General features: G+C 69.6%; 52 protein-coding genes and 3 tRNA genes (2 of these 55 cut by a window edge). 36 read left to right on the top strand and 19 right to left on the bottom strand.

Going from position 1 to position 55,964, the window contains the following annotated elements:
* Positions 1 to 573: the 5' portion of a GntR family transcriptional regulator gene (locus F1C12_RS11250; protein WP_185275104.1), read on the bottom strand. 123 nt of this gene lie to the left of the window's left edge; the window shows 573 of its 696 coding nt (coding positions 1-573); its start codon is at positions 571 to 573; its stop codon lies off the left edge, out of view.
* Between the two features lie 130 nt (positions 574 to 703).
* Positions 704 to 1,090, bottom strand: coding sequence for an SHOCT domain-containing protein (locus F1C12_RS11245; RefSeq protein ID WP_374939528.1), 387 nt, complete (start codon positions 1,088 to 1,090; stop codon positions 704 to 706).
* A 106-nt stretch (positions 1,091 to 1,196) separates the two neighbouring features.
* Here F1C12_RS11245 and F1C12_RS11240 point away from each other — a divergent pair, with 106 nt between their 5' ends.
* Together F1C12_RS11240 and F1C12_RS11235 are read left to right on the top strand one after the other, a co-directional pair.
* A complete protein-coding gene (locus tag F1C12_RS11240; protein WP_185275103.1) occupies positions 1,197 to 3,119 on the top strand; it encodes a hypothetical protein in 1,923 nt (640 codons plus the stop codon).
* Positions 3,120 to 3,183: 64 nt separating this feature from the next.
* Positions 3,184 to 4,038: a PPK2 family polyphosphate kinase gene (locus F1C12_RS11235; RefSeq protein WP_185275102.1), complete on the top strand. Its 855-nt coding sequence runs from the start codon at positions 3,184 to 3,186 to the stop codon at positions 4,036 to 4,038.
* A 7-nt stretch (positions 4,039 to 4,045) separates the two neighbouring features.
* On the opposite strand, the gene F1C12_RS11230 is transcribed toward F1C12_RS11235, so the two are convergent.
* The gene (locus tag F1C12_RS11230) at positions 4,046 to 5,329 is read right to left on the bottom strand and encodes an isochorismate synthase (protein ID WP_258045850.1); all 1,284 of its coding nucleotides are present in this window, start codon (positions 5,327 to 5,329) and stop codon (positions 4,046 to 4,048) included.
* A gap of 124 nt (positions 5,330 to 5,453) precedes the next feature.
* Here F1C12_RS11230 and F1C12_RS11225 point away from each other — a divergent pair, with 124 nt between their 5' ends.
* From F1C12_RS11225 to F1C12_RS11210, 4 genes are all read left to right on the top strand, one after another.
* Positions 5,454 to 6,653, top strand: coding sequence for a demethylmenaquinone methyltransferase (locus F1C12_RS11225; RefSeq protein WP_258045849.1), 1,200 nt, complete (start codon positions 5,454 to 5,456; stop codon positions 6,651 to 6,653).
* A gap of 21 nt (positions 6,654 to 6,674) precedes the next feature.
* The gene (locus tag F1C12_RS11220) at positions 6,675 to 7,733 is read left to right on the top strand and encodes a polyprenyl synthetase family protein (protein ID WP_185278913.1); all 1,059 of its coding nucleotides are present in this window, start codon (positions 6,675 to 6,677) and stop codon (positions 7,731 to 7,733) included.
* 18 nt (positions 7,734 to 7,751) lie between these two features.
* Complete coding sequence (locus tag F1C12_RS11215) at positions 7,752 to 9,134, top strand: FAD-dependent oxidoreductase (RefSeq protein ID WP_185275101.1); 1,383 nt, start codon at positions 7,752 to 7,754, stop codon at positions 9,132 to 9,134.
* 73 nt (positions 9,135 to 9,207) lie between these two features.
* Positions 9,208 to 10,290, top strand: coding sequence for an alpha/beta hydrolase (locus tag F1C12_RS11210; protein ID WP_185275100.1), 1,083 nt, complete (start codon positions 9,208 to 9,210; stop codon positions 10,288 to 10,290).
* On the opposite strand, the gene F1C12_RS11205 is transcribed toward F1C12_RS11210, so the two are convergent.
* Positions 10,196 to 10,684, bottom strand: a complete 489-nt coding sequence (locus F1C12_RS11205; RefSeq protein WP_185275099.1) for a YajQ family cyclic di-GMP-binding protein — start codon at positions 10,682 to 10,684, stop codon at positions 10,196 to 10,198. The genes F1C12_RS11210 and F1C12_RS11205 overlap by 95 nt on opposite strands.
* A 104-nt stretch (positions 10,685 to 10,788) precedes the next feature.
* Positions 10,789 to 10,932, bottom strand: coding sequence for a hypothetical protein (locus F1C12_RS11200; RefSeq protein WP_185279113.1), 144 nt, complete (start codon positions 10,930 to 10,932; stop codon positions 10,789 to 10,791).
* A 146-nt stretch (positions 10,933 to 11,078) separates the two neighbouring features.
* Here F1C12_RS11200 and F1C12_RS11195 point away from each other — a divergent pair, with 146 nt between their 5' ends.
* The 4 genes from F1C12_RS11195 to F1C12_RS11180 all read left to right on the top strand — a co-directional run bounded on the left by F1C12_RS11195 (position 11,079) and on the right by F1C12_RS11180 (position 13,317).
* Positions 11,079 to 11,381: a helix-turn-helix domain-containing protein gene (locus F1C12_RS11195; protein ID WP_185275098.1), complete on the top strand. Its 303-nt coding sequence runs from the start codon at positions 11,079 to 11,081 to the stop codon at positions 11,379 to 11,381.
* 63 nt (positions 11,382 to 11,444) lie between these two features.
* Positions 11,445 to 11,526, top strand: a tRNA-Tyr gene (locus tag F1C12_RS11190).
* Positions 11,527 to 11,611: 85 nt separating this feature from the next.
* Entirely contained in the window at positions 11,612 to 12,424 is an 813-nt protein-coding gene (locus F1C12_RS11185) for an inositol monophosphatase family protein (RefSeq protein ID WP_185275097.1), read from the top strand.
* 119 nt (positions 12,425 to 12,543) lie between these two features.
* Positions 12,544 to 13,317 carry a M23 family metallopeptidase gene (locus F1C12_RS11180; protein ID WP_185275096.1) on the top strand — a complete coding sequence of 258 codons (774 nt, stop codon included), beginning with the start codon at positions 12,544 to 12,546 and terminating at the stop codon, positions 13,315 to 13,317.
* 110 nt (positions 13,318 to 13,427) lie between these two features.
* On the opposite strand, the gene F1C12_RS11175 is transcribed toward F1C12_RS11180, so the two are convergent.
* Together F1C12_RS11175 and F1C12_RS11170 are read right to left on the bottom strand one after the other, a co-directional pair.
* Positions 13,428 to 15,164 (bottom strand): glycoside hydrolase family 13 protein, encoded by a 1,737-nt coding sequence (locus tag F1C12_RS11175; protein ID WP_185278912.1) that lies wholly within the window; start codon positions 15,162 to 15,164, stop codon positions 13,428 to 13,430.
* 204 nt (positions 15,165 to 15,368) lie between these two features.
* Complete coding sequence (locus tag F1C12_RS11170) at positions 15,369 to 16,238, bottom strand: pentapeptide repeat-containing protein (protein WP_185275095.1); 870 nt, start codon at positions 16,236 to 16,238, stop codon at positions 15,369 to 15,371.
* A gap of 109 nt (positions 16,239 to 16,347) precedes the next feature.
* Here F1C12_RS11170 and F1C12_RS11165 point away from each other — a divergent pair, with 109 nt between their 5' ends.
* From F1C12_RS11165 to F1C12_RS11135, 7 genes are all read left to right on the top strand, one after another.
* Positions 16,348 to 17,304, top strand: coding sequence for an aldo/keto reductase (locus F1C12_RS11165; RefSeq protein ID WP_185275094.1), 957 nt, complete (start codon positions 16,348 to 16,350; stop codon positions 17,302 to 17,304).
* A gap of 150 nt (positions 17,305 to 17,454) precedes the next feature.
* A tRNA-Thr gene (locus F1C12_RS11160) sits at positions 17,455 to 17,526 on the top strand.
* Between the two features lie 31 nt (positions 17,527 to 17,557).
* Positions 17,558 to 17,631: transfer RNA gene (locus F1C12_RS11155), tRNA-Met, on the top strand.
* Between the two features lie 95 nt (positions 17,632 to 17,726).
* Positions 17,727 to 18,164 carry a MarR family winged helix-turn-helix transcriptional regulator gene (locus F1C12_RS11150; protein WP_185275093.1) on the top strand — a complete coding sequence of 146 codons (438 nt, stop codon included), beginning with the start codon at positions 17,727 to 17,729 and terminating at the stop codon, positions 18,162 to 18,164.
* Positions 18,161 to 19,450, top strand: coding sequence for an MFS transporter (locus tag F1C12_RS11145; RefSeq protein WP_185275092.1), 1,290 nt, complete (start codon positions 18,161 to 18,163; stop codon positions 19,448 to 19,450). The genes F1C12_RS11150 and F1C12_RS11145 overlap by 4 nt, the downstream gene beginning before the upstream one ends.
* Positions 19,451 to 19,494: 44 nt before the next feature.
* Positions 19,495 to 20,109, top strand: a complete 615-nt coding sequence (locus F1C12_RS11140) for an NADPH-dependent F420 reductase (protein ID WP_185275091.1) — start codon at positions 19,495 to 19,497, stop codon at positions 20,107 to 20,109.
* Between the two features lie 27 nt (positions 20,110 to 20,136).
* Positions 20,137 to 21,426, top strand: a complete 1,290-nt coding sequence (locus F1C12_RS11135) for a hypothetical protein (RefSeq protein ID WP_185275090.1) — start codon at positions 20,137 to 20,139, stop codon at positions 21,424 to 21,426.
* A 46-nt stretch (positions 21,427 to 21,472) separates the two neighbouring features.
* On the opposite strand, the gene F1C12_RS11130 is transcribed toward F1C12_RS11135, so the two are convergent.
* Positions 21,473 to 22,477: a PstS family phosphate ABC transporter substrate-binding protein gene (locus F1C12_RS11130; RefSeq protein WP_185275089.1), complete on the bottom strand. Its 1,005-nt coding sequence runs from the start codon at positions 22,475 to 22,477 to the stop codon at positions 21,473 to 21,475.
* A 126-nt stretch (positions 22,478 to 22,603) separates the two neighbouring features.
* On the opposite strand from F1C12_RS11130, the gene F1C12_RS11125 reads away from it, so the two are divergent.
* From F1C12_RS11125 to F1C12_RS11070, 12 genes are all read left to right on the top strand, one after another.
* A complete protein-coding gene (locus F1C12_RS11125) occupies positions 22,604 to 24,439 on the top strand; it encodes an ABC transporter substrate-binding protein (RefSeq protein ID WP_219732605.1) in 1,836 nt (611 codons plus the stop codon).
* 189 nt (positions 24,440 to 24,628) lie between these two features.
* On the top strand, positions 24,629 to 26,299 hold the full coding sequence (locus F1C12_RS11120; protein ID WP_185275088.1) for an ABC transporter substrate-binding protein: 1,671 nt from the start codon (positions 24,629 to 24,631) through the stop codon (positions 26,297 to 26,299).
* A gap of 200 nt (positions 26,300 to 26,499) precedes the next feature.
* Positions 26,500 to 27,360, top strand: a complete 861-nt coding sequence (locus tag F1C12_RS11115; RefSeq protein WP_374939578.1) for an HpcH/HpaI aldolase/citrate lyase family protein — start codon at positions 26,500 to 26,502, stop codon at positions 27,358 to 27,360.
* A gap of 127 nt (positions 27,361 to 27,487) precedes the next feature.
* Positions 27,488 to 28,291, top strand: a complete 804-nt coding sequence (locus tag F1C12_RS11110; RefSeq protein ID WP_185275086.1) for a COG4280 domain-containing protein — start codon at positions 27,488 to 27,490, stop codon at positions 28,289 to 28,291.
* Between the two features lie 3 nt (positions 28,292 to 28,294).
* Positions 28,295 to 28,513, top strand: a complete 219-nt coding sequence (locus F1C12_RS11105) for a hypothetical protein (protein ID WP_185275085.1) — start codon at positions 28,295 to 28,297, stop codon at positions 28,511 to 28,513.
* A gap of 88 nt (positions 28,514 to 28,601) precedes the next feature.
* A complete protein-coding gene (locus F1C12_RS11100; protein ID WP_185275084.1) occupies positions 28,602 to 29,459 on the top strand; it encodes an isocitrate lyase/phosphoenolpyruvate mutase family protein in 858 nt (285 codons plus the stop codon).
* On the top strand, positions 29,456 to 30,571 hold the full coding sequence (locus F1C12_RS11095; protein ID WP_185275083.1) for a thiamine pyrophosphate-dependent enzyme: 1,116 nt from the start codon (positions 29,456 to 29,458) through the stop codon (positions 30,569 to 30,571). The genes F1C12_RS11100 and F1C12_RS11095 overlap by 4 nt, the downstream gene beginning before the upstream one ends.
* Complete coding sequence (locus tag F1C12_RS11090) at positions 30,558 to 31,733, top strand: iron-containing alcohol dehydrogenase (RefSeq protein ID WP_185275082.1); 1,176 nt, start codon at positions 30,558 to 30,560, stop codon at positions 31,731 to 31,733. The genes F1C12_RS11095 and F1C12_RS11090 overlap by 14 nt, the downstream gene beginning before the upstream one ends.
* A gap of 125 nt (positions 31,734 to 31,858) precedes the next feature.
* Positions 31,859 to 32,836 carry an ABC transporter permease gene (locus F1C12_RS11085; RefSeq protein WP_185275081.1) on the top strand — a complete coding sequence of 326 codons (978 nt, stop codon included), beginning with the start codon at positions 31,859 to 31,861 and terminating at the stop codon, positions 32,834 to 32,836.
* 8 nt (positions 32,837 to 32,844) lie between these two features.
* A complete protein-coding gene (locus F1C12_RS22705) occupies positions 32,845 to 34,923 on the top strand; it encodes a dipeptide/oligopeptide/nickel ABC transporter permease/ATP-binding protein (RefSeq protein ID WP_258045847.1) in 2,079 nt (692 codons plus the stop codon).
* Positions 34,920 to 35,942: an ABC transporter ATP-binding protein gene (locus F1C12_RS11075; RefSeq protein ID WP_185275080.1), complete on the top strand. Its 1,023-nt coding sequence runs from the start codon at positions 34,920 to 34,922 to the stop codon at positions 35,940 to 35,942. The genes F1C12_RS22705 and F1C12_RS11075 overlap by 4 nt, the downstream gene beginning before the upstream one ends.
* Positions 35,943 to 35,952: 10 nt before the next feature.
* A complete protein-coding gene (locus F1C12_RS11070) occupies positions 35,953 to 37,080 on the top strand; it encodes a glycerate kinase (protein WP_185275079.1) in 1,128 nt (375 codons plus the stop codon).
* Positions 37,081 to 37,151: 71 nt separating this feature from the next.
* Here the strand turns inward: F1C12_RS11070 and F1C12_RS11065 are convergent, their stop codons facing one another.
* From F1C12_RS11065 to F1C12_RS11045, 5 genes are all read right to left on the bottom strand, one after another.
* Positions 37,152 to 37,991 carry a TauD/TfdA family dioxygenase gene (locus F1C12_RS11065; RefSeq protein WP_185275078.1) on the bottom strand — a complete coding sequence of 280 codons (840 nt, stop codon included), beginning with the start codon at positions 37,989 to 37,991 and terminating at the stop codon, positions 37,152 to 37,154.
* 19 nt (positions 37,992 to 38,010) lie between these two features.
* Positions 38,011 to 39,003 (bottom strand): ABC transporter substrate-binding protein, encoded by a 993-nt coding sequence (locus F1C12_RS11060; protein ID WP_185275077.1) that lies wholly within the window; start codon positions 39,001 to 39,003, stop codon positions 38,011 to 38,013.
* A 143-nt stretch (positions 39,004 to 39,146) separates the two neighbouring features.
* The gene (locus F1C12_RS11055; protein WP_185275076.1) at positions 39,147 to 39,755 is read right to left on the bottom strand and encodes a Chromate resistance protein ChrB; all 609 of its coding nucleotides are present in this window, start codon (positions 39,753 to 39,755) and stop codon (positions 39,147 to 39,149) included.
* 132 nt (positions 39,756 to 39,887) lie between these two features.
* The gene (locus F1C12_RS11050; RefSeq protein WP_185275075.1) at positions 39,888 to 40,460 is read right to left on the bottom strand and encodes an NUDIX hydrolase; all 573 of its coding nucleotides are present in this window, start codon (positions 40,458 to 40,460) and stop codon (positions 39,888 to 39,890) included.
* Positions 40,457 to 41,284 carry an inositol monophosphatase family protein gene (locus F1C12_RS11045; protein ID WP_185275074.1) on the bottom strand — a complete coding sequence of 276 codons (828 nt, stop codon included), beginning with the start codon at positions 41,282 to 41,284 and terminating at the stop codon, positions 40,457 to 40,459. Before F1C12_RS11045 ends, F1C12_RS11050 begins: the two co-directional genes overlap by 4 nt.
* Before the next feature lie 167 nt (positions 41,285 to 41,451).
* On the opposite strand from F1C12_RS11045, the gene F1C12_RS11040 reads away from it, so the two are divergent.
* The 3 genes from F1C12_RS11040 (at position 41,452) to F1C12_RS11030 (ending at position 44,846) form a co-directional block, all read left to right on the top strand.
* A complete protein-coding gene (locus tag F1C12_RS11040) occupies positions 41,452 to 42,564 on the top strand; it encodes a hypothetical protein (RefSeq protein ID WP_185275073.1) in 1,113 nt (370 codons plus the stop codon).
* A 7-nt stretch (positions 42,565 to 42,571) separates the two neighbouring features.
* Positions 42,572 to 43,597: a PstS family phosphate ABC transporter substrate-binding protein gene (locus F1C12_RS11035; RefSeq protein ID WP_185275072.1), complete on the top strand. Its 1,026-nt coding sequence runs from the start codon at positions 42,572 to 42,574 to the stop codon at positions 43,595 to 43,597.
* A gap of 238 nt (positions 43,598 to 43,835) precedes the next feature.
* Complete coding sequence (locus F1C12_RS11030; protein ID WP_258045846.1) at positions 43,836 to 44,846, top strand: acyl-CoA thioesterase; 1,011 nt, start codon at positions 43,836 to 43,838, stop codon at positions 44,844 to 44,846.
* Here the strand turns inward: F1C12_RS11030 and F1C12_RS11025 are convergent.
* A complete protein-coding gene (locus tag F1C12_RS11025) occupies positions 44,843 to 45,757 on the bottom strand; it encodes a LysR family transcriptional regulator (protein WP_185275071.1) in 915 nt (304 codons plus the stop codon). The genes F1C12_RS11030 and F1C12_RS11025 overlap by 4 nt on opposite strands.
* 103 nt (positions 45,758 to 45,860) lie before the next feature.
* Between F1C12_RS11025 and F1C12_RS11020 the strand changes: the two genes are divergently transcribed.
* From F1C12_RS11020 to F1C12_RS11010, 3 genes are read left to right on the top strand one after another with little or no spacing between them, the layout of a single operon-like run.
* Positions 45,861 to 46,847: an ABC transporter substrate-binding protein gene (locus F1C12_RS11020; protein WP_185275070.1), complete on the top strand. Its 987-nt coding sequence runs from the start codon at positions 45,861 to 45,863 to the stop codon at positions 46,845 to 46,847.
* Positions 46,848 to 46,896: 49 nt separating this feature from the next.
* Positions 46,897 to 47,967 (top strand): PstS family phosphate ABC transporter substrate-binding protein, encoded by a 1,071-nt coding sequence (locus tag F1C12_RS11015; protein WP_185275069.1) that lies wholly within the window; start codon positions 46,897 to 46,899, stop codon positions 47,965 to 47,967.
* A 30-nt stretch (positions 47,968 to 47,997) separates the two neighbouring features.
* Positions 47,998 to 48,993 carry a PstS family phosphate ABC transporter substrate-binding protein gene (locus tag F1C12_RS11010; protein ID WP_185275068.1) on the top strand — a complete coding sequence of 332 codons (996 nt, stop codon included), beginning with the start codon at positions 47,998 to 48,000 and terminating at the stop codon, positions 48,991 to 48,993.
* Positions 48,994 to 49,036: 43 nt separating this feature from the next.
* On the opposite strand, the gene F1C12_RS11005 is transcribed toward F1C12_RS11010, so the two are convergent.
* Positions 49,037 to 50,125, bottom strand: coding sequence for an LLM class flavin-dependent oxidoreductase (locus F1C12_RS11005; protein WP_185278908.1), 1,089 nt, complete (start codon positions 50,123 to 50,125; stop codon positions 49,037 to 49,039).
* Between the two features lie 240 nt (positions 50,126 to 50,365).
* Between F1C12_RS11005 and F1C12_RS11000 the strand changes: the two genes are divergently transcribed.
* Positions 50,366 to 52,042, top strand: coding sequence for an ABC transporter substrate-binding protein (locus F1C12_RS11000; RefSeq protein ID WP_185275067.1), 1,677 nt, complete (start codon positions 50,366 to 50,368; stop codon positions 52,040 to 52,042).
* Positions 52,043 to 52,156: 114 nt separating this feature from the next.
* Here the strand turns inward: F1C12_RS11000 and F1C12_RS10995 are convergent, their stop codons facing one another.
* The 4 genes in view from F1C12_RS10995 to F1C12_RS10980 are tightly spaced (at most 22 nt apart) and all read right to left on the bottom strand, a layout consistent with a single transcriptional unit that may run on beyond the window.
* On the bottom strand, positions 52,157 to 53,593 hold the full coding sequence (locus F1C12_RS10995; RefSeq protein WP_185275066.1) for an aldehyde dehydrogenase family protein: 1,437 nt from the start codon (positions 53,591 to 53,593) through the stop codon (positions 52,157 to 52,159).
* 22 nt (positions 53,594 to 53,615) lie between these two features.
* Complete coding sequence (locus F1C12_RS10990; protein WP_185275065.1) at positions 53,616 to 54,389, bottom strand: SDR family oxidoreductase; 774 nt, start codon at positions 54,387 to 54,389, stop codon at positions 53,616 to 53,618.
* Positions 54,389 to 55,297 (bottom strand): dihydrodipicolinate synthase family protein, encoded by a 909-nt coding sequence (locus F1C12_RS10985; protein WP_219732604.1) that lies wholly within the window; start codon positions 55,295 to 55,297, stop codon positions 54,389 to 54,391. Before F1C12_RS10985 ends, F1C12_RS10990 begins: the two co-directional genes overlap by 1 nt.
* Positions 55,294 to 55,964 carry the 3' portion of an enoyl-CoA hydratase-related protein gene (locus F1C12_RS10980; protein WP_185275063.1) on the bottom strand. 118 nt of this gene lie beyond the right edge of the window, so the window shows 671 of its 789 coding nt (coding positions 119-789); its start codon lies off the right edge, out of view; the stop codon is at positions 55,294 to 55,296. Before F1C12_RS10980 ends, F1C12_RS10985 begins: the two co-directional genes overlap by 4 nt.

Below are 55,964 nucleotides of genomic sequence, written 5' to 3'. Positions count from 1 at the left end.
CGCGGCGACGGCGGACGCGAGGTGCGGCGCGCCCTTCGTGAACGCCTTCGAGGACGGCGCAGCGATCAGCGCCCGGCGCACCTCGGGGAGGTGGCGCGTGAACAGCTTCGCGAGCGTGCGATTGTCGAGGCGGCGCAGGAAGACGTTGACGAAGCCGTCGGTGAGCACGCGCTCCTTGACGAGCTCTGCCATCCCGTCGCCGTCCCCGAACCGCTCCGTGAAGGCGCGGAGGGCGTCCTTGTCGTCCTCGGTGAGGAGCGGCGTCGCGTCGCGCACGATTCCGGTGAGGAGGCTGCCGACGGTGTCGATGAGCGCGCGGAGGCGTTCGGGGTCGATCGGAGTGACGCGGGTGCGCTTCTGCGGCATGATCTCCACGAGCCCCATGGCCGCGAGCTGGTTCAGGGCTTCGCGGACGGGCGTGCGGGAGACTCCGACCCACTTCTCGATCTCAGCGTCGTAGAGCTGCTCTCCGGGAGTGAGGTCCCCGTCGACGATGGCGTCGAGGAGACGAACGAAGACTTCGTCTCTGATGAGCCGTCGGGGACTGACGGCCTCTGCGATGGGTACAGGCATACATGAATATTACATCCACCTGAGTCGAATGCAAGGCCATCGCGTGATGAAGTTAGGCGTGTCGTATCGCAGGATAGCCTGAGTCGCCCTCAAAAGCGCCTGAGTCGTGGCCGAAGACCTCCGGTCGCCGTCAGAAACGGTTGCCGAGCGCCTTCGCCTTCAGCGCGTCGAACTCGTTCTGGCTGATCACGCCCTTGTCCAGGAGTGCCTTCGCCTGCTCGATGTCGGCGGCCGGCGTGGCGGACGGTGTGGGATGCGTGTAGTAGTCCGTGTCCTCCGGGACGGTGCGCCGGTCCCGCGCGTTGCGCTCGGCCATGCCGCGTCCGCGCGCGATCAGGTAGACCAGCGCGGTGAGGAAGGGCACGAAGATCAGGAAGATCACCCACACGGCCTTCCACCAGCCGTTGAGCTTGTCGTCGCGGAAGAGGTCGACCAGGATCGTGAACAGCACCATCAGGTAGGCGACGAAGGCGAACGCCCAGAAGATCAGCCAGATGAAGTTCCAGAAGCCGTTCACGATGTGCTCCTCTCGATCGGTGTGCACAACGTAGCGGTGCCGCGGCGCACCTGGCTAGACGGCAGTGCGCGGACGCCGTGGCAGGGGTCGCGGTTAGGCTGACCGCATGCTCAGCCAGCTGCCCCCTCGTGTATGGCGGGGGAGGACCCCCGGCGGCTGGGCGGGGCTCGTGGCCGGTCTGATCGTGGGCGTGCCGGTCGCGCTCGCGGCCGGGCTGGCGCTCCTCGCGCTCGGGATCGTCGCGGTCGTCGTCGCTGCGGTGGCCGGCCTCCTGGCGCTCGCAGCCGAATGGGTCTGGTACGCCGTCCAGAGCGGGACGCGCGAACGCTACCCGTTCCGGGTGCCCGCGCCGCGGCGCCGCCGAGCCAGACGGACGGTGCTCAGCAGCCTCTACCTCACGGCCGCGCCCCGGCTCACCGGCGGCCTCGCACGCGCCGCCGGCTGGGTGCTCGCGCCGCTCGCCCTCCTGATCGGGCTGGTGGGGATCGTGCTCCCGCGCTGGCGTGCCCGGCCCTACCTGGCGGTCTTCACCCTCCCGGCGCTGCTCCGCAAGACGGTCGGACTCGGGCGTAGGCGCGGGCTGCTGCGCGACGGGCACGACGCCGTGCTGCTCGGCTACGACGACCTCCTGGAGCGGCGGTTCCCGCTCCTGCACGACTTCCTCACTTGGTGGAGTGACCAGAGCGCCGGCGACGTCTACACGCCGACGCCCGGCCTCCCCGACGTGCCGGCCGGGCTGCTCGGCCTGGAGCTCGGGCCGTCCCCCGACCCGCTCGGGACGCCCGGGCTCGCCGCCGGCGCGATGCGCCGCCGGTCGGTGCACACGCTCCGCGACCTGCTGCTGAGCCAGCGCGAGATCGACGACCTCTGCGACCCGGACCTGGACGAGCGCATCGACACCGCGGTCATCCGGCTGGTGGAGCGCGAGCACGAGGGCGTGCGGCACTGGATCGTGCAGTTCCCGAGCACCAAGTCCTGGCATCCGCGGCCGGGGATCGCGCCCAACGACCTGACCGCCGACCTCGTGATCGGCGCCGAGCGCGAGGCGACCATCACCCGGGCCGCACTGGAGACGATGCGGGAAGCCGGCATCCGGCCCGACGAGCCCGTCGTGCTCTCCGGGTTCAGCCTCGGCGGCATGGTCGCGGCGCAGATCGCGGTGCGCGCGCACGCCGCGGGCTTCGCCGTGACGCACCTGGTCGTCGCCGGCACCCCGCTCGGGCGCCTGCCGATCCCGCCCGGCATCCGCACGCTGGCGATCGAGCACGTGCTCGACCTCGTCCCGCGCATCGACGGCCGCGAGAATCCGGTGCGGCTGGACCTCGACGGCTCGCGCGTGCTCGTGACCGTCAAGGCCGGACCGGCTCTCGCCCCCGGCTTCCGGCTCGGCGCACTGCACCAGGCCATCGCGTACGCCGACACCGCGGGCGCCATCGAGACCGACCCGCCGGACGCCGCCGTGGCCGCACTGCTGGGCGAGCTCCGGCCGTTCTTCGGCGACGGCCAGCGCGTCCACGACCGCGCAGCGCTCCGGGCCGGGAGCCTGACCGCGCAGGCCGCCGTCCCGCTGTACCTGCACTCCACCGTGGAGGAGGGCATCACGCGCGGCGCCCTGCGCCAGTCGCTGCGCAGGCTCCCCGGCGTCTACGCGGTCGACGTGTACCAGTCCCGCGGCGGCCTCGCGACGACCATCCTGTGGAGCGCGGACGTGCTGGTGCGTGCGCTCGAACCGTGGCTGGCGCCCACCCGGCGCACGGCGATCTACCGCGGCCTGCTCTCGCTGCTCGGCCGCCGCCGCGCGGTCGGCATCCACCTGCGGCTGCAGGCGCGCGAGACGCCGGGCCTCACCTGGGAGGCGACGCTTCAGCGGATGCCCGACGGGCGCTGGCGCGAGACGATCGACGTGATCGTGGACGACCGGGCACGGCCGGCGGATGTGGCCCGGCTGTTCCCGGAGGGAGTGAGGACGCGGGTGCTTCTGCACCGGCCGGACGCGTTCGAGCCGGTGCTCGACGCGGCAGGAGTGTGATCGCGCCGTACGATCGGCGGTACGGTCCACCGACGGACGGTGCGACCCGGGCGAGGAGGCGACGATGGGACGCGAGACGTTTTGGGCTGAGGACCCCGACCCGCTGCTGCGCGTCGGCGGAGGTTTCGCGCTCGCCGCCGCCGACACCCGCGGGACGCCGGGATACGACGGCAGCAAGAAGGACGGCGTGACGGCACTCGCCGAGGGCGCCGCGATCCTCGCCGACCTGCAGGAGCGCCTGTTCGCGGCCGGGACGCTCGGCGACAAGCGCAGTGTGCTGCTCGTGCTGCAGGCGATGGACACCGCGGGCAAGGGCGGCATCGTGACCCACGTCGTCGGGCAGATGAACCTGGGCGGCGTGCGCTACGCGGGCTTCAAGAAGCCGACGCAGGTGGAGCTCTCACACGACTTCCTCTGGCGGATCTGGAACCACGTGCCCGCAGCGGGGGAGGTCGGCGTCTTCGACCGCTCGCACTACGAGGACGTCCTGATCGGCCGGGTCCGCAGCCTCGCGCCGGAGGAGGAGATCGACCGCCGCTACGACGCGATCAATGAGTTCGAGCTGGAGCTGGCGGAGTCGGGGACGACGATCGTCAAGGTGATGCTGCACCTGAGCAAGAGCGAGCAGAAGAAGCGCCTGGCCGACCGGCTGGAGCGCGTGGACAAGCAGTGGAAGTACACGACGGGGGACGTGGACGAGCGGCTGCTCTGGGACAGCTACCAGGACGCCTACCAGGTCGTGTTCGACCGCACCTCGACGGCGTATGCGCCCTGGTACGTCGTCCCGGCCGACCGCAAGTGGTACGCCAGGCTCGCGGTGCAGCACCTCCTCATCCACGCCCTGGAGGACCTGGAGCTGGAGTGGCCGGCGCCGGACTACGACCTGGAGGTCGAGCGGGCGCGGCTGGCGGCGAGCTAGCGCGCGCTCAGCCGAAGGCTTCGACGATCGGGCGGAACTTCATGGTCGTCTCCGCGTACTCCCTCGCCGGGTCGGAGTCCGCCACGATGCCTGCGCCCGCGTAGGCCGTCAGGTCGCCGGTCTCCTCCAGCTGCGCGCAGCGCAGGGCGATCGCCCACTCGCCGTCGCCGTCGCCGCCGACCCAGCCCACCGGGCCGGCATACCGCCCGCGGTCGAACGGCTCCAGCTCGCGGATGAGCGCGAGCGCCTCCGGCGTCGGCGTCCCGGCCACGGCCGCGGTCGGATGGAGGGCGTCCGCGAGATCGAGCGAGCTCGACCCGTCGCTGAGCGTGCCGGCGATGTCGGTCGCGAGGTGCCAGAGGTTCGGCAGCTTGAGGGTGAACGGCTCGTCGCTCGCGGCGAGGTCCGCGCTGTGCGGGCGGAGCGCGTCGAGCACGCTGGACACGGCGAAGCGGTGCTCGCCCTGATCCTTCGCCGAGCCCGCGAGGGCCAGCGCCGAGGCGCGGTCGCTGTCGGCGTCGCGGCCGCGCGACATCGTCCCGGCGAGCACCCGGGCCGTCACCGTGCTGTGGTGCACGCGCACGAGCGTCTCGGGGGAGGATCCCACCAGACCGTCGACGGCGAACGTCCAGCAGTCCGGGTAGCCGAGGGCCAGCTCGACCAGCGCCCGGCGGACGTCGGACTCGAGCGGCAGGTGCGCGGCCAGCTCCCGCGCCAGGACCACCTTGGAGAGGTCGTGCTCGCGGATCCGTTCCACCGCGGTCGCGACGGCCGACTCGTAGCCGCCCTCGTCCAGCCCGGCCGGGAGGAGGCTGAGCCGGTACTCGTCGCCGAACGCGATCGGCCGCGGCAGCTCGTTCCGCTCCGCGGCGCCGCTGCGCGCCCTGGGGTCGTCCAGCGGCGTGATCCGGGTGATCCAGCTCCGCCCGCCACGGCGCCCGAGGACGATCTCCGGCACGATCAGGACACTCGTGGCCGAGCTCTCGTCGTCGAACGCGAAGGTCCCGAACGCGACCAGGCCGGTGCCCGGCGTCCGCACGGAGTCCGTGATCGTCGCGGCCTGGACGGTCGCCCGCCAGGCAGCCGACGCCTGCCGGATGCGCTCCGGCCCGCGGAACTCGAGGCGCAGCGCCTCGCCGATGCCGGCGATCCCTTCGCCTTTGCGGATCCACACCAGGGGGCGGCGGGAGTCGAGGAACGGAACGAGATGCCGGACGTCGTCGAGGGGGGTGGTCTCGACCGACAGGGCGGTCACGCCCGTAGCCCGGCGGGTGGTCGAGGGTGCTGTCACCGGACCAGCCTACGCCCGGGCCGCTGGGGGCCGGATGCGCGGCGGCTGGGCGTTGGCCCGGTGCGGCATGGGCCGGCGAGGCCCCCGAAATGCACGGCATGTCGGCGCAGCCTAAGCTGGGGGGGTGAGTAAGGCCGACCTCCGCAAGCAGCCCTCCCAGGTCGCCGCCATGTTCGATGAGGTGTCGACCCACTACGACCGGACCAACACGGTCCTCTCGATGGGGAACGCGACGCTGTGGCGGCTGGCGACGACCCGAGCCGTCGGGCCGCGCGCCGGGGAGACGATCCTGGACGTCGCGGCCGGGACCGGCACGTCCAGCGCCTCGCTGGCACGTAACGGGGCCAGCGTGGTCGCCGCCGACTTCTCCGAGGGCATGATCGAGGTCGGCAGGCGCAGACAGGCCGGCAACCCGTTCATCACGTTCGTGCAGGCGGACGCCACGGCGCTGCCGTTCGAGGACGACACGTTCGACGCGGTCACGATCTCGTTCGGCCTGCGCAACATCGTGGACCCGCGGGCGGCGCTCGCCGAGTTCTACCGGGTGACCAAGCCGGGCGGCCGGGTCGTTGTGTGCGAGTTCTCCCAGCCTCCGGTCGCCGCGATCCGCGCGGGCTACGGCGCGTACCTCCGCTACGGGATGCCGGTGCTGGCCCGGGTGGCGAGCTCCAACCCCGCGGCGTACGAGTACCTGATGGAGTCCATCGAGGCGTGGCCGAACCAGCCCGCGCTGGCATCGTGGATGCGCGAGGCCGGCTTCGAGCGCGTGGCCTGGCGCAACCTGACCGCGGGGATCGTGGCGCTCCACCGCGGGTGGAAGCCGGTGGAGGCGGAGGAGCCCGCCGAAGCCCAGAAGCCGGCGGCCGAGAAGGCGACCGGTGAGAAGCCCGCTCCGAAGAAGCCGGCCGCGAAGTCTGCGACCACCACGGCGAAGGAGCCCGCGGAGGCGAAGCCCGAGACGTCCGCCGCCGCGAAGGCACCTGCGGCGAAGTCCACCACCAAGCCCGCTGCGCCCAAGCCCCCCGCCGCGAAACCCGCGGCAAAGCCTGCTGCGGCCAAGTCCACCGCGGCCAAGCCCGCTGCCGCCAAGCCCGCCGCGATTAAGCCCGCTGCGACTAAGCCCGCTGCGGCCAAGCCCGCGGCCGCCAAGCCCGCTGCTGCCAAGCCCGCCGCGACCAAGCCCGCGCCAGCGAAGTCCGCGACGCCGGCCACCCGCAAGCCCACCTCCGGGTCCGCCACCTCCGGGTCCGCCGCGAAGTCGCGATCCGGCCGCCCCGTCGGCTCCGAAGACTCGACGTCCGCCGTCCCATCCGAGGGGGAGTAAGTGCCACGTAGCGTTCCGGCCGTGCGGCGACCCGCGTCGCTCAGCAGCCAGCTCGGCCTGACCGAGCGGATCTTCATCCGCGGCGAGGACCGTCAGGTCGCCAACGCCGTCGACGACGGCCTCGCGCAGGTCGAGGAGGCGCTGCACCGCGAGATGCGGTTCGCCGACAATCTCGCCGACGTCACCACCCGCTACCTCCTGGAGGCCGGCGGCAAGCGCGTGCGTCCGATGCTCACGCTCCTCACGGCGCAGCTCGGAGACGGCAACACCCCGCGTGTCCTGCAGGCCGCCCAGGCCGTCGAGATCACCCACCTCGCCTCGCTCTACCACGACGACGTCATGGACGACTCGCAGATGCGCCGCGGTGTGCCCACGGCCCAGTTCGTGTGGGGCAACTCCGTCGCGGTGCTCACCGGCGACCTGCTGTTCGCCCGGGCCAGCAAGCTCGTCTCCGCACTGGGCGAGCGCGCCATCCAGCTGCAGGCCGACACGTTCGAGCGCCTGTGCCTCGGCCAGCTCCACGAGACCATCGGGCCGCAGGACGGCGAGGACCCGATCGCCCATTACATCCGCGTGCTGGAGGACAAGACCGGCTCCCTCATCGCCGTGGCCGCCCAGATGGGCGTCGCGTTCTCGAACGCCGACACCGCCTACGAGCAGCCCGTCGTGACCTTCGGTGAGAAGATCGGCGTCGCGTTCCAGCTGATCGACGACGTCATCGACCTGTCGTCCGTCGGCGTGGCCGAGACCGGCAAGACCCCGGGCAACGACCTCCGCGCGGGCGTCGCCACCCTCCCCGTGCTGAAGCTGCGGCAGCGCGCCGACGCCGACCCGGAGGCGCGCGCCCTGCTGGAGCGTCTCGAGCGCGACGTCATGGGGACGGCCGAGGAGGGCGAGATCACGCCGGAGGCCACCGCGGCGATCGCCGCGCTCCGGGAGCACGCGGTCACGGCGGAGACCCTCGAGGAGGCGCACCGCTGGGCTCGGGAGGCCGTGGAGGCGCTCGAGCCGCTGCCCGACGGCCCCGTGAAGAAGGCGCTCGTGCGGTTCGCCGACACGATCGTCGAACGTTCGAGCTGAGCACGAAGGAATCAACGCATGACCAAACTGCGACTGGCGATCGTCGGCGCCGGCCCGGCCGGGATCTACGCCGCTGACATCCTGCTCAAGGCGGAGCGCGGCTTCGACGTCTCGATCGACCTCTTCGAGGCCCTTCCCGCGCCCTACGGGCTGGTGCGCTACGGCGTCGCCCCCGACCACCCGCGCATCAAGGGCATCATCACCGCGCTGCGCGAGGTGCTCGACCGCGGTGACATCCGGATCTTCGGCAACGTCACCTACGGCGTCGACATCACCCTCGACGACCTCAAGAACCACTACAACGCCGTGATCTTCGCGACCGGCGCCGTCCACGACTCCGCCCTCGACATCCCGGGCATCGACCTCGGCGGCTCCTACGGCGCGGCCGACTTCGTGAGCTGGTTCGACGGCCATCCCGACGTGCCGCGCACCTGGCCGCTGGAGGCCGAGTCCGTCGCGGTGATCGGCAACGGCAACGTGGCGCTCGACGTCTCGCGCATCCTGGCCAAGCACGCCGAGGACCTGCTGCCGACGGAGATCCCCGACAACGTCTACGAGATCCTGAAGAACTCGCCGGTGACCGACGTCCACGTGTTCGGGCGGCGCGGCCCGGCGCAGGTGAAGTTCACGCCGCTGGAGCTGCGCGAGCTCGGCGAGCTGCGCGACGTCGACATGATCGTCTACGACGAGGACTTCGAGTACGACGAGCACTCCAAGGACGCCATCGCCAGCAACAAGCAGGTCATGGTCATCGACCGCGTGCTGCAGCAATGGCGGCAGCGCGAGGTCGGCGCGGCCTCCCGTCGCCTGCACCTGCACTTCTACGCGAAGCCGCTGGAAGTGCTCGGCGACGAGGACGGCAACGTCCGCGCCATCCGCTACGAGCGCACGGAGTCCGACGGCGCGGGCGGCGTGCGCGGCACCGGCGAGATCCGGGAGCTCGAGATCCAGGCGCTCTACCGCGCGGTCGGCTACTTCGGGTCGCCGCTGCCCGGGATCCCGTTCGACAAGAAGCACGGCGTGATCCCGAACCACGAGGGCCAGGTGCTGCGCAACCGCGACAACGAGCGCATGTACGGCGTGTATGCGACGGGGTGGATCAAGCGGGGCCCGGTGGGCCTCATCGGTCACACGAAGTCGGATGCGATGGAGACGATCAAGCATGTGATCAACGATCAAGGCAACTGGTGGTCTCCCGCCGACCCCTCCGAGGAATCTGTGGAGAACCTGCTTCGCGAGCGGGGTGTGGAGTACACGAACCTGGACGGCTGGCACAACCTCGACGCGCACGAGCAGGCGCTCGGCGCCGAGCGCGGACGCGCCCGCATCAAGGTCGTGCCGCGCGACGAGATGCTCCGCGCGTCGAACGGCGCCGCCGTGGAGGCCACCGCGGCGGAGTAGGTCCGTCCGGCGGACGCCTCTCGCGACCGACACCCTCTCGCATCCGGCCCCTCCGGTCTGGCACGCTGGAGTCATGGTGGGCCCAGCGGAGTGGCGCCCCGACGTCCTCGGCGCCGGGTTCCAGCAGGCGACGCTCCCGCTCGGCCACGACGCGGAGGGGGAGGTCGTCGCGACGCTCGTGCGCTACGAGCCGTGGCCGCACCTCGCCGACCTCCGGCCCGGCCGCCCCGCCGAGGACACCGATGTCCTGTACGTGCACGGCTGGTCGGACTACTTCTTCCAGACCGGCCTCGCGCGGTTCTGGCACGACCAGGGCGCGCGCTTCTTCGCGCTGGACCTGCGCAAGTACGGCCGCAGCCTCCGGCCCGGCCAGACCCCCGGGTTCGTCGACTCGCTGGACACGTACGACGCCGACATCGAGGCGGCTTTGAGCGCAATGGGCCACGCGGAGGGCGAGCGCGCGCACCGCCGGCTGATCCTGCTCGGCCACTCGACCGGCGGCCTGACGCTGAGTCTCTGGGCGGATCGGCATCCTGGCCGGGCGTCGGCGCTCATCCTCAACAGCCCGTGGCTGGAGTTCCAGGCGCACTCGGCGGGCCGGGCGATGCTCGCGCCGCTGGTCGACCTCCAGTCCCGGATCGAGCCGAAGGCCGCGATGCCGAACGTCGACCTCGGCTTCTACACCCGCTCGGTGTCGCGGACGCTGGACGGCGAGTGGGACTACGACCTCACCTGGCGGCCGGTGCGCGGGTTCACGGTGTATCCGGCCTGGCTCACCGCGGTCCTCGCCGGGCACACCCGCGTCGCGGCGGGGCTGTCGATCGACGTTCCGGTGCTCACGCTGCTGTCGGCGCGCTCGACGCTGCTGCCGTACTGGACGCCGGACATGTTGAGCTCGGACGTCGTCCTGCTCGTGCAGGACATCGCCGTGCGTGCGCTGCGGCTCGCACCGACCGTCACGGTCGCGCGTATCGACGGCGCCCTCCACGACGTGTTCCTGTCGCGCGAGCAGGCGCGCGTCGAGGCCTACGGGCAGGTCGCGCGGTGGCTGCGCGGGGCGCTCAGCGGAAGTTCACGAACTGCAGGGCCACGTCCAGGTCGGCGCCCTTCAAGAGGGCCATTGTCGCTTGGAGGTCGTCCCGGCTCTTCGAGCTGACGCGCAGCTCGTCGCCCTGGATCTGCGACTTGACGCTCTTGGGCGCCTCGTCGCGGATCAGCTTGTTGATCTTCTTGGCGGCGTCCTGCTCGATGCCGTTCTTCAGCCCGACCTCGATGCGGAACTCCTTGCCCGACGGGAACGGCTTGCCGGTGTCGAGCGATTTGAGGGTGATGCCGCGCTTGATGAATTTGGACTCGAGGACCTCGAGCACGGCCTTCACCCGCTCCTCGGTGTTGGCCTTGAGGAGCACGGACTCGCCGCTCCACTCGACCGAGGCGCCGACGTTCTTGAAGTCGTAGCGCTGCTCGACCTCCTTGCGGGCCTGGTTGACGGCGTTGTCCGCCTCCATCTTGTCGACCTTGCTGACGACGTCGAACGAGGAGTCTGCCATGGTGCTGTCCCTTCCCGCGCACGGGTCCGGCGAGCGGGAGCCGGCCGGACACCCTCCAGTCTACGGGCGGGTCGGTCTATGGGCGGGGCGCGGTCGCTCGCCCGTCAGGCCGTCTGCTGGAGCTCGGCGTAGTAGGTGACGTGGCAGCCGTCGCCGCTGCACTCGACGCAGAGGGCGATCTCCTCGGTGTGCTGCTGCGGGTCGGCGCCCGTTCCGTCGCACCGTTCGCAAATCTCCAACGTTCTCATGCCCACGATTGTGCGCGCGGCCACCGACATCGGCGGCAGGCGTCGGGGAGTGTCGCGAAGTCGTGGGCGGCTGGACGGATTCTGCTGTGGGCGGAATCCGAAAATCGGATCGGCGCGGACCCCGGGCGTCGGCTTAGGCTTCAGGCATGTTGATGCGGCACGCGATCGGCTCCGTGCTCCGCCGGTTGCGGACGGAGCGGGGCGCGACGTTGCGCGAGCTCTCGGAGACCTCGCGCATCAGCATCCCGTACCTGTCGGAGATCGAACGCGGCCGCAAGGAGGCGTCGTCCGAGATCCTCGCGGCCCTCTGCCGGGTGCTCGACGTGACCGAGCGGGAACTGCTGACGCAGGTGGTCTCGGAGTTCGCCGAGGCGGAGGTCCTCACGCTCGTGCGCGAGGGCGCCGAGCCGCGTTCGGCCGACGCGCCGACGGTGCTCCTCGCGGCCTGACCTCCCCGATTTCGTTCGGCGGCGCGCGCCGAGTATCCTTACATGGCGCCTTCGGGCGCGAATGGCGAGTTACCCAAGCGGCCAAAGGGATCTGACTGTAAATCAGCCGGCGTAGCCTTCGGGGGTTCGAATCCCTCACTCGCCACCCGTATAAGAAAAGGGATCCGGTTCGTCCGGATCCCTTTTCGCAGCTGTAGGGCGGTTCCGCCTGCTGTGCCAGGCTTGACCACATGCCCATCCCCACCGAGCTGCTCGAGATCGCCACCACCGTCGCCCGTCGTGCGGCCGCCCTCGCGCTGCAGCGGAGGCGGGACGGCGTGGAGATCGCGGCCTCCAAGTCGACCATCACGGACATCGTCACGCGGGCCGACCGGGAGGCCGAGGACCTGATCCGGGGGGCGCTGGAAGCCTCGCGTCCGCTCGACGGGTTCCTCGGCGAGGAGTCCGGCGGGGAGCGGGGGAGCAGCGGGCTCACCTGGGTCGTCGACCCCATCGACGGGACGGTCAACTACTTCTACGACATCCCCGCCTGGGCCGTCAGCGTCGCCGTCGTGGAGGGCGACCCCGACCCGGCGACCTGGCGGACGCTGGCGGGGGCGGTCGTGAACCCGTCCACCGGGGAGGTGTTCACGGCGGCTCTGGGAGGCGGGGCGCGGCTGAACGGCGAGCCCATCCGGGTGAACAGCGGGGTGGAGCTGCCGCTCGCGCTGGTCGGGACCGGGTTCGGGTACGACCCGGAGATCCGGCGCAAGCAGGCGGCGTTCGTGAACGAGCTGATCCCGCAGGTGCGCGACATCCGGCGGATCGGGGCGGCCTCCCTCGACCTCTGCTCGGTCGCCTGCGGGCGGCTGGACGCGTACTACGAACGCGGGCTGAACCCGTGGGATCACGCGGCCGGCGCGCTCATCGCGCAGGAGGCGGGGGCGACCCTGGGCGGCCTCGACGGGGCTCCGGCGGGCAAACGGCTGCTGCTCGCGGCGGCGCCCGACCTGTATGCGCAGCTCGACCCGCTGGTGCAGGGGTATTACCGGCACTGGGAGTGAGCGGGCGGCCTGCCGAGTGGTGAGGCAGTTACCGTTTCGTTATATTGGGTCGGGTGCGCCACGGAACCAGACCTCGGACGGGTATCGGCGCACCGTCGACCTCGAGCGCGACCCGGGGCGTGACCCGGCGCGAACTGCGGCAGCGTGAGGCAGCGGCCCAGCGGTCGCGCGAGCCACGCTTCCGCCGCGGGGTGGTCGCCGTGGCGATGCTCTCGGTCCTCGGGATCGCGGTCGCGACCACCGTCCCGGCGATGGCCCTCCTGACGGAGGACCAGGTCCGCGCGCGCACGGCAACTGGGCACTTCTCCAGCGCTCCGGCGTCGGAGGGGGAGGTCCAGGCGCTCGACACCATCACGCCCGCCGAGCGCGAGGCGATCATCCGGGACGGCAGCGCCGCGACCTCCGGCGAGCAGCTCGCCGCGCTGCGCTCGATGCGGATCGCGGACACGTTCCGCAACAACCCGGCAGGCGCCGTCCAGTGGCCCTTCCCGATCGGCGTGCCCATCACCTCCGGCTTCGGACCGCGCACCGCGCCGACCGAGGGCGCCTCCACGAACCACCTCGGCGTCGACTTCGCCCCGGGCGCGGGCGTGCCCATCCAGATCATCGCCGACGGCGTGGTCCGGGAGGTCGTGACGAGCGACCGCGGCGGCTGCGGCGTGAACGTCACGATCGACCACACGATCGACGGACGGCCGGTCAGCAGCATGTACTGCCACATGCAGACCGGGTCGGTGCGGGTCGCCGAGGGTCAGCAGGTGAGCGTCGCGGACATCGTGGGAAAGGTCGGCAACACCGGCATCTCGACGGGGCCGCACCTCCACTTCGAGATCCGGCTGAACGGGACAGAGGCGGTCGATCCGGTTGCCTGGTTGAAGGCGAACGCGAGCTAGGCAACGGAGGACATCCGGGGCGACGCGCCGGCTCAGAACAGCGAACGGAGGAGATCCGGCCCGATCGGGGCCGGGTCTCCTCCGTTCGTGTACGTGGGGGAGCGCGCGGCTCAGATCACCCAGGCGGTCGTGTCGCGCGGCAGCATGCCGCCCTCGAGCGGGCCGCTCGCCAGGATGACCGTGCCTTCGGGCAGGGGTAGCGGCGCCTTGCCGAAGTTCACCGCGACCGTGACCTTCCCGGTGCGGAACAGCAGCGCGTCCTCGCCGGCGTTCGACCACTGCAGCTGGCCGAACGCGAGGTCGTGCTCGCGTCGCGCGGCCAGCGCCTCCTGGTACATCGTCAGCGTGGAGCCGGGCACGCCCTCCTGCGACGAACGGGTGTACTCCGCCCAGGTCGCGGGCTGCGGCAGCCAGCTCTTCGGGCCGGGGCCGAAACCGTACGACGGGTCGGCGCCCTCCCACGGGATCGGCACGCGGCAGCCGTCGCGGCCGTAGCGCTCGCCGTTCGTGCGGAACCAGGTCGGGTCCTGGCGGGCGTCGTCGGGGAGGTCGATGGCCTCCGGGAGGCCGAGCTCCTCACCCTGGTAGAGGTACGCCGATCCGGGCAGCGCGAGCATGAGCGCGGTCGCGGCGCGTGCGCGGCGGAGGGCGAACGCCGGGTCCGGGAGGCCGGTCGACTTCGGTCCGATGCCGTGGCCCTGCGGGTTGTCGCCGGTGAGTGCGAGCCGGGTGGCGTGGCGGACGACGTCGTGGTTGGAGAGCACCCAGGTGCTCGGGGCGCCGACGCTGCCGAACACGGCGATCGAGCGGTCGATCACCGAGCGGAGCGCGACCGCGTCCCACGGGGTCTCCAGGTAGCCGAAGTTGAAGGTCTGCTGCATCTCGTCGGCGCGGACCCAGTTCGCCAGCTTCTCCATCGGCTCCACCCAGGCCTCGCCGCAGAGCACGCGGTCGCCCTCGTACTCGTCGAGGACCGTGTGCCAGTCGCGGTAGATGTCGTGGACGCCGTCCTGACCGAAGTAGGGAGGCGTGACGGGCTCGCCCTCGGCGTGCGCGCTGATCTCCGGCTCCAGCACGATGCCGCCGGTGGTGGTCGCGATCGCGCCGCCGCCCATGCTGCCGGCGTTCGCGGGCGGGGTGTAGTCGGGGAGGCCGGCCTCCTTGATCATGCCGTGGGCGACATCCACGCGGAAGCCGTCGACGCCGCGGTCCAGCCAGAAGCGCAGGACGCCGCGGAACTGCTCCCACACCCACGGGTTCTCCCAGTCGAAGTCGGGCTGCGACTTGTCGAACAGGTGCAGGTACCACTGGCCGGGGGTGCCGTCGGGCTCGGTGACGCGGGTCCAGGCCGGGCCGCCGAAGATGGACTCCCAGTTGTTCGGGGCCTCGTCGCCGTTCGCGCCCTTGCCGTCGCGGAACAGGTAACGCGCGCGCTCGGGGCTGCCCGGCGCGGCGGCCAGGGCCTCCTGGAACCAGACGTGGTCGCTGGAGGAGTGGTTCGGGACGATGTCGATGATGACGCGCAGCCCGAGGCCGTGCGCGGTCTCCAGCATGGTGTCGAAGTCGGCGAGCGTGCCGAAGCTCGGGTCGACGTCGCGGTAGTCGGCGACGTCGTAGCCCGCGTCGTTCTGCGGGGAGGTGAAGAACGGCGACAGCCAGACAGCGTCGACGCCCAGGTCGCGGAGCGCCGGGAGGCGGCGCGTGATGCCGGGGAGGTCGCCCATCCCGTCGCCGTCGGCGTCCGCGAACGAGCGCGGGTACACCTGGTAGATGACGGCGGAGCGCCACCACTCGCGGCCGGGAGTGCTGGGCGAGAGCGTGCGGGAGGATTCGGAAGTAATGGGGATCACCTGTCTTGGCGGAGGACGGGATGTCGCTTCGGCACGCGCGCGGGTGAACGATCGGTGGGGCGCCGTCGTTCCTCGCACGCCGCCGCTCGCGGCACCGGGATCGGCGCGCCGTCGTCGGCGCTGGCTGCAATGCTAGCCCTGTCTGCTGGGTGGACGCTTTCGTGTCGGGATTCTGCAGCGGTGCACGGGCGGGGCACGAGGTCAGCGGGACGGGTGATGCCAGTGGGACGGGCGCATGAGTGCGGCGGGCAAGCGCGTGGTCTCGTCGCCTCGTGCCGCATCGACCTGGGGCTGGGTGAGGTAGATGGCGCGGTGGAGGTCGGCCCCGTCGAGCCGGGCGTCGCGGAGGTCGGCGCCGATGAGCTCTGCGGCGGTCAGGTCGGCGCTGCGGAGATCCGCGCCGATCAGGAGGGCGCCACGCAACTCGGCCCCGCGGAGGTCGGCGCCGCGCAGGTCCGCGCCGAGGAGGTCGGCGCCCGGGGCGAGGCGGGAGCGCTTGATCCGGAGCGGGGTGTGGGTGCCGCCGGTCGGCTCGGCTGTCGCCGCCTCGCGGGTCAGCCGGGCGGCCTCCCGGAGCAGGGCGGCCGCAGGGGCGCGCAACTCGTCGACGTCGAGCGCGAGGATGAGCGCGGGTTCGGCGTCGGCGGCTGACGTGACCGCGTCCCAGGAGGCGCGCAGTGTGGCGCGGATGGACGCCGCGGCGGGCATCGCGATGGCCTCGCGGAGGTACCAGAGCAGTTCGTGGAGCTGGCGGACGATGGGGAAGACGGCGAACATCTCCGTGCGCACGCCCGCGTTGTCGCGCCACGACCTCCCGTCGAACGTGTGCCGGGTGACGAGCTGGCCCGCGCCGAAGCAGTCGAACACGGTGCAGCCCTTGAAGCCGCGCTCGCGCAGCTGCGGGTGGATGCGGCAGCCGAAGCCGTCGTCGAGGTTGACACACTCCTCGCCTGCGGGCTTGTCGAAAGCGAAGTCCGCGGAGCGGGCGAAGGCGAGCGCGACGCAGCAGAGCCCCGAGCAGGAGGCGCAGTCGGCGGCGAGCGTGCGCTCCGGTGCCGAGGATGGGGCCATTCCTCCACAGTAGGGGCGCGCGAGTGGCCTCTCCACATCTTCGACACATTCGGAATAGCCACGGGGACCCGGCGTTAGCGTGGAAGGACAGCCACGAAAGGAACACGGAATGACTTCACCGCGCCGCGCCATCGGAACCTCCGACCTCCAGGTCTTCCCTCTCTCACTGGGCGGAAACGTCTTCGGGTGGACGGCCGACCGGGACACCTCGTTCGCCGTGCTCGACGCCTACACGGCGGCCGGCGGCAACTTCGTGGACACCGCCGACGGCTACTCGGCCTGGGTGCCGGGCAACACCGGAGGCGACTCGGAGCGCATCATCGGTGAGTGGTTCGCGGCCCGCGGCCGGCGCGACGATGTCGTGCTCGCGACCAAGGTCAGCCAGCACCCCGACTTCAAGGGCCTCGCGGCCGACAACATCCGCCGCGCCGCCGACGCCTCCCTGGAGCGCCTGCAGAGCGACCGCATCGACCTCTATTACGCGCACTTCGACGACCAGTCGGTGCCGCTGGAGGAGACGGTCGCCGCGCTCTCCGGGCTGGTCGACGCCGGCAAGGTCCGCCACATCGGCATCTCCAACTACTCGCCCGAGCGCATCGAGGAGTGGCTCGCGATCACCGAGCGCGAGGGCCTGCACCGCCCGGTCGCCCTGCAGCCGCACTACAACCTGGTCGAGCGCGCCTACGAGGAGAAGTACCGTCCGATCGCCGAGCGCGAGGGCCTGGGCGTGATGCCGTACTTCGCGCTCGCCGCGGGATTCCTGACCGGCAAGTACCGCGACGGCGTGACCGTCGACAGCCCGCGTGCCGGCGGCGCCGCCAAGTACCTGGACGAGACCGGCCGCAGCGTCCTATCCGCCCTGGACGAGGTCGCGGCGGCGCACGGCGTCTCGGTCGCGACCATCGCGCTCGCCTGGCTCGCCGCCCAGCCGACCATCACCGCGCCCATCGCGAGCGCCCGCACGCTCGAGCAGCTGCCGGACCTGCTGGCCTCGGTGGACGTCGTGCTGACGGCTGACGAGCTCGAGGCGCTGGACGGCGCGTCGGAGGCCGCGAAGGCGGCGTGAGACCGGGGCCGATCGGCTCGTGATCCGCGGCGGTTCCTACGCGTTCCGCCGCTGATGCCGGGGGTCCGGGTGGTACGAAGCACCCTCGCGGGGATGGTATCCTCGTACGGTTGCCGAAAACGGCCCGGACCCTTCCGGATGCCCGGCTTCGCCCCCTTAGCTCATTGGTAGAGCACTTCCTTGGTAAGGAAGAGGTAGTGGGTCCGATTCCCACAGGGGGCTCCGTCTCCCGGTCGCGACGACGGGAGGCTACGGCGGGGTAGCTCAGGTGGTTAGAGCACACGGCTCATAATCGTGGTGTCGCGGGTTCGAGTCCCGCCCTCGCTACAGTCTTGAAAACGAAACGGCGGCTGATGATCAGCCGCCGTTTCGTCGTTTCCGGGAGCATTTCGCTATTTGGGATAGCTATGTAATATAGCTACATGGACACATCGGAGGCACTGCGGCTCGAGGAGCAGCTCAAGCGGTTCATCCGCTGGAACCGTTCCGCCCATCCCCCGATCGACGGCCTCTCGCGCAGTGCGATCTCCGTGCTCGCCGCGACCGTGCGTGCGGGGAGCCCGGCGCCACGGCCAGGCGACTTGGCGCGAGAGCTCGGAATGACCACGTCCAACACCGCCTCAGCCCTGCGGGAGCTCGACGCAGGAGGCTACGTCACCCGCGAGCCCAACCGGCACGACGGCCGGCGCGTCGACATCGTGCTGACCGAGAAGGGGAGAGCCGCGATGGCGGAGCGCCGGGCGACGAAGTCGTCGCGGCTGCACCAGGCCATCGAGGCGACGCTCGACGATCGCGAACAACGCGAGCTCCTTCTGGCGGGCGATCTGCTCGAACGTCTCGCGACGTATCCGGCGTCGTGAGCATCGTCGGAGAGTCGATCCGCCACCGGCTGATCGCTGCGGGGAGTTCCCTGCGTGTGCGGAATTACCGGCTGTACGCGGTGGGGCAGTCCGTCTCCGTGGCGGGCAACTTCATGCAGATGCTCGCGATCGCATTCCTCACGCTTCACCTCACGGGAAGCGGGACCGCGCTCGGGGTCGCGGTCGGGGTTCGACTGCTCCCGTACCTCCTCGCCGGGCCGATCGGCGGTGTGATCGCAGACAGACACGACAAGCGTCGCATGCTGCTCTTCACGCAGTCGGCGTGCGCGCTGTTCTCGGTCGCGTTCGGCGTGCTGGCCCTGACGGGATGGATGACCTACCCCTTGCTGCTCGGTCTGAGCTTCGGGCTGGGCTGCCTCACGGTGTTCGACAATCCGGCCCGGCAGAGCATCATCTCCGAGCTGGTGGCCGAGGAGGATCTCGCGAACGCGATCATCCTCAACTCGGTGATGATCAACCTCGCGAGGGTTCTGGGATCGGGTGCGGGCGGGGCCTTGGTCGCCGTCATCGGGATCCCGGCGTGCTTCTTCGTCAACGCTGCGTCCTTCGGCTCCGTGATCCTCAGCCTCCTCCTGATGCGCCCGGCGGAGATGTATCGTTCGTCCCCTGCGCCGCGCGCTCGCGGCCAAGTCCGCGAGGGGATGACGTACGCGTTCACGACCCCCACCCTCGCGATCACGCTGATCATGATCACGGTGACCGGCACCCTGGCCTGGGAGTTCCCGACCACGCTGCCGTTGCTGGCCACGGGGGCGTTCAACGGCGACGCGGCCACCTACAGCGCGTTGATCATGGCGATGTCCGGAGGCTCCATCGTGGGCGGTCTCATCGCCGCCAGCCGGAGGTCGGCGTCGCGCACCGTCGCGCTGTGCCTCACCGCGATCGGCTGGGGGGTCACGATGATCTTCGCGGCGCTGGCGCCGACACTCCTCATCGCGATCATCGCGATGGTGCTCGTCGGCGTCGCGAGCGTCGTCTTCAACGCGGACGCGAAGGCGACCCTGCAGCTCACCGCGCGGCCGGACATGCGCGGTCGCGTGATGGCGTTGTGGTCGATGTGCTGGGGAGGCAGCACCGTCATCGGCGCGCCGCTGGTGGGCTGGATCGCGCAGGAGTTCGGCAGCCGGTGGGGACTGCTCGCCGGCGGCATCCCGACCGTCCTACTCGGAGTCGCGCTGCTGCCGGTGCTGCTGCGCGGCGCGCGCGGAGTCCCCGCGGTCGTGGACACCGCACCGCCGAGCGCACCTGAGGAAGTCCCGGAATAGGCCTACTGTCCAGGAGGGATCCTGGTCTCGAGAACGAGGTGACGATGACGTACATCGCGATCATGGGTACTGGATCGATGGCGCGCGCCCTCGCGTCGTCCTGGACGCGCGCCGGCCACTCGGTCTGCATCGGGACGCGCACACCGGACGACGAGCGGAACTCCGGACTGCGTGAGCACGCGTCGGTCCGCGCGCACGAAGCCGCGATCCGCGAAGCGCAGGTCGTCGTCCTCGCGCTGCCGTTCCCGGAGATCGTCCGTTTCGCGAGCACGCACCGCGAGCTGCTCGAAGGCAAGACGGTGATCGATCCCTCCGACCCGTTCGACTACCAGTTCGACGGCGCCCTCGGCAGCAGCGAGTTGGTCGCGGACGGGCTCGGGCGGCGATCCGGGCTCGTGGCGGCGTTCAAGGACAACTTCGCCGAGCAACTCGATGTGACATCGGGGGACGCGCCGGCGGTCATCGACGTCCGGCTCGTCGCAGACGACCCGGAGGCGATCGCCCTCGTCGCCGGCCTCGTGCGCGACATGGGGCACCACCCCGTCGATTGCGGTCCCCTCCACAACTCGCGGCTGCTGGACGCGGCCGCCTGCCTCCTCACGGAGGCCAGAAGGCGTGCGGGGCACTCGCGGACGGAACCGCGCGCCGACGAGAGCTAGTCGGACCCGCACAAGACAGGAGACTGGATGTCCACATCGGATCGGCCGCGCTTCGCTGCCATCGTCAACGAATACTGGCCGGGTTCGCACGCCGACCTCCTCATCGGCCGCATGCACGAGGGCTATGAGCTGCTCTGGACTCCGGCGGAGCCGCTGAGCTCACTGGACGCCCTCCACGTGCTCGATCCAGGGCCGACCGATGTCGGGGGCGAGCGGGCGCTGGAATGGGGTGTCCGCCAGGCGGCAGGTGTCGCCGAGGCGCTCTCCGCCGGCGGAACAGGGGTCGACGTCGACGGGGTCGTTCTGATCGCGGAGCGGAACCCGCGTTCCGGACGGCCGGAGGAGATCGACGGGAGAGGCCGGCCCCAGGACAGTCGGCACGAGCTGTTCCTTCGGGTCGCTCAGGCCTGCGAGCAATCGGGCCGGACCGTCCCGGTGTTCCTCGACAAGCACGTCGGGAACTCCTGGTCCGAGATCAAGGAGGTCTACGACACGGCCCGGCGGCTCTCGATCCCCCTCATGGCGGGCTCGTCCTTGCCGGTCACCGTGCGCTGCCCACCGGTCGAGATCCCGTTCGGCTCTCGCGTGAAGGAGGTCGTCGTCGTGGCGACCGGTTCGGGGGAGCCGCCGATCTTCCACCCGCTCGAGCTGGTCCAGTCCATGATCGAGCGGCGGGCGGGTTTCGAGACCGGTGTCGCATCCGTCCGGTTCGTCTCGGGCGAGCAGTTCTGGGACGCCTACACGAATGGCGGTGTCTGGTCGCGGGACCTCGCGGACGCCGCCATCGATGCCGTGCCCCATTTCGCCGAGGGAGCCCGCGAGTACTACAGACGCTTCCCGACGGAGGTCGTCGGCGGTGGCGCGGCCGTGCCACCCCGGGGGCGCGAGGAGGCGGTGGTCGTCGACTACAACGACGGAACCCGGGTGAGCGTGCTGCTGCTGACGGGGTTCATGCTTCGTCGTTCGGTCGCCGTGCGACTGGCGGATGCGCCCGAACCGGTCGTCACGTGGACTCCGACCGGCGCCAAGCTCAGTGATGTCCCGATGGTGGGCGCCGAGGTGGCGCGACCCGGCCAGAAGAAGCCGCCGACCTGGAACTTCGATCATCTGGCGGCCTTCGTCGATCGATTCCTCTTCACCGGGCGGTCGCCGTTCCCGATCGAGCGGACCGTCCTCACCAGCGGGATCCTCGACGCCGCGATCTCCTCGCGTCGGCTCGGCGGCGCGGCCGTGGAGACGCCGCATCTCGACATCGCCTACCGTCCGGCCGTGACTCCGGGTCAGCTCACCCGCCGCGTCGACCAGCCGGTGGGGTGACCGCGCGGCTCGGCGGCGATCGGCCGCCGAGCCGCACGCCAGCGGTCTAGGCGGGTGTCGACAGGCTCATCAGGCGCTCGAGCTCCGGCCCGGCGACCTTCTCGGGCAGCGGGAGGTAATCGCCTTCCGCGGCGACAACGGCCTGGCCTTCCCGGCTGAGCACGAAGCGCATGAACTCCCGCACCTTCGGGTCCCACTCGGTTCCGGGAGCCTCCCGGACGAACGCGTAGACGGACCGGCTGAGGGGGTACTCGCGGGTGGCCGTCGTCTCTCGTGAGCCGTCCACCGCCTCGCCGTCCTCCGAGATCGCCACGGCCTTCAGTCGCGGTGTCACATTGCGGAACCCGGCGAGCCCGATTCCGAAGCGGTCGCTCTCGAGCGCCGTGACGAGGGCCTCCGCCGCGTGGCCGCCGGAGCCGGCGTACATGCGTGTGGGCGCGCCCTCGGGGAGCACGGCACGGTCGGACCACGGCCCTTCCTGCAGGACGCGGAGCCACATGTGCTGTGCCGTCCCGGTGTCCCGGTCGAGGCCGTAGGTGTGGATCGGCGCGTCCGCCCACTCGCCGGTGAGCCCGAGCTGCCCCCAGCGGGTGACGGGCTCGGCGCCGCCTCGGCGTCGTTCGGCCGAGTAGATCGCGTCGAGCTGCTCGAAGCTGAGCTCGGAGATCGGGTTGTCCGCGTTGGTGAGCACCGCGACCGCCACTGTCTTCGCGAACGTGTCGAAGGCGCCCGTCGCGATGGCGAACCCTTCCGGCTGGTGGTCGAAGATCCGCTTCCAGGAGGTGCGCTCCAGCTTGCGGATCTCGCGCCCGAAGAGGCCGATGTCGGCAACGCCCGTGTACAGGCCACCGACCGCCGTCGAGGTGCCGCGCAGGAAGGAGTCGAACTCGAGGCCGGGATGGAAGGCCCCGAACCGCTCGGCCCAGCCGTCCCAGAGCTCCTGGAAGGCCGGGTCGCCCCAGGCCACGAGCTTTCCGTTCAGTTCCGTGCGCGGTTCGTATTCCGGCAGCGCCTGCCAGGAGCGTGAGGTTTTCGTCTCGATCGTCGACATCGTCGTCCTCTCTTCCGGAACGGGACGCATGCCATCCACGCGTCGATCATTCGCGGCTGTACTAACAGTTGTTAAATCACTATTGCATTTCTGTTTGTTAAAAATCTACGATTGTGTCTTGCGTGATTGTTGTTTCCGGTTACCGTCGCTCTCACACCCGCGTTCTACGGGCCCTGCCTGCAGCGGCTGGATCCCGCCGCAGGCGCCACGAGCGGACTCACCCTCACCGCTGTGGGCGGCCTCCCGATCCTCAACGTCAACGAAAGAAGAACGATGAAGTTCCTTACTACGACGAGGCGGTCCCTCCGGGCCACCGCCGCCCTCGCCGCCGCGGTGGCCTGCGTGCTCGCCATGGCGGCGTGCACGGGCACCACGGCCAAAGCGACCGCCAAGACCGGCGGCACACTCAAGGTGAGCGCCGGGGCATCCGGTCCGTTCACCGACAACTTCAATGCGCTCATCGCGAGCTCGTCGAGCGCGAGCGGCTATGCCGCCTACGCGATCTTCGAGCCGCTGCTGCAGGAGGACTTCGGCAGCGGCAAGACCCGTCCCTGGCTGGTGACCTCGTACACCTGGGGTGCGGACGGCAAGACGCTCACGCTCAAGACGCGCAAGGGCGTCAAATGGTCGGACGGCCAGCCCTTCAGCGCGGAGGACGTGGCGTACACATTCAACCTGATGAAGGCGAACCCGGCGTTCAACTCGGTGTCGCTGCCGCTGACCGGCGCGAAGGCGACGAATGAGACGACAGCGGTCATCTCGTTCAGCAAGCCGGCCTACCAGGTGATGTGGTGGCGCACGGAGACCGTTCCCGAGCACATCTGGAAGACCGTGCAGGACCCGGTCAAGTACGCCAACGAGAATCCGGTCGGCACCGGGCCGTACATGATGAAGTCGTTCACGAATCAGGTCATCACTCTGAAGAAGAACCCGTACTACTGGCAGTCGGGGGGCAAGTTCGACACGGTGCAGTATCTCGCGTCCGATTCGTCGAGCAGCATGGTCGCCAACCTCCAAGCCGGCGCTGTCGACTGGATCGGCACGAGCGGCGTCGACGGAGCGACGGTCAAGCGGCTCTCCCCGAACGCGATCGGCTACTGGAACACGACCACCAACCCGTCGGTCGCACTGCTCCTGCCCAACTTCGCCCACGCGCCGCTCGATCAGCTCCCCGTTCGCAAGGCGATGGATGCCGCGCTCGACCGCGACAAGATCTCGAAGGTCGGAACCGCCGGGCTCAACGCCCCCGTCGTCTCGCCGACGGGCATGGACACCGGGACCCGCAGCAACCTGATCGCGTCGGCGTACTCCAAGCTGAAGTACGGCAAGGGCGACCCCTCAGCCGCGAAGAAGATCCTCACCGCTGCCGGCTACAAGCTCGGCGCTGATAAGGTCTTCGTCTCGCCGTCCGGTCAGCGGCTGGAGTTCACTCTGACCGTGCCGGCGACCTACCCGCAGGCTGACCTCCTCGGCATGTCGCGGGAGGTCGTGCCCGAACTCGCGGCGGCCGGCATCAAGGTGACGGTGAAGTCGGAGCAGCAGCAGGCGTACGTGTCGGACGTCGCGCTCGGCAACTACGAGTTGACGATGCGGACCAACGGCGGCACGCCGTCCGTGTACGACTTCTACAACCGGATCATCAACCAGCAGCCCGTCGGAGCTCCGGCCGGCACGCGGACCCAGCTCAACTACGAGCGCTACCCCGACACGAACGCGCCGGCGCTTCTGAGTGCGTACGCGGCTGCCGCTCCGGGAAGCAAGCAGGAGCAGACCGCCGTCGGCAACATCCAGAAGGTGATCGTCGGCCAGTTGCCTGCGCTGCCCCTGGTGTTCGCGGCGGGCGCGGGCATCTACCGGACGGACGTCGCCACGGGCTGGCCGACGTCGTCGGATCCGTACGCCTGCCCTGTGCCCGGCAGCGTCAACGCGGAGCTGGTGCTCCTGAAGGTGGCGCCCAAGTAGCACTGCCGACCGAATGAGACAGTGCCTCCGGGAGCGCCCCGCTGCCGGAGGCACTGTCACATCGCCGCGTGAAGCGTCTCGTTATACGCGACTATCACAGTCTGATAAATGCAAATCAAACAGTTGATAAACAGGCGATGAGCGGTGGATAATCTAGTAGAACATCACCAAGCCACGATGGAGTAGCTCATGACAGTGTTGTCTCGAATTCACAAAAGCGCGGCCCTTCTCGCCGGAGTCGCCCTGGTGGCCGGCCTCGCCGCCTGCACGGGCGCCCACTCGACGACCGCCTCCTCGCACGGCCCGACGACCCTCCGGATGGCGGCGACCGCGACCGGCCCGTTCACGGACCAGCTCAATCCGTTCCTGCAGGCGACGATGAGCGCCGCGGGATACTCGGTCTCCGTCATGTACGAGCCGCTCATGATGGTCGACTACGCGAACTCCACGACGACGCCCTGGCTGGCGAAGAAGTCCAGTTGGAACAGTTCGGGAACCGAGTTGACGATCGACCTGCATCCCGGGGTGAAGTGGTCCGATGGCACGCCGCTCACCGCCGATGACGTCGCCTTCACCTTCGGACTCATGCAGAAGTACAAGGCGCTGAATTTCAACGGTCTCCCCCTGGCGTCCGCGACCGCGACCGATCCGACGACCGTCACGGTCGACTTCACCCGGCCGGCGTTCCAGACGCTCTGGTATTTGACCATGCCGGTGCAGAAGAAGCAGTGGTCCACGGTCGCTGATCCGGTGACCTTCGCCAACACCGCACCGATCGGCACCGGTCCGTACGCATTGAAGTCCTTCACCCCGCAGGCGATCACCTACCAGAAGAATCCGCACTATTGGCGGGCGGCCTCGCCGAAGATCGATACGGTCCAGTACCTGTCGTTCGACTCGGAGAGCAGCATGGATGCCGCTATCGAGGGCAAGCAGGTCGACTGGATCGCCTCGTCGAACACGAACCCGGCGACCATCACGGCCACGTCTCCGAAGACTCTCGGCAGCTACACCGCCAACCTCGGTGTGTCGATCTACCTGATTCCCAATGACACCACCGGCCCGACCGCCGACAAGGCGGTGCGGAAGGCGATCAGCCAGGCGATCGACCGCTCGGCGATCGCGGCCGCCTCCCTCGGCCCTGGAGCGACGCCGACGAAGAACGTGACGGGTCTCGACGGCTCGCCGTCCCTCATCGCCTCGAAGTACAAGAAGCAGACCTTCGGAAACGGAAGCGCCGCCACGGCGAAGGCCACGCTGAAGGCCGCCGGTTACAAGGCAGGGTCGGACGGCTACCTCGTGAGTCCGCAGGGCGCGCCCCTCGCCATCACGCTCACAGTCCCCGCCTCGGCGACCTATGGCGACTGGACCCGGACGGCGACCCTGCTGGCCGGCCAGCTCAAGGCCGCCGGAATCAAGCTCGAGACGAAGACCGAGTCCGTCGCCGCGTGGCGCGACGACACGGCCAAAGGCAACTTCCAGCTCACGATGCGCGCATCGGGCGGCACCGGAAACGTCTACGACGCGGTGAGCCGGATCGTCACGCAGCCTCCCACGCCGATCGGCGGCTCCGCGCTCTTGAACTGGGAGCGGTACACCAACCCGGCCGCGAGCGGCCTGCTGCATTCGATGTCGGCCTCGCAGACCGGTTCGGCGGCCTACACGAAAGCGATCGCCGGCCTGCAGGACCTCCTGGTGGAGGACGTGCCGGTCATCCCGCTCGGCTACGCGGCCGCGGTGGGGATCTGGCGGACGGACACCTTCACGGGCTGGCCGTCGGCGAGCAGCCCCTACGCGCTGCCCGTCGCCAGCAAGCCCAACGTGGCTCAGATCCTCGCAACGGTGAGCGCTGCGGGCTGACGCGGGCCGTCTGATCGGAAGCCGTCGGAACGCGAGTTTCGGCGGCTTCCGTCGTTTGGTTCGACATATCTCCTGAACCCCTTCAAAAACTAACAGCCGTTAGTTATCATGTGAAGCGATCAATTCATTTCAATGGTGACTGATTGGCGTCAGTCTCCGAGGGCAGGAGAGAGTCGATGGGGACTGCACGTGCGAGCACCATCACCGCGCTGGCTGATCAGCGAAGCCAGCGGGAGTCCACCAGAATCGGCGTCGGCGACGCCCGATCGTGGCTGCTGCTGTCGGCCCTGGAGGCCGGCCGATTCGACCACGCGCAGCTGTCGTGCGCGGACCAGGTCGTGCTCGACCTCGAGGACGGGGTGGACGACACGCGCAAGGGTCTCGCCCGTTCGAACGTCGTCGACTGGCTCCTGGGTGGCGGCAGCGCCTGGGTGCGGATCAACGACTGGAGCTCGCCGCACTGGTCCGCGGATCTCGAGGCACTGAGCCGGATCCCGTCGCTCGCCGGCGTGATGCTCGCGAAGACCGAGGCCGCCGAGCAGGTCACCGACACGTTCCAGCGGCTCGGCGGCGAGATCCCGGTGGTCGCGCTCGTCGAGTCCGCGGTCGGGATCGAAGGCGCCTGCGCGATCGCGACAGCGCGAGGCGCAGCGCGGCTCGCGTTCGGGAGCGGCGACTACCGGCGAGACACGGGCGCTGAGAACAACGAGCTCGCGATGGCCTACCCGCGCACGCGTCTCGTCGTCGCCTCTCGCATCGGGCGGCTGCCCGGCCCGATCGACGGGCCGACCGTCTCGAAGTCCCACGGCGTCCTGCGCGAGCAGTCTGCGGCGGGAGTCGCCATGGGGATGACGGGCAAGCTGTGCCTCGACGTCGAGCAACTGGATGTCATCAACGAGAGCCTCAGCCCGAGCGCGTCGGACGTGCGCTGGGCGATGGGGTTCTTCGCCGAGTTCAGCGCGAGCGGCGGGATCATCCGCGACGGCAGCGACAAGCCGCGGCTCGCTCGCGCCGAGACCATCCTCGTCCGCGCTGAGCGGTACAGCATCAGCGTGGACTGAGCCGGGATCAGACTGAACTGTCGTTGAGCAATTGGCGACTTAACGTTGAAATCAAAATCAAACAACTGTTACAATCTGAACATGCAAACCGATAAGAGCGTGAACAGACAGAGAAAGGATGGATCGCATGTCTAGTGCCGTTTGGGGCCTGGCAATCTCCGTGTTCGTCGCGGCGATCGTTGAAATGGTCGAGGCGTTGACGATTGTGCTCGCCATGGGAATGACCCGGAGCTGGAAGTCGACGATCTGGGGCATCGTCGCCGCTCTCGTCGCGCTGACGGCCTTCACCGCCGTCACCGGCTATGCACTCGCCACCTGGCTGCCGCGATCGTCGCTCCAGCTCGTCGTCGGCACGCTGCTGCTGATCTTCGGCCTCCAGTGGCTCCGGAAGGGCATTCTCCGTGCTGCGGGCCGCAAGGGCCTCCACGATGAGGCGGCGATCTTCGAGAAGAAGTCGAAGGAGGCCGCCGCGGCCGAGAACCGCACGTTCCTCGGGCTCGACTGGTTCTCCTTCATCATCAGCATGAAGGGCGTCTTCCTCGAAGGCGTGGAGGTCGTGTTCATCGTCATCACCTTCGGACTGAACGCGCACAACATGCCCGTCGCGATCATCGCTGCTGTCGCGGCCGTCGTCGTGGTCCTCATCCTCGCGGTCGTCATCCACGCACCGCTGACCAAGGTCCCGGAGAACACCCTGAAGTTCGGTGTCGGCATGCTGCTGACCACCTTCGGAACGTTCTGGGCGATCGAGGGCCTCGGAGCCGTCACCCCGTCGGGCCAGAGCCTCGAATGGCCGATGGCCGACTTCATCCTCATCCCGATCCTGGCGTTCTGGATCCTCCTGTCGATCGTGCTGGTGCGCATCCTCAAGGTGGAGCCGTCGCCCATCGTCCGCCAGGTCGCCTCCGCGACCGCCCGAGAAGAGGTGTGAGCCATGAAGGTCATCAAAGCAATCGGAATGTTCATCTACGACTTCATCATCGGAGACGACTGGAAGATCGCGGCCTCCGTCGCCACGGTCCTGATCATCGGCGGCTTCCTGGCCGTCGCCGGCGTCAACCCGCTGATCCTGACGCCACTGCTTGCGCTCGCCGTCGCGGCCGGGTTCGTGATCGTGCTGTTCATCGACACGAAGACGCATCCGGAAGGCTGACGCGCCACCGAATCCAGTGGGTCCGGCGCCGACTGAACACGTCGGCGCCGGACCCACATCCACATACGTACGAGAAGCGAGGTACCCCATGTCGAAAGCCGCACAACTCAGAGCTCTGCTGGACGGGGATGGTCCCGTGCTCGCGGCAGGCGCTCACAACGGAATCGGCGCCGCGCTCGCGCGCCGCGCCGGATACGACGCGGTGTGGGCGTCGGGTCTCGAGATCTCGGCCGCCCACGGCCTCCCCGACATCGGACTGCTCGGGATGTCGGACTTCCTCCAGGCGGCGCGCACGATGGACAACGCGAGTTCGCTGCCGGTCATCGCGGACTGCGACACCGGGTTCGGCGGAGAGGCGAACGTCGCCTACGCCGTCAGCAGCTACGAAGCAGCCGGCATCGCGGCCGTGTGCTTCGAGGACAAGGTCTTCCCCAAGCGGAACAGCTTCGCCGAGGAGCGGCATCAGGAGCTCGTGACCATCGGTGAGTTCAGCCGCAAGATCCGTGCGGCCAAAGGAGCCCAGTCGTCGCCGGACCTCGTGATCATCGCCCGCACCGAGGCGCTCATCGCCGGCGCCGGGATGGACGAGGCGCTGCGGAGGGCGGACGCGTTCGCCGCCGCGGGAGCCGACGTCATCCTCATCCACTCGAAGGCCAAGGAGAAGACCCAGATCGAGGAGTTCCTCGACCGCTGGAGCGGCGGACTCCCCGTCGCCATCGTCCCGACCACCTATCCCGACTGGACCGTCGCGGACGCCTATGAGGCAGGGGCGTCGCTCATCATCCACGCGAACCAGGGCCTGCGAGCGACGGTCACCGCCGTCCAGGCGACCTTCGAGACGATGATCGCGGCCGGCTGCCCCCGCCCCGTGGAGTCCCGCATCGCCACCGTCGCCGACATCTTCGAGCTGCAGAACATGGAGTACTGGCTGGAGCTGGGCGCATGATCGAGTGCTGCCGGTTCGTCGACGCGCTGGCCGACCGGGGCTGGGCACATGCCGGGGGAGTGCCGTGCAGCACGTTCGGCGGGCCCATCGGGCATCTGACCGCCGAGGGGCGTTATCGTCCGGCGGCGAACGAGGGTCTTGCCCTGTCCGATGCGGCGGGAGCCTGGCTCGGCGGTCGCCGGCAGGCGGTGTTCCTCCAGAACAGCGGATTCGGCAATCTGCTGAACCCCCTGACTTCGCTCAGCCAGCCGTACGGGATTCCCGTCCTGGCCTTCATGAGCATGCGCGGCTGGCCGGACCCGGCGGCGGACGAGCCGCAGCACGCGATCATGGGCTCGACCCTCGAATCGCTCCTGGCCGAGCTCGGTGTCTGGGCTGCGCCGCTCACCGATGCGGACCCGGAGTCCGTCCTCGATCGTGCCGCTGACATCGTCGACTCCGGCCGGCCCGCGTTCGTCCTGGTGCCGTTCCGCTCGATCGGCGCGCATCCGCGGACGGAACGAGGGCACTCGAATGCGCCCAGCCTGCCCGATACCGCGGAGGTCGCGCAGGCGATCTCTCGCGCGTGCGACGCCGACTGGACCGTGTTCGCCACGACCGGCTACGCGTCGCGGTTCCTCCATGCGGCGGGCGACAGGCCGGCGAACTTCTACATGCAGGGGTCGATGGGCCACGTGTCGTCGCTGGCTCTGGGATACGCGACGGCCCAGCCGGAGCGTCCGGTCGTCGTCATCGACGGCGACGGCGCCGCGCTCATGCAACTGGGCGCCTTCTCGACGATCGGCGCCGCACGACCGCGGAACCTCCTCCATGTCGTCATCGACAACGGAGGCTATGAGTCCACCGGAGGTCAGGCCAGTTCCGCGCCGTCGACCGACTTCGTCGCCATCGCCCGTGCCTGCGGGTACGCGTCGGCCTGGGTGGTCGAATCCATCACCGATCTCGACTACTGTCTCGTGCGGCCGTTCGACGGGCCAGGGCCCCGGTTGATCGTCGTCAGAGCGGGTCCGGTGCGCGGCGAGATCCCCCATCGGGCGGGTGCGAGCCTCGGTCTGGCCGACGTGGCCGCGCGAGTCCGGCGGCAGGCGGTGGATGTCGATGTCCTCGCCTGAAGTCCACCGGCTGCTTGCGGAGGCGGCGGCGCGCGGCGCGGCGCCCGCCCTCGAGGCCGGCTTCGGCGCCGCCGGCCTGCTCGACCCGCGCGCACTGACCGCGGCAGGGCCGGTGCTGCTGGTGGCGAGCGAACGCGCGGTCAGGAACATCCCGCTCGCCGCCGACCTGCTCGCTGCCGGGGCGTCGCACTACGGGCGAACGCACCCGAACCCGACGACCGACGATGTCATCGCGCTGTCGGCGCTCATCGAGCAGTTCCGGCCGCGGACGATCGTGGCCATCGGCGGCGGTTCGACGATCGACCTCGCCAAGGCCGCGCGCCTTCTGTGCCCCGATCGGCTGTCCATCGACGCGGGCCTGCGCGGCGACACGTCGTCCATGCGTGCGGATCCACCCGAAGTGATCGCGGTCCCCACCCTGGCCGGCACGGGAGCGGAGGTCACCCCGTTCGCCACGCTCTACCGGAACCGGCGCAAAGTCTCGCTCGACGCCCCGGCGGTGAGGCCGGAACGGGCGGTCCTCGACGGCTCCCTCGTGCTCAGCGCGCCCCCGGAGCACAGCGTTCCCGCGCTCCTCGACGCGCTCTGCCACGCCGTCGAAGCGGGGTGGAGCAGGGCGAGGACGCCGGAGAGCAAGCGCGCCGCCGTCGTCGCCCGGGAAGCCCTCGTGGCCCATCTGTCGGCGCCGCTCGCGGTCCGTGACGTGCACCAGGCGCAGGAGCTGCTCTCGGCGACCACACTGGCGGGCACCGCCATCGCGGTCAGCCGGACGACGGCGGCGCACGCGTTCTCGTACCATCTGACGGCCGAGTACGGGATCCCGCACGGCTTCGCGTGCGCGATGAGCATGTCGTGGGTGGAGAAGCATCTCGCCGATCGGCGTCCCGGGATCTGCAGCCCGAAGGTCAGGGCGGCCGCGGAGGCCATCCGACGGGTGCTCGCCCGTGCGGAGGTCGACGGGCTGGTGGAGTCGCCGCGATTGTCCGGCGGCCGGCTCGAGGCGTACATCGACGCCGGGCTGTCCACCCAGACCAGACTGTCGGGTCATCCGGTCCGCATCGACCGGGACAGCGCACGTCGTTTCGTCATGTGGGACGGATTCCTGACCTATCCTCGGGGAAATGCCGTTGCATCGGCGCATTTGCTTGACAGCTATGCGTGAGCAAGCGTACGTTCGTTTCTAAATAAAACAGCTGATACATCCCAAGTGTGTCAATCACATAGTCTCGTGGCCATCAACGTCGAAGGCCAGCGGTGCCCTCGACGGAAAATGCAGAAGGGGGCGCAATGCGCTTTTTCGCTCGGCGCTTGGCGTTCTACGTCTTCACGGCGTGGGCGGCCGTGACGATCAATTTCCTGCTGCCCCGGCTGATGCCCGGCGATCCGGTACAAGCGGTGATGGAGCGGTTCAGCGGACAGCTGTCGCCCGACGCCACTGCAGCACTGGCCACCGCGTTCGGCCTGGACAAGAATCAGAGCCTCTGGAGCCAATACATCGACTACTGGTCGAATCTGCTCCACGGCGATCTCGGTCTCTCGTTCACCTACTTCCCGACCCCCGTCTTCCAGGTGATCGCCGGTGCGCTCCCCTGGACGATCGCCCTCATGGGGATCTCCACCCTCATCGCCGGAGGGATCGGGACGCTGCTGGGTGTGATGGCCGGCTGGAAGCGCGGCGGCTGGATGGACTCGCTCCTTCCCATCGGCGCCCTGCTCCGCGGCGTACCGCACTTCTGGATCGGCCTCGTCCTCGTCTCCGTCGTCGCCCTCGGCCTCGGCTGGTTCCCGGTCAGCGGCGGGTACGACCCGAGCACGACCCCGGGCTGGAACCCGGAGTTCATCCTGTCCGTCCTGCAGCACGCTGTGCTTCCGGCGCTGACGATCGTGATCGGCTCGCTCGCCGGGCACATGCTCCTCCAGCGCAACATGATGGTCACCACGCTCTCCGAGGACTACGTCGTCGTCGCCCAGGCCAAGGGCCTGTCCTCCCGTCGTGTGATGACGAACTACGCGGCCCGCAACGCGATCCTCCCCGCCGTCGCCGGCTTCGCGATGGAGCTCGGGCTGGTCGTCAGCGGCTCGCTCCTCGTGGAGAAGGTCTTCTCGTATCCGGGAATCGGATACGTCCTCTACCAAGCGGTGAGCAACCAGGACTACCCCCTCCTGCAGGCCATCCTGCTCGTCACCACCCTCGCGGTGCTCGCGGCCAACTTCCTGGCCGACATCGCATTCTTCGCACTCGACCCCCGAACCCGGAACGCGTAGGAGTCGCCATGACCGTCACAGCTGCGATGCCCGCAGTCAAAGCCGCGCGCCGACGCGTGTCGAAGCGCCAGTGGATGCGATCGAGCAAGGTGATCATCGGCGTGAGCATCCTGATGGTCTTCCTCATCCTGGCCGTGATCGGCCCGTGGATCTCGCCGTACAACCCGTCGGCGACGAGCTCCGATGTGCTCCAGGGGCCGTCGATGCAGCATCTGCTCGGCACGACCGCGCTCGGCGAAGACGTCTTCTCCCAGGTGCTCACCGGCACGCGGCTGAGCCTGGAGGTCGGCTTCCTCGCGGCGATCATCAGCGAGCTGATCGCGATCGTCATCGGTGTCACCGCCGGATTCGCCGGCGGGTTCACCGACGAGTTCCTGTCCCTCTTCACGAACGTCTTCATCGTGATCCCGGTGCTGCCGCTCCAGATCCTGATCATCGCCTACATCGGGACCAGCAGCTGGGTGCTCACCGCGTTCGTCATCGCGATCACCGCGTGGTCGCACGGTGCGCGGAAGCTTCGAGCGCAGACGCTGTCCATCCGGAACCGCGATTACGTGGAGGCTGCGCGGAACGCCGGGGAGCCCACCTGGAGGATCGTCTGGGTCGAGGTGCTGCCGAACGTGTCGGCGATCGTGACGACCAACTTCCTCTTCAGCGTCCTGGCCGGCATCATCGTCCAGACCGGGCTCGCTTTTCTCGGCCTGGGCGACGTCACGAGCTGGAGCTGGGGTGCGATCCTGCACTGGTCGGAGAACGGTAACGCGTTCCTGACCGGAGCGTGGTGGTGGTACGTCCCGCCCGGGATCTGCCTTGCTCTGGTCGGCATGGGGCTGGCGATGATCAACCTCGGCATCGACGAGGTCGTCAACCCGCGGCTGCGCGGCGTCGGTCAGGTGCGGCAGGGCCGGGCGCGGGCGAAGGCGGCGCAGGCGGCGCAGGCGGCGGCCGCTGCGACGACCATCCCCACGGTCGCCCCCGCGCAGCTGCAGCAGGCGCGCTCGTCGGTTGTCGACCCGTCGAAGACGATCCTCGAGATATCCGACCTCTGGGTCGATTACGGCAGCCACGACGATCCCCTGCACGCGCTGCGCGGCATCGACCTGTCGCTGCGCCGCGGCGAGATCCTCGGCCTCGCAGGCGAGTCGGGCTCGGGCAAGTCGACGCTCGGTTTCGCCATCACCCGGCTGCTGCGGTCTCCCGGGCGCGTCGCCAAGGGGTCGGTGACGTACTACGGCCGGACCGGCGCGAAGAGCGAGGAGCTCGATGTTCTCGGCGCCTCCGACGAGGAGCTCCGGCGGTTCCGGTGGGAGGAGACGTCCGTCGTGTTCCAGGCGGCGATGAATTCGCTGAACCCGGTGCTGACCGTTCGGACGCAGCTCGAGGACACGATCAAGAGCCACCGGCCCCAGCTGCCGAAGTCCGCGCGCGCCGAGCGCGCCCGCGAGTTGATGGAGCTCGTGGGGATCGACCCCTCGCGGCTGGACTCCCACCCGTTCGAGCTCTCGGGCGGCCAGCGGCAGCGCGTGATGATCGCGATGGCGCTCGCGCTCGACCCGGCTGTCGTCATCCTCGACGAGCCGACGACTTCGCTGGACGTCGTCGTGCAGCGCGACATCCTCCGCTGCATCGTCGACCTTCAGCAGAGGCTGGACAGCTCGTTCATCTTCATCACGCACGATCTGTCACTCCTGCTCGAGGTCGCGGACCGCATCGCCGTGATGTACGGCGGTGAGATCGTCGAGCTCACGACCTCGGAGGAGATCATGGACAACCCCCTCCACCCGTACACGAAGAAGCTGCTCCAGTCGTTCCCGACGCTGCGCGGCCCGAGGAAGACGCTGGGGACCCTCAGCGGCGCTGCGCCGAGCCTGCGGAGCATGCCGACCGGCTGCGCCTTCCATCCGCGCTGTCCGATCGCCGTGGAGGCGTGCAAGACGATCGACCCGCCGCTGCTCGCGATCCGGCCGGATCCGGACGGGGCCGGCGCGACGAGCTGGTCGGAACCGTCGACGGACGGCGAACGCCTCGTGGCGTGCACCGTCGTGCACGAGGAGTACGCCGCAGCCGAGAAGGTGGTCAACCAATGAGCGAATCCACGGACACCCCGATCCTCCAAGCCGTCGGGCTGGGTAAGCGATACCGGGTCCGCGGCCGGCGGACCGTCGTCGCGGTCGACACCTTCGATCTCTCGCTGCGCGAGGGGAAGACCGTCGCGCTGGTCGGCGAATCCGGTTCGGGGAAATCGACGGTCGCGCGACTGCTCTCCCAGCTGACGCTGCCCACGAAGGGCTCCGTGCTGCTGCGCGGCCGACGCGTGCGCATCCGCGGCAGCAGGGCTCGTCGCCGCTATGTCGGCGACGTGCAGTTGCTGCTCCAGGACCCCTTCGCGTCGCTCAACCCGGCCCACACGATCCACTACCAGCTGGCGCGTGTGCTGCGACTGCACGGATTCAGAGGCGGCCGCGCGGCGCTGGAGAGCGAGCTGGAGAGCCTCCTGACCACGGTCCGCCTCCTCCCGCCGCAGCAGTTCCTGTCGAAGTTCCCGCACGAGCTCTCCGGCGGCCAGCTGCAGCGGGTCGCCATCGCGCGCACCCTCGCCGCCGATCCGTCGGTGCTGCTGCTGGACGAGCCGGTCTCGATGCTCGACGTGTCGATCCGGCTCGGCATCCTCAACCTGCTCGCCTCGCTGAAGGAGCAGCGGAACCTCGCGTCCTTGTACATCACGCACGACATCGCGTCGGCGCGCTACTTCGCGGACGAGATCGTCGTCATGTACCGCGGTCACGTCGTGGAGCGCGGCACCGCCGAGAGCGTGACCCAGCATCCGGCCCACCCGTACACGCAGCTCCTGATCGAGTCGGCCCCCGACCCGTCCAGGCGCGGCGACAACGCGCTGATCTCCGGTGGAACGGGGAAGGGCGGAGGCGCAGCCTCCGCGGGAGAGCAGACCGGATGCCCGTTCGCGCGGCGCTGTCCGTTCGCGATGGCGCGCTGCTCGGCCGAGATGCCCGGGGTCTCCCGGGTCGACGACAATGGACACGAAGTGCGGTGCTGGCTGAACTCCGACGAGCAGACGGAGCGGCCGGAACTCGTCGCCTCCGCCTAGGCGGACGGGCATGCCGTCCCGGATCGTCGTCGCGCCCGACTCGTTCAAGGGCTCGCTCACGGCCGCGCAGGCCGCCCGTGCCATCGCGGAGGGCATCCGCGCCGAGGGCGGGTCGCATGTCGTCGTCGAGCGCCCCATCGCCGACGGCGGCGAAGGCACGATCGACGCGCTCGTGGCCTCCGGCGCGCAGCCGCACGAGCTGGTCGTCCCCGGAGCCCTCGGCGCCGACGCCCGCGCACGTTGGGCGAGTCTGGCCGGGACCGCCTACATCGAGGCGGCACAGGGGGCAGGGGCGCACCATGTGCCGGACCCGGGCCCGCGCGGCTGCGTCCGCGCGACCAGCAGGGGCGTCGGTGCGCTCATCTCCGCCGCTCTGGACGCGGGGTACCGCGACCTCGTGCTCACGACGGGCGGGACCGCCGTCTCGGACGGCGGCGCCGGCCTGCTCGGCGCCCTGGGACTGACGGCCCAGCCCGACGGCAGCCTCTTCTCGGGCGGCGGAGCACTGACGGATGTCCGCGGCGTCGACGTCGGCGCGCTCGATCCACGCCTGCGGGACGTCCGGCTCCGGGTCGCGCTCGACGTCGGCAATCCGCTGCTCGGCGAGAACGGCTCTGCGGCGGTGTTCGCCCCGCAGAAGGGCGCGGGCGAGCGCGAGGTCGCCCTCCTGGAGGCGGGCCTCGCGCACTGGGCCGGCCTCTTCGACGGTGGTCGCGATGCCGCGCTCCTGCCCGGCGCGGGCGCCAGTGGCGGGATCGGCTTCGCGGCGCTCGCCGTCCTGGGCGCACAGCCGGTGGGCGGGGCCGACGTCGTGCTGGAGCTGATGGACTTCGCGGCGGACGTCCGGGCCGCCGATCTCGTCGTGGTCGGCGAGGGCTCCCTCGACCGTCAGAGCCTCGCAGGCAAGGCCCCGGTGGTCGCCGCCGGTCATGCCATGTCGCGGGGCGTGCCCGCGGTCGCGATCGCCGGGCGGGTGGCGCTGGACGCGGACGAGCTCGCCTCGCGCGGTATCCGGGCGTCCTGGAGCCTGGCGGCCCTCTCCGGCAGCGTCGACGCGGCGCAGGCCGAACCGGTGCGCTGGCTGGTGGAGGCCGGCCGGCGGCTGGCGGAGTGGCTGCCGTCGCTGCAGCGGCCGTGACGGCTCGCGTGAACGGGTGAGGCCCCGGGGAACGATGTCCCCGGGGCCTCACCCGTTCACGCGGTACCCGGTCAGGCGGCCGCCTCCAGCTGGGACGGACGGATCCAGGTGCGGATCATCAGTCGATCGAGGTCGGTCGGATCGTCACCGAAGGCCGTCCGGCCGTGCAGCAGGCGCCGGTTGTCGATCAGGGCGTACTGGCCCGGCTCGAGCTTGATCTCGATCCGGTCCGGCGCCTCCACGAGTTCGGCGATCACCGCGTCGAACCGGTCGAGCGCGTCCCGCTGAGCGGACGTGAGGGGAGTTCCGTCCGGGTGGCGGTGGCCGAGCTCGATGTACTCGCGCAGGTAGTTCACGCGCCACTCGCCATCGGCGTCCTGCTGGAGCACCGGTCGTGCGACGGGCGCCGCGCCCTCTTCGCGCTGGTCGAAGAGGAACGGCTGCTGGAGCACGGCAGCCGTGCCGGCGTCCAGTCGCTCGATGATCTGCGAGGCGAGCACCAGGATGAGTCCGCCTCCCGACTTCGCCTGGCGCACGCAGAGGAGTGCGAACCACTCCGGCGCGGTGTCGGGGCGGTGGGGCCCGTCGGTGTGGAAGCTGCCGCCGTCCTTGCTGTCGGAGTACCGGCCGGTCGCGCCCTCACCGAGCTGCTTGCCCCGGTAGCGCACTTCGCGCACCAGCGCACCGTCGCCGTCCTGCGGCAGGAGCCTGCCCAGGAGCTGCGAGATCGTCACAGCGGTGTCGTGCGTGGAGGCCGTGTCGCCGTCCACGGGGACGTCGTCGACCACGGCCAGGCCGTGGTCGATCCACGACGGCGACGAGAAGACGGCGTCGCGGAACTCCACCACGGCCTGATCGAACGGCCTGCCCTCGTTCAGAGCCTGCTTCGCAGACTCGGAGAATGCCACCATCGTGTCGTCCTCCCTCTTCTCAGAGGCCCTGCGCGAGCGGCTGCAGCGCGTTCACGACGAACGAGTTGTCGTAGAGCGTCTCGGGATCGATCTGGATCTCCTTCGACTTCGCGCGGGTCTGCCCGCTTGCGGAGTCGTCGAACGGCGCCGCCTGGATCGCGTCGATGACGAGCTGCACGGACTCCCGCTGGAAGTCGTAGTCGTGCGAGAGGGTGGGCCAGCGCTTGGCGATGGCTTCGACCGCCTCGGCGTCGGACTTGCCCGCCAGGAGCGTGCCGCGCAGCTGTCCGGCGACCTCCTCCGGAGAGCTGGCGTGGATGTACTCCATGGTCTTCACGAACGCGTCGACGAGCTTCTGCACCGTGTCGGGGTTCTCGCGGCGGTAGTCCGGGTTCACCAGCAGCGACTCCGCCGGCCAGACGAGCCCGAGTTCGGCCAGGGTGCTCTCACGGGTGCCGAAGTCGTAGAGCACCGAGACCTTGTCGCTGTTGCGGACGAAGGTCGTCATCGGCTCCATGAAGGTGAGCACGTCGACGCTGTCGTCCTGCAGCGCCTGCGCGACCGCCTCACGCCGTCCGTCGAGGGCTGCGTAGACCGGCGTGTAGCTGCCGCTCGGGAGACCGGCCTTGGTGGCGAGGTAGTTGGTGAGGATGCCCTTGGAGGAGTGGCTCGCGCCTTCGGCGATCCGCTTGCCCGCGAAGTCGGCGGCCGACGTGATCTGGTCCTTCGCCCCGTCCGCGACCATGATCGTGATGCCGGTCGCGTCGTGGAGCATCATGACCGCGAGCTGCGGCTTGCCGTTGGCCGTGCCGTAGACCGCGTGCTGCAGCCAGTTGACCTGGACGTCGATCCGCTCGCCCGCGGCCTCGAGCTCCTTGATGGTCGGCTTGTCCAGGAGGGTGACGTCGAGTCCCGCCTCCTCGAAGTAGCCGAGCGCGTCTGCGAGGTACGCGATCCAGGATGCTTTCGACCCGAGCTTGACCGGCGTGAGTGTGGATGTTGTGTCAGCCATTGACCCTCCTTGGTTGGAGCGGCGTCGGCGAACCAACGGAACAGCCGACTCCCTCGTCTTCACTTTCGTTCACCGTAACACTAACCGGCGATGATTAGAAGATGTGTCGGCTGTTTGATTTCTGCAGCGATGAAATCAGTTCGTCACAGCGAAGCGTTGTCCGCTTCGTAGACCTCCGCGGCGAACGCCTCGAGCTTTTCGGCGCAGCCGGCGAGTGCGGCGACGACCTCCGGGGCCCTCGAGGCGCCCAGCACGTCGCGCGTCTTCACCTTGTCGTACCAACCGCGGAGCTTGTGGAGGTCTTCCTCGTTCTCCTCGAGCTCGCCGTAGGTGTAGTGCTCCTCGCGGATCTCCTTGTCGATGCCCGTGTGGAAGTCCTTGCACTTGTCGAGGATCTCCTCGTACTCATCGTTGCGGGCCTCGTTGAACATCTCGCGGAGGTCGGCGTCGCTCGCGACGGACGACGAGCTGATCAGGAACGCCTTACCCGACATGGACTCGACGATCTCCTTGCGGAGGGCGCGCATCGTCCGCTCGGTGTGGACGGTGCGGGGGATCGCGGCGGCGGAGTTCTGCATGTAGACCGCGCCGAGGTTGCGGAGCTTGCGCCAGACGGCGCCGCGGAGCCGCGTCGGTTCGCTGGGGACCCGGTAGACCAGGATGAGCCACGTGAGGTTTTTGGCCTCCTTGGCGGCCAGAGCGGTCTCGCCGGCCTCCTTGGCTTCGGTGAGCTGGTCCACAGTCGTGTTCATCGCGTCTCCATCCTCACTGCACGCGCGGGATGCGGTGCGGTGCGGTGTCACTGTAACAAAGGACAGGTCCGAAAGGCATCGGTCGGCGCGACCGGAGTGTGACGAATCCGGAAACGCTCAGGTACGCGTCCGTCATGCCGGGTAGGAGGGAAGGGCGAGAAGCTCGGCGACGGTGTCCACCCGATCGAGAAGGCGTTCCGGGATCCCGCGGGCGTCCGGCCCCGCCGCGACCTCCTTCAGTGTCCGCAGGTCGACGAATCGCGTGCTGATCCGCTCGCCGTCGTCCGGAGCGGGCGGGAACGCCCTGTCGAACCCGCTGGCCAGGAAGACGTAGACGAAGTGCTCGATCTTCGTGTGCGGCTGCCGGACGTCGAGCAGCCTCCAGTCGGCGAAGGTCAGTCCTGTCTCCTCGAGGAGTTCGCGGCGCGCCGCGTCCTGCTCCGATTCGTCGGCGCGGTCGTGCCGGCCGCCCGGGAGGGAGTGGTACCAGGGCCCTCCCGGCTGCCGCTCCCGCAGGAGCACGACCGAGTCGTCCCTGACGGCGATGACCTGGACGGTGTCGGGTCGCCGCAGCATCTCGAACGTCCGGTGACTGCCGTCGAAGACTTCCTGCTGCCACTGATACGTGTCGAAGAGGACGCCGCGGAAGGCGAGCGCAGCCTGCGGAGGCACGAGCGTGGCGTTCGGCGGGAGGACGGTCCTCATCGGGGAGCCTCGGCGATGCCGGCGGCGGAGAGGGCGGCGAGGAAGTCCGCCGAGACCTCCGGCGATGCGGCCACGATCGTCTCCGTGCTGTCCTCCAGCCCGGCGGCGAGGCGGAAATCGCAGCCCGACTCCGTGAGGACGAGCTGGGCCGCGGCGTAGTCCCAGACCTTCAGGCCGGGCTGGAAGAACGCCTCGATCCGGCCGGCGGCCACCCAGCACAGATCCACGGCCGCCGATCCCGAGCGTCTCAGGTCGCCGACCTGCGGGAGCAGCCGCGCCAGCACGGCGAGCTGCGCCGATCTCAGGGCGGGGGTGTGCGCGAGCCCCGTCGCGACCAACGCGCCGTCCAGCGCGCGCACGGGCCGGCGCCGGAGGCGTGCGCCGTTCAGGACGGCGCCCGAGCCTCGTGCCGCGCCGAAGACCTCCCCGCCGACGGGGTCGAAGACGACTCCCGCGCGTGGAGCGAGCCTGCGGTCGTCGACGTGGTCGCACACCGCGATGGAGACGGCGAACGGGGTGGCGCCGTGGACGTAGTTCGACGACCCGTCGAGTGGGTCGATGATCCAGGTGAGCCCGCTGGCGCCGGCGATCGTCCCGCTCTCCTCCGCGATGACGCCGTCGTCGGGCCGGGCCGCCCGGAGGCGTCGCAGGATGAGGGCTTCGGCGTCACGATCCGCCGCCGAGACGACGTCGCCGGCGCCGGCCTTGGTCTCGATCGCGAGGACATCCTGATGATGGCGCAGCAGGAGCGCGCCTGCCTCCCTCGCGATGTCGGTGGCGAGGTGGAGGAGTTCGTCCGGGGACTCCGCGTGTGCCGGGACCATTGTCCTAGCCTCCCAGATCGTTTGCGAATTGCAACCCTCGCGCTCCATGCTGAATGTAACGATTGTTCGAATCAATCTAGAAATCTGTTGCAGCGAAGTATAGATTTCGTTTACACGCAAACGAAGGGAACATGCACAATGGCGAGCAACTGTTCAGGAATGAGCCTGTGACCGCGGTGCAGCCCGGGGTCGCCCCGGTGCGTTACGCGGAGGTCGCGACCGTCGATGTCGGCACCGGCCCGCACCTCCACATCGGCTACGTCAAGGAATCCGGACACGTCTGGGTCTCCGATTCGGGCGGCGACACGATCACCGTGCTCGACCACGCGGACGGGCACGTGATCGACCGCTGGCGGATCGGGGGCGGCGCTGCGCACTTCTCCTTCGACGCCGGATGCAACGTCGGGCTCGTCGCGCTCCGCTCCGCCGATGAGGCCGCCATCATCAACCCGCAGACCCGGGAGGTCATCGACCGGGTCGGCCTTCCGGTGGGCAGTGCGCCCACCGGCACGATGCCCGCGTTCGACCGAGGGCTGGTCTACACGCTCAACGAGGGGAATGCGACGGTCACCGCCGTCGAGATCGCCACCGCCCGGGTCGTGGCCACGATCGAGGTGGGCGGGCTGCCCAAGTGGGGCCAGCCCTGGGGCGCCAGCTACAAGCCGATCACCCAGCCGGTCGGCAAGACCTATGTCGTCAGCACCGAGTCGGACGACGCGACCGTCTTCGATGACGCGACGAACGCGGTGATCCGCCGGATCCCGCTCGGTCACCGGCCGAACCGCAACGCGATCTTCCGCGAGCACGGGAACATCTACTTCTCCAATGAGGCAGACGACACGGTGACGGTCGTCCGCATCGCCGACGACGAGATCCTCGCGACCGTCCCGGTGAACCACCGTCCGTTCCGGATGCTGCCCATCGCGGCCATCAACGGCAAGGACGAGATGTGGGTGCTCGGAGCCGGGGACGAGAAGACCGGCGCCGGAACGGTGGCGGCCGTCTCCGGGACCGACCACGTCGTCACGCGGACGATCGACGTCGTCGACGCGCCGGGCAACTGGGTGGTGAACCCGCAGAAGCGGCTCTTCATCGTCGGCTCGAAGAGCCGGCAGCTGCTCATCCACGACTTCGTGACCGATGCACCGATCGGCCTGACCGAGCTCGGCCACGATCCGGCGCCCGGAGCCATCAGCGGCCTCATTCACACGGCGGCGGGGAGCCTGTTCATCCTCAACGACGACAACACGGTCACCGTGCTGCGCGACCGGAACGCCTGAGGATCGCATGGAATACAGCGAAGAGATCGTGCGGTCGGTCGAGAGCCTGCCGCCCTACAGCCCCCGGTCGAACTACTCGGGCGTGCTCCGCCACTTCGGCGTCTCCCTGGCGGACATGGTGCCGCGCTGGGAGGAGGGCTTCCGGTTCTTCCACCCCGGCGCGCAGTTCGAGGACGACCTCTGCAAGGCGTCCGGCATCATCGGCGTGATCGCCGGCACCGCCGACCTCGGCGCGAGCGGCCGCGAATCGGTCCTCACCGAGTTCCTCTCCTTCGGCGAGAAGGTCAAGCGGATGCCCGCGGAGATCGCGGTCGCGACCGGAGCGCTCGACGTCGCAGGGGGAAGCTACGGGCTCGCGGTGTTCGTCCACGAGAGCAACCCGATCACCGGTCTCACCGTCGAGCAGCTGGACGGCATCTTCGGGGCGGAGCGGACGGGCGGCTTCGACGAGATCCGGTGGAACCCCCACGTCGCGCGCGACGCGAGCGAGGACATCCGGGTCTGGGGCCAGCTGGGCCTGGACGACCCGTGGACCGACGCGCCCATCCAGACCTACGGATTCGCCCAGACGGGGATGACGACGTTCTTCGAGCGCGTGGTCTTCAGGGGCGGCCGCAAGTGGAATCCGAACTACCGCGAGTACGTCGAGGCAGGGTCCAAGCAGGCGTCGCCCGGGGCGCCGACCACGAAGGACATGATGGCGGCGCTGGCCGAGGATCCGTACGGGATCGCGCTGGCCGGCCTCTACCACGCGAACGGCGTGGACGGCGTGAAGGCGCTTCCGCTCGCACCGCGAGGCGGCGACGTCTACTACGTCCCCGACATGGGGTCCTTCGGGCGGCGGGAGTACCCGCTCGCGCGGAACGTCTACCTGGTCGTCGACACCGGCGCGGAAGGCGAGCAGGCGGAGGGCGTCCGAGAGTATCTGCGCTACGTGCTGAGCAGGGACGGGCAGCGCGCGATCCTCGACCAGGGCGTGTACTTCCCCCTGCCGGAGAAGATCATCCGGGAGGAACTCGCGAAGCTGGACTGACGCGGGAAGGACGCCCAGGAGGTGAAAGGAGCGGAACCATCATGGCTCAGCACTGGAGTGCCACGGGAGCGGAGGGCGCGCTCGTCGCGTGCGCCCCGCAGGAGTGGGATCGGGAGACCGAACTCCCGGAGACGTGCGTCCTGGGCTACGACTGAGCGCTTGACGAACCGGCAAGAACCGCGATTCTTCTCGCGTCACACCTCGGAGACTCCGCGTCTCCTTCCGCGAGGATGATCGCATGCACACACCGGGATCGACCATGCCAGCAGCGCGCGCCGGGGACGGGCGTCCCGATGGCGCCATCACGCTGCGCTTCCTGGTCGCGCCGTCGGACATGGACGCGACCGGCCAGACCGTCCAGGCCGGCCGGGTCCTGGAGTGGATCGACAAGGCCGGTTACGCGTCCGCCGTGGGCTGGAGCGGCTCCTACTGCGTCACCGCCTACGTCGGCGACGTGCACTTCGCCCGGCCAATCGCGGCGGGGACGATCGTCGAGGCGCACGCGCGGGTCGTCTACACCGGGCGCACCAGCGTCCATGTCTTCGTGTCGATCGAGACGGCGCAGCTCGGTGGGAGGGAGTTCTCGGTCGCCACGCACTGCATCCTGGTGTTCGTCGCCGTGGGGGAGGACGGCACGCCCCGCGAAGTCCCGCAGTGGGAGCCCTGGAGCGACGGCGACCGGACCGTCCGGGAGAGGGCGCAGGCGAGGATCGAGCCGCGCAAGGCCATCCAGGCCACCATGCTCGCGCTGAACGGCGTCGGCGCCGCCAGTGCTCCGCCCACGGTCTTCCGCTTCCTGGCGAGCCCCGGCGACACCAACTGGGGCGGCAACGCCCACGGCGGCACGGTGATGCGCTGGATCGACGAGACCGCCTACGCGTGCGCGGCGGGCTGGGCCTCCGATCCGGTCGTGGCCGTCTACTCGGGAGGCATCAACTTCTTCCGGCCGATCCCGATCGGCAACATCGTGGAGGTCGCAGCGCGGCTCATCCACACGACGGACCGCAGCATGCACATCAGCGTCGCGGTCCGGTCGGGCCATCCGGCGACGCCGCACCAGCTCAGCCTGACGACCCAGTGCATCTCGATCTTCGTGGAGAAGGGTGCGTCCGGCAGCGCCGTCCCCGTGCGCTCCCTCCCGTTGGTCACGCCGGAGGATGTCGCCCTCGACTCGTACGCGCGTGAGCTGATCGAGCTCCGTGGGGCGATGTCCGCCATTCCCTCCAGACTCGCGTCCACCGTGTTCTAGGGCGCCGCGGTCGCGTTCCCTCCGACCGCGATCGCGATGATCGAGCGCGCGAGCGGCGTGACGGTCTCGGGGGCCCAGGCGAGGTCGATCCCGACGCGTGGCGGATCCGCCTTCCCGGCCCCGAGGCGGATCGGGAGGAGCGCGATCCGCGACGAGGCGATGTCGCGAGCGGAGGCGGGCACGATCGCGCAACCGAGACCGACGCTCACGAGCGCCAGGATCGCCATGATCTGCCCCGCGTACTGCATGATCCGGGGGCGCACGTGCTGTTCGCGCAGGATCGTCTGCATCAGGTCGTGGAGGTAGCGGGACTCCCCGGGCGAGTACATGAGGAAGGGCGTCCCCTCCAGCGCGGTGAGCGACACGGGGGCGGCGTCCGACGCCAGCGCCCAGTCGGAGGGGACGGCGAGGACGAGCTCCTCCTCGAAGACGCGGCGCGAGGCGATGCCCTGCCGCGCGCCGATGGGGCGCATCAGGGCGAGGTCGATGGTCCCGCGCGCGAGCTCGTCGACCTGATCGGTGCTCACCAGCTCCCGGAGGAACAGTCTCACGCCCGGGAACTCCTCCCGCTTCCGGCGGATGAGGTCGGGGAGGATGGTCAGGCCTGCCATGGCCGTGTACCCGATCGTCAGCGTCCCGGCGATCCCTGCGCCGACGGAGCGCACTTCGGCCTCCGACTTCGTCGCGAGGTCGATGATCTGCCGCGCCCGCGGAAGCAACGCACGTCCTGCGGCTGTGAGTTCGACCCGGCGGCTCGACCGGTGGAAGAGGGGCGTGCCGATCGTGCGCTCCATCTGCTGGATGTGACGGCTCAGCGGCGGCTGGGTCATCTGCAGTCGCTCCGCCGCCTGGCCGAAGTGCAGCTCTTCGGCGACGGCCAGGAAGCATTCGAGCTGAACCATCGAGAACATCGATTCCTCCATTGGATCGATTGCACCGCAATTTGGTTTGTTTGCGTATTCAACAGCAGTTTAGTGTCAGGAGCATAATCCGTTTCCAGCTCTAAGGCAGGTCATGAACGACATCTCGGAAAAGAAGGCGCAGACGCTGAGGTTCGGTTCGAAGGACTCGTACCTTCCCTACCTGGCGCAGGCGCTGGGCTACTTCGACGACGAGGGCCTCGACGTCGAGGTCCTCGACAAGGCGCAGATCAAAGCGTGGGAGGCGGCGGGCCACGTGCTCCCGGCGAGAGTCGCCTGGGCGCACTACGCGGTGTTCGGGGTCGGCAACGGGCTCCCGCAGGTGAGCGTCATGACGCTGCACGATGCGCCAGGGATCTCGATCATGGTCGCGAACAGGGTGAAGGACGACATCCGCAGCGCAGCGGACTTCGCTGGCCGCACGGCGGCGGTCGGCGCCCCCTACTCCACGAAGGGCATGCTGACGAACTACCTGGCGGTGCGAGCCGGCCTGCCGAGCGGGAGCTACGAGTCGATGTCCCTGCCCTCGGACGGGCGGCTCGAGATCCTCACCGCGGCCCTCGAGAGGAACGCGGTCGATGTGCTGACGTTCATGGAGCCCGTGTCGTCGCAGGTGCGGGCGACCGGTCTGGTGACCGACCTGTACGACCTGACGACGGCCGACGCGGCGGCGGCCGTCCTGGGCGCCCGCTATCCGGCGGAGTCGCTGCTGGTCGATCCCCGATTCGCATCAGAGCGGCCGGACCTCGTCCAGTCGCTGGTCACGGTCTTCCTCCGGACCATGCGCTACACGAGGGACAGCTCAGCGGCCGAGGTCGCAGCCCTTCTCCCGCCGGCGTTCTTCCCGGACAAGAGCCGTGAGGCCGCGGCGACGATCGTCGCCAGTCGCTGGGGGACCATGGCGTCCGATCATTCGATCTCGGCGGACTCCTTCGAGCTCCTCATCGAGTCGATCGAGGCCGCTGCGTTCGACGAGAGCGCCGCCGCACAGGCGCGCGCCGCGGCGCAGGGGACACGGGTCGACGCGGAAACGCTCTTCACGAACGAGTTCCTCGACAGCGTGAGCACCCCGAACAGCTGACCTGTGGCGTGCTCGGCGACACGTTCCACACATGGATAGGGAGAAATGAATGAGCAACGAAATCGCAGAAGTGCCCGTGAGCGGCCATTACGACCTCAGCGGCCTTCCTCTCTACACGCCCGCGCGGGTCGAGGACACGGATCACTGTCACAACGACGTCTGCCAGGGCGAGTGGGGGGTCATCCGCATCCAGGCGGGTGAGAACTTCATGGGCCTGATCACCGCGTGGCAGAACGCGTTCCTGAAGATCCACTCGAGCATCCGGTTCGCGAACTACTTCAATCCCAGCGGGATCGGCGGCCTGACGACCAAGAAGTTCGACATCGGCACGCTGGGTCACGCGGTCTGGCGAACGGACGTCACCGCGTTCCGAGACGTCTTCGGCCGCAATCCGCACGAGATCCGGCTGAGCGGGCCCTTCGACCAGAAGGGCGGCATCCAGCCGGCCCCGGTCTTCATCGTCAACAAGGAGAACCCCCTCGCCGGGCTGACCCTGGATCAGATCGACGGGATCTTCGGCGCCGAGCGGACCGGAGGCTGGACGGACGCGTACGAGTGGTCGACCGAGCTGGCGCGCGGGCCCGAGAAGGACCTCCGCACCTGGGGACAGCTCGGGCTCGGCGGCGAGTGGGCGGAGGCGCCCATCCGTCCGTACGGGTTCGACGCCACGCTCAGCGGCTGGTCGCACCTGATCCAGCAGGTCGCGTTCAAGGGCGGCGGGAAGTGGAACCCCGAGATGGTGGAGAAGGTGCGCGGAGGCCTGAAGAAGGTCGCGGACGACGAGATGGTCGAGGCCGTCCTGAACGACAAGTACGCGATCGGGTTCAACCTCCCGAAAGTCGTCAAGAAGTATCCGGACCTGAAAGTGCTGCCGATCGCGGCGACGGCCGAGGGGCCGTTCGTCTCCGCCTCGCGCCAGACGCTGTTCGATCGGAGCTACCCCCTGACGAACAACGCGTACATCTACCTCGACAAGCCGCCGGAGGGGCTGTCGGACCGCTTGAAGGAGTTCCTGCGGTTCGTGCTGAGCCGCCAGGGTCAGCAGATCCTCGCGGAGCAGGACCGCCTGACGCCGCTCAACGCGGAGGAGTCGCGCCGCCAGATCGCGGCGCTGGACTGAGGATTCACGACGAGAGAGGTGCAAGAGAAGATGACACTCATCGAAGAGAACGAGACGCTCCCGTTCGATGTGCTCCGCGTGAGCGGATCGCCGAACATGCGGGAGCTGATGGACGTCTGGATCCCCGAGTTCCAGCGACGTCAGCCCGACGTCCACTTCGCACTGGACCTGCAGGGCACGTCCACTGCGCAGTTCACGCTGCAGGCGGACACCGCGGACCTCGCGCTGAGCGCACGGCAGTCCTCGACGTACGAGGAGTACGGCATCATCCGCCGGTCGCAGTTCATGTCGAAGGAGATCCCGGTGGCGATCGGGAGTCATGCCGCGATCGGCAAGTCCGCGGCGCTCGCCGTCTACGTGCACGAGGACAATCCGATCGCCGGCCTGAGCCTGCCCGAGCTCGACGGGATCTTCGGCGACCAGCGCTCCGGGGGCTGGGGCGGCAGGATCGCGTGGGTCGAGGGCTCCGCCCGGGGTCCCGAGGGGAACATCCGGCGCTGGGGCGAGCTGGGCCTGACCGGTGCGTGGGCGGACGCCGCGATCGTCCCGTACACGCCGCCCGCGCTGCATCCCGGCGGCGTGAGCTTCTTCCAGCGGAGGGTCATGGGCGGCGCGGACACCGTGAACCCGCGGACGCGCGAGTATCCCGACGCCGGCGACCTGGTCTCGGCCCTGGCCGACGATCGGTTCGGCATCGGATACGCGAGCCTCGGCTACGCCCGGCCCGGAGTGCGCGCGGTTCCGCTGTCCGACGGAGGGCCGTTCGTCCCGCTGACCCAGCAGACGGTGGCCGACCTGTCGTACCCGTTGACGCGTTTCGGGTACATCTACGTCGCGCCGGACACCGTCGTCGGCGATGCCGCACCGATGAGCGGCAGCCTCCTGGCCTTCATGCGCTTCGCGCTCTCACCCGAAGGCCAGGCGCTCATCGGCTCGACGGATTACCACCCGCTTCCCCCGGAGGTGGCTGCCGAGCAGTACGGCGCCCTGACGCATCCAGGCGAGTTGATCGGCACGGAGAGCTAGCCGCGGCCCAGCGCGGATTCCGATTCCTCCGTCCGCGCGCCGCTCAGTCAGGTTCCCGGCTGAGCGGCGCGCCGAGCAGTTCGAGGGTCCGAACGCGGCCGGGTGCCTCCGTCGGTCGCTCATCCCGGTAGGCGCCGGCCACGGGCGAGATCATCACTTCGTCCACGCCGAGGCGAGCGGCGAACGCCCGCAGTCCGGCCGACACGGTCTCGCCGGTTCCGATGAACCAGGTCGCTCGCGCCTCGGACATGATCCGGCCGGCGTGCTCGTCGAACTCGGAGGCGGACTCCGTGGCCTGCTCGACGGACTCCAGGGGCGTGAGGGGCAGGTTGAGGCGTAGCCGCGCGATCGCATGCAACTCGGGGAGGGCACGCTCCTCGGCCTCGGTCGCCGTGGTCGCCGCAATGACGTTCGCCGTCGCGAACGTCCGCGGGTGCGGTTGCGTCGCCGTGGGTCGGAAGTGCGTCCGGTACAGATCGAGGGCCGACTCCGATCCGTTCCCGGAGAGGTGGTTCGCGAACACGAACGGCAGGCCGAAGGCAGCGGCCAGCCGCGCCGAACGGTCGCTCGAGCCGAGCAGCCAGACCTCTGGAGCGGTCGTGGCCGAGGGCGTCGCGCGGACCTCGTAGCTGCTGCTGCCGGTGCGGGACGACGGGCGCACCAGGTCGAGCGTGATGCCGTCTCGCGTCATGAGCCGCACGATGTCGCGCACGTGGTCCGGGAACTCCTCGACATCGCTGGACGTGCCCGACATCCGGAGGAGCTGGCTGATCACCGGATCGCTGCCCGGGGCCCGACCGAGACCGAGATCGATGCGCCCGGGTGCGAGGGCCTCCAGGGTCGCGAACTGCTCGGCCACGATCAGCGGGGAGTGGTTGGGCAGCATGACACCGCCGGATCCGAGCCGGATCCGGCGCGTGCGTCCGGCCGAGGCGGCCACGAGCACCGCCGGCGAGGTCGACGCGACCGCGGGCAGGTTGTGGTGCTCGGCGAACCAGTACCGTGTGAAGCCGGCCGCTTCGGCGGTGCTCACCAGCTGGAGCGATGCTGCGAATGCCTGAGCGCTCGTCTGACCCCCTCGGACGGGCACGAGGTCGAGTACCGACAGCGAGAGCCGGTTGCTTTCACGCATCACGAACCGATCATCATCCATCGCGGCAGCCCATCGGGTGAAAGTTCGATGCAGAGCGTGCATGGCTCCAGTCAATTGCGGCAATGATCGTTTCGATCGCTTTGTATCGATTGACACTTCCAGATCAAACGACTGATACTTTCCGCACAAGCGATCCCTGGTGGACGTTTGATTCCGCGCTCAACGGCCTCGTCGACTTCCGAGGCGGCGCCGTCGACGCCTAGCCACGATGGAGTTGCAATGACAGTGAAGTCGCGCATGTCCCGAGCGGCGGCGGTCGCCGTCGGCGTGATTCTGGCCTCGGCCCTGGCCGCCTGTACGAACACAGGCAGCACGCCGCCGAGCTCGGATCCGCAGGGCCCGACCACTCTGCGGATGGCCGCCACCGCGTCCGGACCGTTCACGGACCAGTTCAACCCCTTCCTCCAGGCGACCCAGAGCGCAAGCGGATACTCGATGTCTGCGATCTACGAGCCGCTGATGGTCGTCGACTACGCGAAGTCCACGGAGGCCCCGTGGCTCGCGAAGAAGGGCACGTGGAACAGCGACGGGACGAAGCTGTCGATCGAATTGCGGTCGGGGGTGAAGTGGTCCGACGGCACAGCGTTCAGCGCGGACGACGTGGCTTTCACGTTCGGTCTCATCGGCCAGGACAAGGCGCTGAACTTCTACGGTCTGCCGATCAAGTCCGCGACCGCGACCGACCCGACGACCGTCGAGGTCGATTTCACCCGGCCCGCGTTCCAGACGCTCTGGTTCCTGACGGCGCCGGTGCAGAAGGCGCAATGGTCCACGGTGGCGGACCCGGTGACGTTCGCCAACACCTCGCCGATCGGTACGGGCCCGTATGCGCTGAAGACCTTCACCCCGCAAGCGATCACGTTGCAGAAGAACACGCACTACTGGCAGAAGGGCTCGCCGAAGATCCCATCCGTCCAGTACCTGTCGTTCGACTCGGAGAGCAGCATGGACGCTGCCGTCGAGGGCAAGCAGGTGGACTGGATCACGACGGCGAGCTCCGATCCCGCGGCGATCACCTCGACGTCCCCGAAGACCCTCGACAGCTACACCGTCAACACCGGCGTCGGAATCTATCTGTTCCCGAACAACGCCGCAGGGCCGACAGCCGACGTCGCCGTCCGGAAGGCGATCAGCCAGGCCCTGAACCGGTCCGCGATCGCGAGCGCCTCGCTCGGGCCGGGCGCGACACCGACGAAGAACCAGACCGGTCTCGACGGATCGCCGAACCTCATCGCCTCGAAGTACAAGAACCTGACGTTCGGCAAAGGAAGCGCTGCCGCGGCGAAGTCCACTCTGAAGGCCGCCGGATACAAGCAGGGGGCCGATGGGTACTTCACCTCGCCGCAGGGGGCTCCGCTCGCCATCACCTTGACCGTGCCGGCGAGTGCGGCCTACGGCGACTGGACGCGGACGGCGACGCTGATCACGAGCGAGCTCAAGCCCGCCGGGATCAAGGTCACACCGAAGACGGAGTCCGTCGTGGCCTGGCGGCAGGACCTGGCGTCGGGCAACTTCCAGTTGACGATGCGCGCCTCGGGAGGCACGGGCTCCGTCTACGACGGTCTCACCAGCCTGGTGATCCAGCCCGTCGCTCCGGTCGGCGGGAACGCGATCCGGAACTGGGAGCGGTACAGCAATCCGGCCGCCGGCACGCTCCTGCAGGCGATGGCGGCTTCCCCGACAGGGTCAGCAGGCTACACGAAGGCGCTCGACGGGATCGAGGAGATCCTCGTCGACGACGTGCCGGTCGTCCCGCTCGGCTTCGGCGCCGTGACAGGCATCCGGCGCATCGACTCCTTCACCGGTTGGCCATCGGCCAGTGACCCCTATGCGCTGCCGGTGGGAATCAAACCGAGCCTGGTCCAGATCCTGACGAGATTGTCCGGGAAGGGCTGAACCGGCGGCGGAACGTGGACATTCGTCCCGTCGATGAGGGGACGGACGGCGGCGTATGGAGCACGGGGGTCGGTCGGCTCGGGGGCGTCTGACCGGACCTGACGCGCTCGTGCGTCACTCGGCGCCGAGGTAGACCGTCTTCTCCCAGGTGTAGAACTGCGTGGCGGTGTGGCCCTGCTCGCGGAACGTCCCGGACGACGAGTCCTTGACGCCTCCGAACGGCACGTGCAGGTCGAGCCCCGCGGTGGCCCGGTTCACCTTGATCACACCGGCGTGCGCGTTCTCGGCGAAGTCCGACGCACGGGAGAGGCTCGTGGTGCAGATTCCCGCCGTCAGCCCGTACGCGGAGTCGTTGATGGCGGCGAGTCCCGCTTCATAGTCCGGCACCTCCATCACCGCGACGATCGGGCCGAAGATCTCCTCTGCGGCGAGCGGGGACGCGTGCTCGACGTCGACGGCGATGACCGGTTGGAAGTGGAGCCCGTCGCTTTCGGGGCGTCCATGGAGCAGGGTCGCCCCGCTGTCGACCGCGTTCCGGACGGCGGAGATGTCCCGCTCCAGCTGCGCGTCGCTCGCCACGACCCCCATGGCCGTGGCCGGGTCCAGGCCGTCGCCGGGGGCGTAGGTCGCCGCGATGGCGGCGAGCTCTTCGAGGAACGCGGCGCGGATGCCGGGCGTCACGTACACGCGCGATGTGGCGGTGCACGCCTGGCCGGTGAGTCCGAAGCCGCCGGAGGCCACGACCTGCGCAGCGCGGCGTGGGTCGGCGTCGTCCAGGACGAGGACGCCGTTCTTGCCGCCCATCTCCAGCTGGCTGCGGCCGCCGCGCTCGTTCACGACGCGCCCGATCTGCCGCCCGACCGCAGTCGAACCGGTGAAGGAGAGCGCCGCGATCCGGTCGTCCTGTGCGAGCGTCTCGCCGACGGTGCGGCCGCTGCCCTGCACCACATTGAGCACACCGGCCGGCAGCCCTGCCTCGTGGAGCGCGGCGGCGAGATGACGCGCCGACATCGGTGTGAGCTCCGAGGGCTTGAGCACGACGGCATTGCCGGAGAGGAGGGCGGGCGCCGTCTTCCAGGCCGGGATGGCGATGGGGAAGTTCCACGGGGTGATGAGTCCGACCACGCCCAGCGGCCGGCGCCGCGTCGAGATGGTCGTTCCCGGCAGCGCGCTCTCGTACGTCGTCCCTGTCGCCGCCCAGCCGAGGGACCCGAAGAACTGCAGTACGCCGACGGCGCGACCGACCTCGCCCGAGGCCTCCGCGATCGTCTTCCCCTCCTCCCGGACCAGGTCGGCCGCCACTTCGGCGGCACGCGAGCGGAGCAGCTCGGCGGCACGCATCAGGATGGCGCCCCGGGCCGGAGCGGGCACGGCCGCCCACGCGGGCTGGGCTGCTTCGGCCGCGGCGATCGCCGCCTCGGCGTCTGCGCGGGTGCCCGACGCCGAGACGACGGCGACCTCGTCCGGTCGCGCGGGGTTACGGCGTTCCTTCACCGGTTCGCCCGTGAACTCCCCGTCGATGAGGTGCTGTGCGATTGCTGTCGATGACATCTGCTGGTCCTTCCGATGAGACTTACTGAGTGCGCACGAGGCCGCCGTCGCAGCGCACGGCCACGCCGGTGATGTAACTGGCCCGGGTGCTGCAGAGGAACGCGGCGGTGTCGCCGAACTCCTCCGGGGTGCCGTAGCGCCCGACCGGGATGGTGGAGCGCGAGCGCCGTTCTGCCTCGGCTGCGTCGATGCCCTCCCGTGCTGCCTGGGCGGCGTCGAGCCCGGCCACCCGGTCGGTGGCGATCCGCCCGGGAAGCAGCATGTTCACCGTGACGCCGTCGCCGGCGACCTCGTTCGCGAGGGTCTTCAGGTATCCGGCCAGTGCCGCTCTGCCCAGGTTGGAGGCGGCGAGGTCGGGGAGTGGCGCGACGACCCCGCTGGATCCCACCGCGAGGACGCGCCCCCAGCCGCGATCGCGCATGCCGGGAAGCGTCCGCGCGATGAAGTCGTGACCGGGGGAGACGAGTCGGTCGAAGGCGTCGGTCAGGTCGTCCGCGCTCAGCCCGGCGGCCGTCGACGGGCGCGGGCCGGGGCCGTTGAGGACGAGGATGTCGACCGGGCCGAACGCGGCCTCGGTCGCGGCGATCGCCGCAGCGCGGGACGCCGCATTCGTGACGTCCAGTTCGACACCGATCGCCGACGGGAGCGATCCGGCGATCTCCCGGGCCAGGGCGAGCCTGCGTCCGGTGACGACGACGTTCGCGCCCTCCCGCCCGAGCGACTGGGCGACGGCACGTCCGAGACCGGCGGTGGACGCGGCGACGAAGGCGGTGCGCCCCTGCACTCCGAGGTCCACTAGTGCCCCGCTTCCCCGATGCGCTCGGCGCGACGGAGGTGATCCGCCGCGATCTCGCGCAGCTGCTCGGGGAACGACGCGGCGGGCGGGCGCGTGGCGCCTTCGTCGATGAGGCCTCGGCGCGCCAGCAGGTCCTTGCGGAGGGCGAGCGCCACCCGAGGCTGCTGTTCGTAGTTGACGAGAGGGAGGTAGGGGATGAACGCCTCCCTGGCGCCGTCCCCGTCGCCGGCCCGCCACGCGCGCACGCAGGCGATGAGGGCCTCGGGAAAGGAGAATCCGGTCATCGCGCCCGCGGCGCCCGCGGCGAGCTCGTCGAGCAGACTCTGCCCGCCGAGCCCTCCGAACACCGAGACGCCGACGCGGTCGACGATCCGGGCGATGGCCGCTGCCGTCGGCGGCGCCTCGGCCTTCACCGCGCAGACGAACGGGCACGCTTCGACGATCTCGATCACGCTGTCGGTGGAGACGGTGACGTGGCTCGCCACGGGATAGTCCTGCAGCACGACCGGTGCGCCCGTCTCGGCGTGGATCGCCTGGAGATGCTCGATGACGACCCGGGGGGAGCCGCTGTTGATCTGCACCATCGCCGCACGGAACCGGCCGCCCGCTGCGCTCCGAGCGGCCCTGATCTCCGCGATCGCGGGCGCCGTCGCGAGCGCGCTCACGCCGACCACCATCGGCAGCCGCGTCGTGGCGGCGACGGAGCGCAGCACCGTCGCGCGCTCCTCCGAATTGAGCGAAGATGCTTCGCCGAACACTCCGAGCACGGTGAGGCCGGTCGTCCCGCACGTCTCGTAGAACTGGACGAGCCGGGTGAGGCTCGGGAGGTCGAGGTGCTGGTCCGGCCCGGCGAACGGGGTCGCCACGACGGCCCACACCCCGGGCTCCAGAGGCGCGGCAGCCGTCATCGTCCCTTCCATTCCGGCCGGCGCTTCTCCTGGAAGGCGGCGATGCCTTCGACGGCGTCCTCGCTGTCCAGCGCGGCCATCAGCGCCGGGAGCCGCATCCCTCGCGCCTCCGCGGCGGAGAGCTGCGCCGTGCGCGTGACCATCTGCTTGACCGCGCGGACGGAGGTGGGCGCGCAGGCGAGGATGTCCTCGATCCAGCGCTCCGTGGCGTCGTGGAGCTCGTCGGCGGCGACCACTTCGTTGACGAGTCCCATCGCCGCCAGCTCAGCGGCGGAGGCCTTCCTGCCGGTGAGCAGCATCCCCATCGCCTGCGTGTAGGGAACGCGGCGCACCAGGAGATGGATGCCGCCGTCGAGGGCCAGCCGGCCGACCCGGGGCTCGGTCAGGCCGAAACGGGCGTTCTCGCTCGCGATGACGATGTCGGCGCCGAGGACGATCTCCATGCCGCCGCCGAGGGCGTAACCGTTCACCATGGCGATCACCGGGATGTCCAGGGTGCTCCGGAGGCTCAGGCCTCCGAACCCGTTCGGGTCCAGCTCCGCCCAGTACTCGAGGCCGGTCTTGCCGACGCCGGCCGCGGACATGTCGGCCCCGGTGCAGAAGGCCTTCTCGCCCGCTCCGGTGATGACGACCGCCCGCACGGTGGTGTCGGCCTCGATCGCAGCCC

The sequence above is a fragment of the Leifsonia shinshuensis genome (genome assembly GCF_014217625.1).
Classification (GTDB): Bacteria; Actinomycetota; Actinomycetes; order Actinomycetales; family Microbacteriaceae; genus Leifsonia; species Leifsonia shinshuensis_A.
The sequence above is the reverse complement of the archived record's forward strand: the minus strand, read 5'-3'. Positions and strand labels throughout refer to the sequence as shown.

Coding starts and splice junctions, on each gene's coding strand:
- F1C12_RS11240 (WP_185275103.1), top strand. CDS start 1,197: ATGCTCAGCCAGCTGCCCCCTCGTGTATGGCGGGGGAGGACCCCCGGC.
- F1C12_RS11235 (WP_185275102.1), top strand. CDS start 3,184: ATGGGACGCGAGACGTTTTGGGCTGAGGACCCCGACCCGCTGCTGCGC.
- F1C12_RS11215 (WP_185275101.1), top strand. CDS start 7,752: ATGACCAAACTGCGACTGGCGATCGTCGGCGCCGGCCCGGCCGGGATC.
- F1C12_RS11210 (WP_185275100.1), top strand. CDS start 9,208: ATGGTGGGCCCAGCGGAGTGGCGCCCCGACGTCCTCGGCGCCGGGTTC.
- F1C12_RS11205 (WP_185275099.1), bottom strand. CDS start 10,684: ATGGCAGACTCCTCGTTCGACGTCGTCAGCAAGGTCGACAAGATGGAG.
- F1C12_RS11200 (WP_185279113.1), bottom strand. CDS start 10,932: ATGAGAACGTTGGAGATTTGCGAACGGTGCGACGGAACGGGCGCCGAC.
- F1C12_RS11195 (WP_185275098.1), top strand. CDS start 11,079: ATGTTGATGCGGCACGCGATCGGCTCCGTGCTCCGCCGGTTGCGGACG.
- F1C12_RS11185 (WP_185275097.1), top strand. CDS start 11,612: ATGCCCATCCCCACCGAGCTGCTCGAGATCGCCACCACCGTCGCCCGT.
- F1C12_RS11170 (WP_185275095.1), bottom strand. CDS start 16,238: ATGGCCCCATCCTCGGCACCGGAGCGCACGCTCGCCGCCGACTGCGCC.
- F1C12_RS11165 (WP_185275094.1), top strand. CDS start 16,348: ATGACTTCACCGCGCCGCGCCATCGGAACCTCCGACCTCCAGGTCTTC.
- F1C12_RS11150 (WP_185275093.1), top strand. CDS start 17,727: ATGGACACATCGGAGGCACTGCGGCTCGAGGAGCAGCTCAAGCGGTTC.
- F1C12_RS11140 (WP_185275091.1), top strand. CDS start 19,495: ATGACGTACATCGCGATCATGGGTACTGGATCGATGGCGCGCGCCCTC.
- F1C12_RS11135 (WP_185275090.1), top strand. CDS start 20,137: ATGTCCACATCGGATCGGCCGCGCTTCGCTGCCATCGTCAACGAATAC.
- F1C12_RS11130 (WP_185275089.1), bottom strand. CDS start 22,477: ATGTCGACGATCGAGACGAAAACCTCACGCTCCTGGCAGGCGCTGCCG.
- F1C12_RS11120 (WP_185275088.1), top strand. CDS start 24,629: ATGACAGTGTTGTCTCGAATTCACAAAAGCGCGGCCCTTCTCGCCGGA.
- F1C12_RS11110 (WP_185275086.1), top strand. CDS start 27,488: ATGTCTAGTGCCGTTTGGGGCCTGGCAATCTCCGTGTTCGTCGCGGCG.
- F1C12_RS11105 (WP_185275085.1), top strand. CDS start 28,295: ATGAAGGTCATCAAAGCAATCGGAATGTTCATCTACGACTTCATCATC.
- F1C12_RS11100 (WP_185275084.1), top strand. CDS start 28,602: ATGTCGAAAGCCGCACAACTCAGAGCTCTGCTGGACGGGGATGGTCCC.
- F1C12_RS11095 (WP_185275083.1), top strand. CDS start 29,456: ATGATCGAGTGCTGCCGGTTCGTCGACGCGCTGGCCGACCGGGGCTGG.
- F1C12_RS11090 (WP_185275082.1), top strand. CDS start 30,558: ATGTCCTCGCCTGAAGTCCACCGGCTGCTTGCGGAGGCGGCGGCGCGC.
- F1C12_RS11085 (WP_185275081.1), top strand. CDS start 31,859: ATGCGCTTTTTCGCTCGGCGCTTGGCGTTCTACGTCTTCACGGCGTGG.
- F1C12_RS22705 (WP_258045847.1), top strand. CDS start 32,845: ATGACCGTCACAGCTGCGATGCCCGCAGTCAAAGCCGCGCGCCGACGC.
- F1C12_RS11075 (WP_185275080.1), top strand. CDS start 34,920: ATGAGCGAATCCACGGACACCCCGATCCTCCAAGCCGTCGGGCTGGGT.
- F1C12_RS11070 (WP_185275079.1), top strand. CDS start 35,953: ATGCCGTCCCGGATCGTCGTCGCGCCCGACTCGTTCAAGGGCTCGCTC.
- F1C12_RS11065 (WP_185275078.1), bottom strand. CDS start 37,991: ATGGTGGCATTCTCCGAGTCTGCGAAGCAGGCTCTGAACGAGGGCAGG.
- F1C12_RS11060 (WP_185275077.1), bottom strand. CDS start 39,003: ATGGCTGACACAACATCCACACTCACGCCGGTCAAGCTCGGGTCGAAA.
- F1C12_RS11055 (WP_185275076.1), bottom strand. CDS start 39,755: ATGAACACGACTGTGGACCAGCTCACCGAAGCCAAGGAGGCCGGCGAG.
- F1C12_RS11050 (WP_185275075.1), bottom strand. CDS start 40,460: ATGAGGACCGTCCTCCCGCCGAACGCCACGCTCGTGCCTCCGCAGGCT.
- F1C12_RS11045 (WP_185275074.1), bottom strand. CDS start 41,284: ATGGTCCCGGCACACGCGGAGTCCCCGGACGAACTCCTCCACCTCGCC.
- F1C12_RS11035 (WP_185275072.1), top strand. CDS start 42,572: ATGGAATACAGCGAAGAGATCGTGCGGTCGGTCGAGAGCCTGCCGCCC.
- F1C12_RS11030 (WP_258045846.1), top strand. CDS start 43,836: ATGCACACACCGGGATCGACCATGCCAGCAGCGCGCGCCGGGGACGGG.
- F1C12_RS11025 (WP_185275071.1), bottom strand. CDS start 45,757: ATGTTCTCGATGGTTCAGCTCGAATGCTTCCTGGCCGTCGCCGAAGAG.
- F1C12_RS11020 (WP_185275070.1), top strand. CDS start 45,861: ATGAACGACATCTCGGAAAAGAAGGCGCAGACGCTGAGGTTCGGTTCG.
- F1C12_RS11015 (WP_185275069.1), top strand. CDS start 46,897: ATGAGCAACGAAATCGCAGAAGTGCCCGTGAGCGGCCATTACGACCTC.
- F1C12_RS11010 (WP_185275068.1), top strand. CDS start 47,998: ATGACACTCATCGAAGAGAACGAGACGCTCCCGTTCGATGTGCTCCGC.
- F1C12_RS11005 (WP_185278908.1), bottom strand. CDS start 50,125: ATGCGTGAAAGCAACCGGCTCTCGCTGTCGGTACTCGACCTCGTGCCC.
- F1C12_RS11000 (WP_185275067.1), top strand. CDS start 50,366: ATGACAGTGAAGTCGCGCATGTCCCGAGCGGCGGCGGTCGCCGTCGGC.
- F1C12_RS10995 (WP_185275066.1), bottom strand. CDS start 53,593: ATGTCATCGACAGCAATCGCACAGCACCTCATCGACGGGGAGTTCACG.
- F1C12_RS10985 (WP_219732604.1), bottom strand. CDS start 55,297: ATGACGGCTGCCGCGCCTCTGGAGCCCGGGGTGTGGGCCGTCGTGGCG.